Origin of the sequence: Mycolicibacter senuensis, from assembly GCF_003284925.1 — a bacterium.
Lineage (GTDB): Bacteria > Actinomycetota > Actinomycetes > Mycobacteriales > Mycobacteriaceae > Mycobacterium > Mycobacterium algericum_A.
Genome location: NZ_QMEX01000019.1, coordinates 1 through 46,300 on the forward strand (window position 1 = coordinate 1; position 46,300 = coordinate 46,300).

At 68.1% G+C, this 46,300-nt stretch carries 41 protein-coding genes, 1 tRNA gene and 2 pseudogenes; 20 read left to right on the forward strand and 24 right to left on the reverse strand.

Going from position 1 to position 46,300, the window contains the following annotated elements; genetic code table 11:
- The 3 genes and pseudogenes from DQP56_RS07795 to DQP56_RS07805 all read right to left on the reverse strand — a co-directional run.
- Positions 1-539, reverse strand: a pseudogene (locus DQP56_RS07795) (aminodeoxychorismate synthase component I); the annotation flags it as partial.
- A gap of 21 nt (positions 540-560) precedes the next feature.
- Complete coding sequence (locus DQP56_RS07800) at positions 561-1,457, reverse strand: RNA polymerase sigma-70 factor (protein WP_112684392.1); 897 nt, start codon at positions 1,455-1,457, stop codon at positions 561-563.
- A complete protein-coding gene (locus DQP56_RS07805; protein WP_112684393.1) occupies positions 1,454-2,617 on the reverse strand; it encodes an NAD(P)/FAD-dependent oxidoreductase in 1,164 nt (387 codons plus the stop codon). The genes DQP56_RS07800 and DQP56_RS07805 overlap by 4 nt, the downstream gene beginning before the upstream one ends.
- A gap of 103 nt (positions 2,618-2,720) precedes the next feature.
- Here DQP56_RS07805 and DQP56_RS07810 point away from each other — a divergent pair, with 103 nt between their 5' ends.
- Positions 2,721-3,074 carry a hypothetical protein gene (locus DQP56_RS07810; protein ID WP_112684394.1) on the forward strand — a complete coding sequence of 118 codons (354 nt, stop codon included), beginning with the start codon at positions 2,721-2,723 and terminating at the stop codon, positions 3,072-3,074.
- A 13-nt stretch (positions 3,075-3,087) separates the two neighbouring features.
- Here DQP56_RS07810 and metG read toward each other — a convergent pair whose 3' ends face one another.
- A complete protein-coding gene (metG, locus tag DQP56_RS07815; RefSeq protein WP_112684395.1) occupies positions 3,088-4,638 on the reverse strand; it encodes a methionine--tRNA ligase in 1,551 nt (516 codons plus the stop codon).
- An 18-nt stretch (positions 4,639-4,656) separates the two neighbouring features.
- Here metG and DQP56_RS07820 point away from each other — a divergent pair, with 18 nt between their 5' ends.
- The 3 genes from DQP56_RS07820 (at position 4,657) to rsmA (ending at position 7,652) form a co-directional block, all read left to right on the forward strand.
- A complete protein-coding gene (locus tag DQP56_RS07820) occupies positions 4,657-5,496 on the forward strand; it encodes a TatD family hydrolase (RefSeq protein WP_205868820.1) in 840 nt (279 codons plus the stop codon).
- Positions 5,497-5,622: 126 nt separating this feature from the next.
- Positions 5,623-6,741, forward strand: a complete 1,119-nt coding sequence (locus DQP56_RS07825) for a resuscitation-promoting factor (protein WP_112684396.1) — start codon at positions 5,623-5,625, stop codon at positions 6,739-6,741.
- The gene (gene rsmA, locus DQP56_RS07830; RefSeq protein WP_112684397.1) at positions 6,714-7,652 is read left to right on the forward strand and encodes a 16S rRNA (adenine(1518)-N(6)/adenine(1519)-N(6))-dimethyltransferase RsmA; all 939 of its coding nucleotides are present in this window, start codon (positions 6,714-6,716) and stop codon (positions 7,650-7,652) included. Before DQP56_RS07825 ends, rsmA begins: the two co-directional genes overlap by 28 nt.
- Here the strand turns inward: rsmA and DQP56_RS07835 are convergent.
- Positions 7,580-8,416: a serine/threonine-protein kinase gene (locus DQP56_RS07835; protein ID WP_112684398.1), complete on the reverse strand. Its 837-nt coding sequence runs from the start codon at positions 8,414-8,416 to the stop codon at positions 7,580-7,582. The two genes, rsmA and DQP56_RS07835, sit on opposite strands and share 73 nt — an antisense overlap.
- 151 nt (positions 8,417-8,567) lie before the next feature.
- On the opposite strand from DQP56_RS07835, the gene DQP56_RS07840 reads away from it, so the two are divergent.
- The 3 genes from DQP56_RS07840 to DQP56_RS07850 all read left to right on the forward strand — a co-directional run bounded on the left by DQP56_RS07840 (position 8,568) and on the right by DQP56_RS07850 (position 12,933).
- Complete coding sequence (locus tag DQP56_RS07840) at positions 8,568-10,049, forward strand: PE-PPE domain-containing protein (protein ID WP_234825549.1); 1,482 nt, start codon at positions 8,568-8,570, stop codon at positions 10,047-10,049.
- Between the two features lie 35 nt (positions 10,050-10,084).
- Positions 10,085-11,047, forward strand: coding sequence for a 4-(cytidine 5'-diphospho)-2-C-methyl-D-erythritol kinase (locus DQP56_RS07845; protein WP_165824938.1), 963 nt, complete (start codon positions 10,085-10,087; stop codon positions 11,045-11,047).
- Positions 11,048-11,298: 251 nt separating this feature from the next.
- The gene (locus tag DQP56_RS07850) at positions 11,299-12,933 is read left to right on the forward strand and encodes a fatty acyl-AMP ligase (RefSeq protein WP_112684400.1); all 1,635 of its coding nucleotides are present in this window, start codon (positions 11,299-11,301) and stop codon (positions 12,931-12,933) included.
- An 87-nt stretch (positions 12,934-13,020) separates the two neighbouring features.
- Here DQP56_RS07850 and pth read toward each other — a convergent pair whose 3' ends face one another.
- From pth to DQP56_RS07900, 10 genes are all read right to left on the reverse strand, one after another.
- A complete protein-coding gene (gene pth / locus DQP56_RS07855; protein WP_112684401.1) occupies positions 13,021-13,605 on the reverse strand; it encodes an aminoacyl-tRNA hydrolase in 585 nt (194 codons plus the stop codon).
- A gap of 12 nt (positions 13,606-13,617) precedes the next feature.
- Complete coding sequence (locus DQP56_RS07860; RefSeq protein WP_112684402.1) at positions 13,618-14,253, reverse strand: 50S ribosomal protein L25/general stress protein Ctc; 636 nt, start codon at positions 14,251-14,253, stop codon at positions 13,618-13,620.
- Positions 14,254-14,384: 131 nt separating this feature from the next.
- Positions 14,385-15,266, reverse strand: a complete 882-nt coding sequence (locus tag DQP56_RS07865) for an oxidoreductase (RefSeq protein ID WP_112684425.1) — start codon at positions 15,264-15,266, stop codon at positions 14,385-14,387.
- Between the two features lie 20 nt (positions 15,267-15,286).
- On the reverse strand, positions 15,287-15,556 hold the full coding sequence (locus DQP56_RS07870; protein WP_112684403.1) for a hypothetical protein: 270 nt from the start codon (positions 15,554-15,556) through the stop codon (positions 15,287-15,289).
- Positions 15,556-15,924: a heme-binding protein gene (locus DQP56_RS07875; RefSeq protein ID WP_112684404.1), complete on the reverse strand. Its 369-nt coding sequence runs from the start codon at positions 15,922-15,924 to the stop codon at positions 15,556-15,558. The genes DQP56_RS07870 and DQP56_RS07875 overlap by 1 nt, the downstream gene beginning before the upstream one ends.
- A gap of 89 nt (positions 15,925-16,013) precedes the next feature.
- Positions 16,014-16,676 (reverse strand): LpqN/LpqT family lipoprotein, encoded by a 663-nt coding sequence (locus DQP56_RS07880; protein WP_435673831.1) that lies wholly within the window; start codon positions 16,674-16,676, stop codon positions 16,014-16,016.
- A complete protein-coding gene (arsC, locus tag DQP56_RS07885; protein WP_112684405.1) occupies positions 16,673-17,026 on the reverse strand; it encodes an arsenate reductase (glutaredoxin) in 354 nt (117 codons plus the stop codon). The genes DQP56_RS07880 and arsC overlap by 4 nt, the downstream gene beginning before the upstream one ends.
- 1 nt (position 17,027) lies before the next feature.
- Positions 17,028-18,008 (reverse strand): ribose-phosphate diphosphokinase, encoded by a 981-nt coding sequence (locus DQP56_RS07890; RefSeq protein WP_112684406.1) that lies wholly within the window; start codon positions 18,006-18,008, stop codon positions 17,028-17,030.
- Between the two features lie 109 nt (positions 18,009-18,117).
- Complete coding sequence (gene glmU, locus DQP56_RS07895) at positions 18,118-19,632, reverse strand: bifunctional UDP-N-acetylglucosamine diphosphorylase/glucosamine-1-phosphate N-acetyltransferase GlmU (protein ID WP_112684407.1); 1,515 nt, start codon at positions 19,630-19,632, stop codon at positions 18,118-18,120.
- A 65-nt stretch (positions 19,633-19,697) separates the two neighbouring features.
- Positions 19,698-19,769, reverse strand: a tRNA-Gln gene (locus DQP56_RS07900).
- 85 nt (positions 19,770-19,854) lie between these two features.
- Here DQP56_RS07900 and DQP56_RS07905 point away from each other — a divergent pair.
- From DQP56_RS07905 to DQP56_RS07915, 3 genes are read left to right on the forward strand one after another with little or no spacing between them, the layout of a single operon-like run.
- Positions 19,855-20,457: a TetR/AcrR family transcriptional regulator gene (locus DQP56_RS07905; protein WP_112684408.1), complete on the forward strand. Its 603-nt coding sequence runs from the start codon at positions 19,855-19,857 to the stop codon at positions 20,455-20,457.
- A gap of 59 nt (positions 20,458-20,516) precedes the next feature.
- Complete coding sequence (gene mfd / locus DQP56_RS07910) at positions 20,517-24,167, forward strand: transcription-repair coupling factor (protein ID WP_112684409.1); 3,651 nt, start codon at positions 20,517-20,519, stop codon at positions 24,165-24,167.
- On the forward strand, positions 24,164-25,165 hold the full coding sequence (locus DQP56_RS07915) for a nucleoside triphosphate pyrophosphohydrolase (RefSeq protein WP_112684410.1): 1,002 nt from the start codon (positions 24,164-24,166) through the stop codon (positions 25,163-25,165). Before mfd ends, DQP56_RS07915 begins: the two co-directional genes overlap by 4 nt.
- On the opposite strand, the gene DQP56_RS07920 is transcribed toward DQP56_RS07915, so the two are convergent.
- The gene (locus tag DQP56_RS07920; protein ID WP_112684427.1) at positions 25,150-25,797 is read right to left on the reverse strand and encodes a LysM peptidoglycan-binding domain-containing protein; all 648 of its coding nucleotides are present in this window, start codon (positions 25,795-25,797) and stop codon (positions 25,150-25,152) included. The two genes, DQP56_RS07915 and DQP56_RS07920, sit on opposite strands and share 16 nt — an antisense overlap.
- 23 nt (positions 25,798-25,820) lie before the next feature.
- On the reverse strand, positions 25,821-26,327 hold the full coding sequence (locus DQP56_RS07925) for a LysM peptidoglycan-binding domain-containing protein (RefSeq protein ID WP_234825550.1): 507 nt from the start codon (positions 26,325-26,327) through the stop codon (positions 25,821-25,823).
- Positions 26,328-26,562: 235 nt separating this feature from the next.
- Between DQP56_RS07925 and DQP56_RS07930 the strand changes: the two genes are divergently transcribed.
- From DQP56_RS07930 to DQP56_RS07950, 5 genes are all read left to right on the forward strand, one after another.
- On the forward strand, positions 26,563-27,876 hold the full coding sequence (locus DQP56_RS07930) for a phospholipase D-like domain-containing protein (protein ID WP_112684411.1): 1,314 nt from the start codon (positions 26,563-26,565) through the stop codon (positions 27,874-27,876).
- A gap of 123 nt (positions 27,877-27,999) precedes the next feature.
- Positions 28,000-29,046 (forward strand): M4 family metallopeptidase, encoded by a 1,047-nt coding sequence (locus DQP56_RS07935; RefSeq protein ID WP_112684429.1) that lies wholly within the window; start codon positions 28,000-28,002, stop codon positions 29,044-29,046.
- Between the two features lie 17 nt (positions 29,047-29,063).
- Complete coding sequence (locus DQP56_RS07940; RefSeq protein WP_112684412.1) at positions 29,064-29,327, forward strand: protealysin inhibitor emfourin; 264 nt, start codon at positions 29,064-29,066, stop codon at positions 29,325-29,327.
- A gap of 18 nt (positions 29,328-29,345) precedes the next feature.
- Positions 29,346-30,686, forward strand: a complete 1,341-nt coding sequence (locus DQP56_RS07945) for a hypothetical protein (protein WP_112684413.1) — start codon at positions 29,346-29,348, stop codon at positions 30,684-30,686.
- 93 nt (positions 30,687-30,779) lie between these two features.
- Positions 30,780-31,901, forward strand: coding sequence for a hypothetical protein (locus DQP56_RS07950; RefSeq protein WP_112684414.1), 1,122 nt, complete (start codon positions 30,780-30,782; stop codon positions 31,899-31,901).
- 12 nt (positions 31,902-31,913) lie between these two features.
- Here the strand turns inward: DQP56_RS07950 and DQP56_RS07955 are convergent, their stop codons facing one another.
- Positions 31,914-32,756, reverse strand: coding sequence for a DUF5995 family protein (locus tag DQP56_RS07955; RefSeq protein ID WP_112684415.1), 843 nt, complete (start codon positions 32,754-32,756; stop codon positions 31,914-31,916).
- Positions 32,757-32,911: 155 nt separating this feature from the next.
- Between DQP56_RS07955 and DQP56_RS07960 the strand changes: the two genes are divergently transcribed.
- Together DQP56_RS07960 and DQP56_RS07965 are read left to right on the forward strand one after the other, a co-directional pair.
- Positions 32,912-33,478, forward strand: a complete 567-nt coding sequence (locus DQP56_RS07960) for a peptidoglycan recognition protein family protein (RefSeq protein ID WP_112684416.1) — start codon at positions 32,912-32,914, stop codon at positions 33,476-33,478.
- 182 nt (positions 33,479-33,660) lie between these two features.
- On the forward strand, positions 33,661-35,298 hold the full coding sequence (locus DQP56_RS07965) for a DUF6345 domain-containing protein (protein WP_286167724.1): 1,638 nt from the start codon (positions 33,661-33,663) through the stop codon (positions 35,296-35,298).
- A gap of 68 nt (positions 35,299-35,366) precedes the next feature.
- On the opposite strand, the gene DQP56_RS07970 is transcribed toward DQP56_RS07965, so the two are convergent.
- From DQP56_RS07970 to DQP56_RS24645, 5 genes are all read right to left on the reverse strand, one after another.
- On the reverse strand, positions 35,367-35,690 hold the full coding sequence (locus DQP56_RS07970) for a protease inhibitor I42 family protein (RefSeq protein ID WP_112684418.1): 324 nt from the start codon (positions 35,688-35,690) through the stop codon (positions 35,367-35,369).
- Between the two features lie 19 nt (positions 35,691-35,709).
- On the reverse strand, positions 35,710-36,525 hold the full coding sequence (locus tag DQP56_RS07975; RefSeq protein ID WP_234825551.1) for a C1 family peptidase: 816 nt from the start codon (positions 36,523-36,525) through the stop codon (positions 35,710-35,712).
- A gap of 113 nt (positions 36,526-36,638) precedes the next feature.
- Positions 36,639-37,907, reverse strand: coding sequence for a serine/threonine protein kinase (locus DQP56_RS07980; RefSeq protein ID WP_112684420.1), 1,269 nt, complete (start codon positions 37,905-37,907; stop codon positions 36,639-36,641).
- Positions 37,908-37,924: 17 nt separating this feature from the next.
- Positions 37,925-39,433, reverse strand: coding sequence for a S8 family peptidase (locus tag DQP56_RS07985; protein WP_112684430.1), 1,509 nt, complete (start codon positions 39,431-39,433; stop codon positions 37,925-37,927).
- Between the two features lie 293 nt (positions 39,434-39,726).
- On the reverse strand, positions 39,727-39,864 hold the full coding sequence (locus tag DQP56_RS24645; protein ID WP_165824940.1) for a hypothetical protein: 138 nt from the start codon (positions 39,862-39,864) through the stop codon (positions 39,727-39,729).
- A 381-nt stretch (positions 39,865-40,245) separates the two neighbouring features.
- Between DQP56_RS24645 and DQP56_RS25195 the strand changes: the two are divergent.
- From DQP56_RS25195 to DQP56_RS07995, 3 genes and pseudogenes are all read left to right on the forward strand, one after another.
- Positions 40,246-42,042 (forward strand): annotated as a pseudogene (locus DQP56_RS25195) (peroxidase family protein); the annotation flags it as partial.
- A 3-nt stretch (positions 42,043-42,045) separates the two neighbouring features.
- A complete protein-coding gene (locus DQP56_RS25200) occupies positions 42,046-43,116 on the forward strand; it encodes a catalase family protein (RefSeq protein WP_234825554.1) in 1,071 nt (356 codons plus the stop codon).
- A 106-nt stretch (positions 43,117-43,222) separates the two neighbouring features.
- Positions 43,223-45,823: a LuxR C-terminal-related transcriptional regulator gene (locus DQP56_RS07995; RefSeq protein ID WP_112684421.1), complete on the forward strand. Its 2,601-nt coding sequence runs from the start codon at positions 43,223-43,225 to the stop codon at positions 45,821-45,823.
- Positions 45,824-45,838: 15 nt separating this feature from the next.
- On the opposite strand, the gene DQP56_RS08000 is transcribed toward DQP56_RS07995, so the two are convergent.
- Positions 45,839-46,300, reverse strand: a 462-nt coding sequence (locus tag DQP56_RS08000) for a PPW family C-terminal domain-containing PPE protein (RefSeq protein WP_526022703.1), incomplete at its 5' end; no start/stop codon positions are given.

Below are 46,300 nucleotides of genomic sequence, written 5' to 3' on the forward strand. Positions count from 1 at the left end.
CCGGTGAAGCGGGTGCAGACGCATGCCTGATACACCTCGCCGTCCCGGATGGCCTCCAGGCAGGCCAGCACCCCGGCGCGGTGCGCCTGCCGGTCGGGTGTCTCCCAGAAGATGCGGCAGCGGCGCTCGGGCGCGGGCGTGGTCAGCGCCTCGGCCAGCCAGCCCGGTATCGGCGCGCCGGAAAGACTCTCGAACCACCACTGCCCGGCCGTGGCGTCCTGGCGCAACACGTAGTCGGTCCAGCCGCCGGCAGCCTCGGGAATCCGGGGGCCCAGGTCGTCGGCGCCGGGGTCCGGGTAGGACAGGTAGCCGATCCAACCGCCGCCCACCGCGTCGCACCGCCGGCCGGGCGAGACGTCGAACACCCGGGCCGGGTCGACGGGTTCGACGGCCACACTGGGAGCGATCACGGCGCGGGCGCCGAACCACTCGCCGGTCAACGCGGCCGGCGGCGGCAGACCACACCGGGCGGTCGCCGCACCGACCGCGCGCAGCACCTGCGGTGCCGTGCCCAGGTCGCCGAGCGGCTCGATTCGCACCGCACCAGCTTGTCAGACGTCTTAGCTGCGGGTGATCTCCCGGGCAGCCGCCAGCGCCGCCAGCTTGTCCGGGTTGCGCATCGCGTAGAAGTTGGTGATCAGGCCGTCGACGATCTCGAGGGTGAACACGCCCTCCAACCGGCCCGCGCTGTAGAGCAACACTGCCGGGGCCCAGTTGCAGTTCGCCACCTCGACGTGCACGTCGGGCAGCGCCGCGCCCCGGCGTAGCAACCCGATGACCGCCCGAGACACCTTGTCGGCTCCGACAACCGGCTGGCGTGCCGCGGTGGCCTTGCCACCGCTGTCGGCGGTCCACGCCACGTCGGGAGCCAGCATCGACAGCACGGCCGTGATATCTCCGCCGGCTGCCGCAGTCATGAATTCCTCGGTGATCCGGGCGTTCTCGGCCGGGTCCACCGGGGTGAAGCGCGGTCGCCGGGCCTGCACGTGGCCGCGGGCCCGATGCGCGATCTGGCGCGCCGCGGCGGGGGATCTGCCCACCGCGGCGCCGATCTCGTCGTAGCCGAACCCGAACACCTCGCGCAGCACGAACACCGCGCGCTCGTCGGGGCCGAGCGTCTCCAGCACTACCAGCATCGCCATCGAGACCGACTCGGCGAGCACCACGTCGGCCGAGGGGTCCTGGTCGTCGAGCAGCAGCGGTTCGGGCAGCCACGGCCCGACGTAATCCTCGCGGCGCCGGGCACCCGCCCGCAGCGCGTTGAGCGCCTGGCGGGTGACCAGCTGAGCCAGGTAGGGCTTGGCGTCGCGTACCTCCGCCAGATCCACCTCCGCCCACCGCAGGTAGCTGTCCTGCAGGACGTCGTCGGATTCGGTCGCCGAGCCCAGGATTTCGTAGGCGATGGTGAACAGCAGCGGCCGCAGCTCGGTGAACCGTTCGGCGTGTTGGTTGCTCACACCGCCGTCTCCTGTTCAACCGCGACCGACCGCGCGCCGGCCTTCAGCCAACGGTACGAGCCGGGCTTGGCGCCCTCGCGCCGAATCCCCCACACGGTGGCTTTGCAGATCGTCTCCTTGATCGCCGCGGCCAGCCGGCCGCCGACGAACGCCTTGACCGGGGTGTCGTCGCGACGGGCCAGCTGCACGGTGGCGGCCTGACGGCCGACGCTGATGCACTGCCCGGTGAAGGCCTGATCCAGTGCGTCCGCCGGGCTGCCGGCGATACGCGCCAGCACGGTGTCGGCGGCCTGGGCGCCCAGCGGTATCGCAGCCTGGCAGCTCATCCGCAACGGTCGGCCCGACGGCGCCGCCGCGTCCCCGGCCGCGACGATCCACGGATTGTCGATGCTGGTCAGGGTCTCGTCGGTGACCAGCCGGCCCAGCGCGTCGGTGGCCAGCCCACTGGCAGTGGCCAGGTCCGGGACGCCGAAGCCCGCCGCCCAGACGGTTACCGCGCTCGGCAGCACGGAGCCGTCCTGCAACTGCACCTCGTCGGAGCGCACCGCGGTGACGGTGGCGGCTTGACGCACCTCGACACCCAACTTGCGCAGCGCCTTGGCCAGTGAGCGGCGCCCCGGGGCGCCCACTGACGGGCCCAGGATTCCGCCACAGACCAGGGTGACCGGCCGACCCTGCCCGGCCAGTTCGGAGGCGGCCTCGATGCCGGTCAGCCCGCCGCCGACGACGATCACCGGGGCGTCGACGGTCACCTCGCCGAGCCGGGCCAGCAGCCGCTGTGCATGCTCCAGTTCGCTGAGGGAATAGGCGAATTCGGCGGCACCCCGAACGGTGGGCGTGATCGCACCGGTGCTGCCCACGGCGTAGATGAGGAAGTCGTAACGCAGTACGGTGCCCGACGCCAGCCGGAGCCGGCGGTCGGCGGCGTCGATCCGGTCGGCGGCGTCGACCACCAGCTGGACACCATCGCCCAGCAGGTCGCCGTAGTCGCGGACGGCCTGGTAGTTACCGGCCACATGCTGGTGCAGCCGGATCCGCTCGACGAACACCGGACGCGGGTTGACCACGGTGACATCGACGTCGGGACTCTTCAGCAGGCGGTTGGCGGCCATGGTGCCGGCGTAGCCACCACCGACGACGACAACGTGGGTGCGAGTCATGAGTTGCTCCTGTCTCTGCAGATGGGTGATGCCCTCAAGACACCCCGGCCCGCCGGTATGTGACGCACTGTGAGCTGTCTCACCGCGTGCGTAGGGTGGGGCCATGGGTTTCGGTGGGCCGGCGCGGATGTTCGTCCGCGCGTTCAATGCCGTCACGACGTCGCTGGTCACTGCGCCGCTGCTCGGTTCGCGGCTGGGCCGTCGGCTCACCATGATCAGCTATGTCGGGCGGCGGTCCGGACAGACTTTCAGTCTTCCGGTGGCCTACTGGCGCAGCGGTGACGAGGTCGCCATCGGGGTCACCCTGCCCGACAAGAAGGCCTGGTGGCGCAACTTCTCCGGCGACGGCGGGCCGTTGACGATCCGGCTCGACGGCGCGGACCGGCCCGGGCACGCCGTCGCGGAGCGGGACGAGCAGGGCCGGGTGAAAGTGGTCGTCCGACTGGACCCGCGGTAGGCGTCTCGTCGGCTCAGGGCTGGTAGCGCGGGAACACCCCGGATGGCGCGGGCAGCGTCAGACCAGGTGTCAGCCGGTGCGGCACGGCGGTGAACATCCGCTGCTCGGCGGTCTGGCCCAGCAGGTCGAGCAGCTTGCCCGCCGATTCGGGCATCACCGGCTGCGCCAGCAGCGCCGCGATCCGCACCACCTCCAGCGTGGTGTACAGGACGGTGCCGAACCGGGCCTGATCGGCGGCGGACTCGCTCTTGGCGAGTTTCCACGGCTCGTGGGCGGAGAAATATCGGTTGGCCGCACCCAGCATCAGCCAGATCGCCTCCAGACCCAGGTGCATGGCCTGGGTGCCGAACGCCGCCCGCACCTTCTCCAATAATCCGTCGGCCTGGGCCAGCAGCTCCTCGTCGTCACCGGTGGGCGCCAGCGGTTCCGGGACCACCCCGGCCAGGTTCTTGGCGACCATCGATAGTGACCGCTGCGCCAGGTTGCCCAGCTCATTGGCCAGGTCGGCGTTGATGCGGCTGATCAACGCCTCCTCGGAGATGCTGCCGTCCTGACCGAAGGGGATCTCTCGCAGCAGGAAATACCGCACCTGATCGACCCCGAACTTGTCGACGAACTCGACCGGGTCGATGACGTTGCCCACCGACTTGCTCATCTTCTCGCCGCTGTTGAGCAGGAAGCCGTGTGCGAAAACCTTGCGCGGCAGCTCGATTCCGGCCGACATCAGAAACGCGGGCCAGTACACGGTGTGGAATCGGATGATGTCCTTGCCGATCATGTGCAGATCGGCCGGCCAGTACCGGCGGAAGGACTCGGAGTCGGTGTCGGGATAGCCGACCCCGGTCAGGTAGTTGGTCAGCGCGTCCACCCAGACGTACATCACGTGGTCGGGGTGGCCGGGCACCGGCACGCCCCAGTCGAACGAGGTGCGGGAGATCGACAGGTCGCGCAGCCCGCCGGAGACGAAGCTGACCACTTCGTTGCGGCGCACCTCCGGGGCGATGAAACCGGGGTTGGCCTCGTAGTGCGCCAGCAGCTTGTCGGTGTAGGCCGACAGCCGGAAGAAGTAGGTCTGCTCCTCGGTCCAGGTCACCGGCGCCCCGGTCTCGCCGGCCACCCGCGAGCCGTCGTCGGTGAGGCGGGTCTCGGCCTCGGTGAAGAACCGCTCGTCGCGTACCGAGTACCAGCCGGAGTAGGCGTCCAGATAGATATCACCGGCGTCGACCATGCGCTGCCAGATCGCCTTGGACGCCGTCAGGTGGTCGGCGTCGGTGGTCCGGATGAACCGGTCGAAGGAGATGTTGAGCCGTTCCTGCAGGCGCTGGAACACATCGGAGTTGCGTCGCGCCAGCTCCGCCGTCGGGATCCCTTCGGCGGCGGCGGTCTCGGCCATTTTCAGCCCGTGCTCGTCGGTGCCGGTCAGGTAGCGCACGTCGAACCCGTCGAGCCGGTGGAACCGGGCGATCGCGTCGGTGGCGATGTATTCGTAGGCGTGACCGATGTGCGGGTCACCATTGGGATAGGTGATCGCGGTGGTGACGTAGAAGGGCTCAAGCTGTCTCATCAAGCTTCACCCTAAGGTGTGCGGGTGAGCTCTAGACGATCAGCCGAACGCCCGGCGCCGCCTGCGCCGGAGCCGCTGACTCCGCTGGTCGACGCGCACACCCATCTCGATGCGTGCGGCGTCGACGACGTGCCCGCGATCCTGGACCGGGCCAGCGCGGTCGGCGTGCAGGCGGTGGTGACCGTCGCCGACGACCTGGACTCGGCGCGCTGGGTGACCCGGGCCGCAGACGCCGACGATCGGGTGTACGCCGCCGTCGCCCTGCACCCCACCCGCACCGACAGCCTCACCGACGGCGCGCGCGCCGAGATCGAGGCGCTGGCCGCCCACCCGCGGGTCGTGGCGATCGGCGAGACCGGCTTGGACCTGTACTGGCCGGGCCGGCTGGCGGGCTGCGCCGAACCCGCGACGCAAAAAGACGCCTTCGCCTGGCACATCGACCTGGCCAAACGCACCGGCAAACCGCTGATGATCCACAATCGCGACGCCGATGCGGCCGTGCTGGACGTGCTGCGCGCCGAGGGCGCCCCCGAGCGGGTGATCTTCCACTGCTTCTCGTCCGGCCCGGAGATGGCCCGCACCTGCGTCGACGCCGGCTGGACGCTCAGCCTGTCCGGCACGGTCAGCTTCAAAAATGCCCGTGACCTGCGAGAGGCCGTACCGTTGATCCCGCGCGAGCAGCTGCTGGTGGAGACCGATGCGCCGTTTTTGACCCCGCACCCGTACCGTGGCGCGCCCAACGAGCCCTATTGCCTGCCCTACACTGTCAGGGCGCTGGCTGAGCTGCTGGGAGTGTCGGCAGCTGACCTGGCGCAGGTTACGAGCCGCAACGCCCGTCGGGTGTACGACTTGCGCTGAAACCGGAAACGTAGTGCAGGTCACATTCGGTTGCCCGACGCTGGTGGGTTCGTTACCGTCTCGTTATAAATCGGGGCGCCGCAAGGGCCCCTTTGCCATGTTTTCGCGTCGTGAGGTTTCTGTTCCTTGAACACTTTGACCAGGCTGCATCAGGCCCCCTCGCCGATGCTGCGGATGCTGGTCGGTGCGCTCTTGCTGGTGCTGACCTTCGCCGGCGGCTTCGCAGTCGCCAGTGCCAAGACCGTGACGCTGGACGTCGACGGCACCCCGGTCACCGTGACCACCATGCGGTCGCGGGTGATCGATGTGGTCGCCGAGAACGGGTTCGACCTGGGCGACCGTGACGACGTGACCCCGGCGCGCGACGCCCGGGTGCAGAACGCCGACACCATCGTGGTGCGGCGTAGCCGGCCGTTGCAGCTGTCCCTGGACGGCCGCGAACCCCAACAGGTCTGGACGACGGCGTTGTCCGTCGACGAGGCGCTGGCGCAACTGTCGATGACCGACACCGCACCGGCCGCGGCGTCGCGCGGTAGCCGGGTCCCGCTTGCGGGCATGGCGCTGCCGGTGCTGAGCGCCAAGAACGTCCGGATCGACGACGGCGGTGTGGTGCGCACGGTGCGCCTGGCCGCGCGCAACGTCGCCGAACTGCTGGCCGCCGACGGCGCCCCGTTGGAACAGGCGGACAAGGTCAGCCCCCCGGCCTCGACCCCCGTCACCGAGGGTATGGAGATCCAGGTGACTCGCATCCGGGTCACCCACGTCACCGAGCGGGTGCCGCTGCCCCCGACCGCGCGGCGCGTCGAGGACCCGTCGATGAACATCAGCCGGCAGATCGTGGAGGATCCCGGCACCCCCGGCACCCAGGATGTGACCTACTCGGTGGCCACCGTCAACGGCGCCGAGACCGGCCGGCTGCCGGTGTCCAACGCGGTGGTGGCTCCGGCCCGCGACTCGGTGCTGCGCGTCGGCGCCAAGCCGGGCACCGAGGTGCCGCCGTCGGTGTACGGCGCGGCGTGGGACCGCATCGCCAACTGTGAGTCGCACGGCAACTGGGCGATCAACACCGGTAACGGTTTCTACGGCGGGGTGCAGTTCGACTACGGCACCTGGATCGCCAACGGCGGGCTGAAGTATGCCCCGCGCGCCGACCTGGCCACCCGTGAGGAGCAGATCGCGATCGCCGAGGTGACCCAGGCGCGGCAGGGCTGGGGCGCCTGGCCGGTGTGCAGCGGGAGACGCTGACCATCGGGCTACTCGGGGCCGGCGACATCAGGGCCCTGGCGGCCGAACTCGACCTGCGGCCCCGGAAAGCGCTGGGCCAGAACTTCGTTCATGACGCCAACACGGTGCGCCGGATCGTCGCCGGCGCCGGCATCACCGCCGCCGACCATGTCCTGGAAGTCGGGCCCGGACTCGGCTCGCTGACCCTGGCCCTGCTCGAGCACGGGCCGACGGTGGTCGCCGTCGAGAAGGATCCGGTACTGGCCGACCGGCTGCCGGTGACCGTCGCCGAATACGCACCCGCCGACGCCGACCGCTTGACGGTGCTGAGCCGGGACGTGTTGACGCTGCAGCGCGCGGAGGTGGCCGTCGCGCCGACGGCGGTGGTGGCAAATCTGCCCTACAACGTCGCGGTCCCGGCGTTGCTGCACCTGCTGGCCGAATTCGCCTCGATTCGCACCGTGATGGTGATGGTGCAGTTGGAGGTGGCCGAGCGACTGGCCGCCGAACCGGGCGGCAAGGACTACGGGGTGCCCAGCGCCAAGGCTCGGTTCTTCGGTGAGGTGCGCCGTTGCGGCACGGTGCCGCCGAGCGTGTTCTGGCCGGTGCCGCGGGTGAACTCCGGACTGGTGCGCATCGACCGGTATGACACCGCGCCCTGGCCGGTCGACGACGCGTTCCGCCGGCAGGTCTTCACGCTCATCGACATAGCGTTCGCCCAGCGCCGCAAGACTATTCGCAACGCCTTGGCCGAGTGGGCGGGATCGGGAGCGCAGGCCGCGCAGCACCTGGAGGCGGCCGGGATCGACCCGGCGCGCCGCGGTGAGACGCTGGCGATCGCCGATTTCGTGCGCCTGCTTCAGGTTTCTGGGCCCGGCGGCGTGGCCAGCACCCGGGACAACTGTTCGACGAACTCGGTGCAGGAGTCGTAGCGCCGCGCCGGCAACTTCGCCATGGCGCGTTCGACCACGACGTCGAGGCCGCGGGCGGCCGGTCCGAAGGCCGCCGAGACGGGCGGTGGCAGTCGCCGCAGGTGCGCGTCCACCAGTTCGGCGGCGCTCGACGCCGGGAACGGCGGCGCCCCGGTGAGCAACTCGACCGCGGTGCACGCCAGCGCGTATTCGTCGGTGGCAGCTGACGGGGCTTTGCCACAGAGGATCTCGGGTGCGGTGTAGGGCAGCGAGACCTCGGGGTTGCCCGGTTTCCGGGGCCGGTTCCACACGCCCTCGACGACGGCGTGGGCCGAGCCGAAGTCGGTCAGCACCGCCCCGGCGCGGGGGAAGTCGGCGGGGATCAGGATGTTGGCGGGTTTGACGTCGCAGTGCACGATGCCGCTGTGATGGGCGTGGTCGAGCGCGTCGGCGATCTGGGCCAGCGCGCTCAGTTGATCCGGCAACGCGTGCAGCCCGGTCGAATTGCCGCCGTCGACGAACTGCATCGCCAGCCAGTACGGCCCGTGCCGCAAGACGGTGACGATATGCGGATGGTCGAGGACCCGCGCGAACTCGAACTCGCGGTTCAGCCGCGCCTGCTCTCCGGGTGTGCGATGCATTTCGTCGAGAACTTTCAGCGCCACCGGCGGGGCCTGGTCGGCGCGGAGGCGAGGGTCGTGGGCTCGGTAAACGGTGGCGTGTCCCCCGCGCCCGACTTCGTGGTCGATCACGTAGCCGCCGAAGTCGATGCCGGCGTCGCCCATGGGCCCAGGTTATGGGGCCGGGGCCGCCTCCGACGGCTGAAGCCGGGCACCTCCCCGGAAAGCTAAGAAAAACATGATCGCAAAGCCAAAAATCAATGACATTTTGCTGGCGGAGGGTGATAATCATCCCAACTTCGTGCGGGAGGTCGTCATGGCAACGGTGGACAGTCGCAAGCTGCGTTCGTTGGGTGCGGTTCCGCTGGCCGTCGCCACCATCGCCGCACTGGGTGTCTCGCCGACGGTGGCGCCCGGCCTGGCCTCGACGGCCAAAACCGTGGTGGCCGAGGCGACGTTGCTGGACACCCAGTCCTGGATCATGGGCGGCAGCGGGCTGCCGGTCCCGCCGCCGCAGTATCTGGCGGCGCTCACCGACCGGTTCCTGGACCCGGCGACGCCCAAATTCGCCGGCCAGCCGCTGTTCCCGGTGGACGTCACCAACGCGTTGTTCACCCCGGAGGGCCTGTACCCGCTGACCGGCGTGAAGTCGCTGCCGCTGGACACCTCGCTGGACCAGGGTGTCGAAATCCTGCACCAGAAGATCATGCAGGAGACTGCTGCCGGCAATGACCTTGTCGTACTTGGCTATTCGCAGAGCGGTGTCATCAACGCGCTGGAGATCAAGCAGCTGCTGAGCATGCCCGAGGATGAGCGGCCCGACGCCGACCAGCTGTCCTTCGTGATGCTGGGCAGCCCCAGTACCCCCGATGGCGGCCTGCTGTCCCGTTTCGACCTGACGAGCCTGAATCCGAATCTGCCCGAGCTGTCGCTGCCCAGCCTGGGCGTCACGTTCAGCGGCGGCACCCCGACCGACACGCCGTGGGAGACCGCGTTCTACACCCAGGAGTACGACGGCTTCGCCGACTTCCCCAAGTACCCCCTGAACCTGTTGGCGGACATCAATGCGTTCATGGGCATCATGTTCGTGCACGGCACCTATCCGACGCTGACCGACGAGCAGTTGGCGTCGGCGATCGAGCTGCCGGTCAGCGACGGCTACACCGGCAATACCCAGTACTTCATGATTCCCACCGAGAACCTGCCGCTGCTGGCGCCGTTGCGGGGCAGTGGATTCGGCAACGCGATCGCCGACCTGCTGCAGCCGAGCCTGCGGGTGCTGGTGAACCTCGGCTACGGCGACATCGAACACGGCTGGTCGCAGGGCCCGGCGGACGTGTCCACCCCGTTCGGCCTGTTCCCCGACGTCAATATGCAGGACGTGTTCACCGCCCTGGTGAACGGCGCTCAGCAGGGGTGGACCGACTTCGTCGACGCCCTGCAGAACATGTCGTCGAGCAGCGCGGCGGACCTGTTCGGCGGCGAGATGCTCGGCAGCGCCGACTTCGTCATGCCGAGCCTGACCGACATCGTCAACACGCTGACCAGCGCTGCAGCGACGCTGTATGCCACGTTGCTGCCCACCGCGGACATCCTCAACGCCCTGGTGACCACCTTGCCGGCCTACACCGCGACGATCTTCGCCCAGGAACTGGCATCCGGTGACCTGCTGAACGCGATCGGCCTGCCGCTGGCGGCCACCACCGGGTTGGTCACCATGGCTGCCGGGTTCGAGTTGGAGGTCCTGCTGGGGGCCTTCAGCTCCATTCAGGCCGACTTCGCCGACCTGTTCAGCTAGACCGCGCAGCGGATGGACCCGCTAGTGTCATCGGCGTGACCGCATCCGACGGTAGTGCCGCCACCGAGTGGTCCCCGACCGGTTCGGTCACGGTGCGCGCGCCGGGCAAGCTCAACCTCTACCTGGCGGTCGGTGACCGCCGCGACGACGGCTACCACGAGCTCACGACGGTTTTTCACGCGATTTCGCTGATCGACGAGGTGACCGTGCGCGACGCCGATCTGCTGTCGTTGCGGATCGCCGGCGAGGGCGCCGAGGTGTTGCCCACCGACGAACGCAATCTCGCGTGGCGAGCCGCGGAACTGATGGCCGAGCACGTCGGCCGGGCTCCTGACGTGGCGATCAGCATCGACAAGTCCATTCCGGTGGCCGGCGGGATGGCGGGCGGCAGCGCCGACGCGGCGGCGGTGCTGGTCGGGATGAATGTGCTCTGGGAGCTGGGCGTGCCGCGACGCGACCTGCACGCCATAGCCGCCCGACTCGGCAGTGACGTGCCGTTCGCGCTGCACGGCGGTACCGCGTTGGGCACCGGACGCGGCGAAGAACTGGCGACGGTGCTCACCCGTGAGACGTTCCACTGGGTGCTGGTCTTCGCCGACCGCGGGTTGTCGACGCCGGCGGTGTTCGCCGAACTGGACCGGCTGCGCGACAGTGGGCGCGCCCTTCCGGAGGTGGGCGAGTCCGAACCGGTGCTGGCCGCGCTGGCCGCCGGCGATCCGCAGCGGTTGGCGGGCCTGCTCGGCAATGACCTGCAGACGGCCGCGGTCAACCTCAATCCCGCGTTGCGAAGAACATTGCGGGCCGGCGTGGAAGCGGGGGCGCTCTCGGGCATCGTGACCGGGTCCGGACCGACGTGTGCGTTCCTGTGCGCTTCGGCGCCTTCGGCGGCCGATGTCGCCGTCGAACTGGCGGCCGTCGGAGCCGGCCGCGCGGTGCGGGTGGCCAGCGGCCCGGTCTACGGTGCCAGGGTGGTGCCGTCATCGGTCAGCGGGATGTGACGGCGGCCCCAATCTCGTGCCAAGATTTGCCCCTCGATTAAGAGGAGTTTAAGATACTGCGCGGTGACCAGTTGTGGCCAAGAACTCCCCGTCGACCAGACGCACATCGATCTGGTGGGCCGCGCATTACGGTATCGAGACGCAACCGCCACCTATTTGTGCGCGCGCGCCTCTTACGAAGTGGTCTCCGGCAGGTGGAACATGAAATCTCAGCCCGTGGGGAAAGCACCGGTGCCGGCTAGGAGGCCGTCGTGAGCAGGTTTACCGACAACATGTTCCGCAGTGCACGCGAGTCCACCAAGGGCATGGTCACCGGGGAGCCGCACGAACCGGTCCGGCACACCTGGGGTGAGGTGCACGAACGCGCCCGCCGCATCGCCGGCGGGCTGGCCGCCGCCGGTGTCGGCCCCGGAGACGCGGTCGGGGTGCTGGCCGGCGCCCCGGTCGAGATCGCCCCCACCGCGCAGGGCGTCTGGATACGCGCTGCGAGCCTGACCATGCTGCATCAGCCCACGCCGCGCACCGACCTGGCGGTGTGGGCCGAAGACACCATGACCGTCGTCGACATGATCGACGCCAAGGCCGTGATCATCTCCGACCCGTTCCTGGCCGCGATGCCGGTGCTGCAGGAGAAGGGCCTGAAGGTCCTGACCGTCGAGGATCTGCTGGCCGCCGACCCGATCGACCCGGTGGAGGCCGGCGAGGACGACCTGGCGCTGATGCAGTTGACGTCCGGGTCGACGGGTTCGCCCAAGGCCGTGCAGATCACCCACCGCAACATCTACTCCAACGCCGAGGCGATGTTCATCAGCGCCGAGTACGACGTCGACAAGGACGTCATGGTCAGCTGGCTGCCGTGCTTCCACGACATGGGCATGATCGGCTTCCTGACGGTGCCGATGTACTTCGGCGCCGAGCTGGTCAAGATCACCCCGATGGACTTCCTGCGGGACACGCTGCTGTGGGCCAAGCTGATCGACAAGTACAAGGGCACCATGACCGCGGCCCCCAACTTCGCCTACGCGCTGTTCGCCAAGCGGCTGCGCAAGCAGGCCACGCCGGGCCAGTTTGATCTGTCCACGCTGCGGTTCGCGCTGTCGGGCGCCGAGCCGGTCGAGCCCGCCGACGTCGAGGATCTGATCGACGCCGGCAGGCCGTTCGGCCTGAAGCCGGAGGCGATTCTGCCGGCCTACGGCATGGCGGAGACGGTGCTGGCGGTGTCGTTCTCCAAGTGTGGCGCGGGCCTGGTGGTCGACGAGGTCGACGCCGATCTGCTGGCGGCGCTGCGCCGCGCGGTGCCGTCGACCCGAGGCAACACCCGGCGGCTGGCCTCGCTGGGGCCGCTGCTGGAGGGGATCGAGATCCGGATCGTCGACGAACACGGCAATTCGCTGCCGCCGCGCGGGGTCGGCGTGATCCAGCTGCGCGGGGAGCCGGTCACCCCGGGTTACCTGACCATGGCGGGCTTCCTGCCGGCGCAGGACGAGCACGGTTGGTATGACACCGGCGACCTGGGCTACCAGATGGAGAACGGCCACGTCGTGGTGTGCGGCCGGGTCAAGGACGTCATCATCATGGCGGGCCGCAACATCTACCCGACCGACATCGAGCGGGCCGCGGGCCGCGTCGAGGGCGTGCGCCCGGGTTGTGCGGTCGCGGTGCGCCTGGACGCCGGGCATTCTCGCGAGACGTTCGCGGTCGCGGTGGAGTCCAACGCCTGGCAGGATCCCGCCGAGGTGCGCCGGATCGAGCACCAGGTGGCCCACGAAGTCGTCACCGAGGTCGACATGCGGCCCCGCAACGTGGTGGTGCTGGGGCCGGGCAGCATCCCCAAGACACCGTCGGGCAAGCTGCGCCGGGCCAACTCCGTCGCCCTGGTCACCTAGGCGCCCTTTTCCGCGAGGGAGCGTGTTTGTACCCGACACGCCGGGCTTTTGCGTACACACGCGCACGCTCGCGGGGCGGAAGCTGGGTCAGCCCCAGGCGTGGACCACATTCTGCGCGGGCTCCAAGCCCAGCTCGATCAGCAACTCCGTGGCATCGGCGGCCTGCTCGCAGATCGTCGGCAACTCGTCGCGCTCCCGCGCATCAAACGGCTGCAGCACGAACGCCGCCGGATCCTGCCGCCCGGGCGGTCGGCCGATGCCCAGGCGAACCCGCTGAAAGTCCTTGCTGCCCAATACCATTGCGATGGATCGCAGCCCGTTGTGGCCGCCCTCGCCGCCGCCCTGCTTGAGCCGGATCCGGCCGTAGTCCAAGTCGAGATCATCGTGGATGACCACCACATCAGCCGGCGGCACCGAGTAGAACTTGGCCAGCGGCCCCACCTGGCGGCCCGACTCGTTCATGTAACAACGCGGGCGGGCCAGCACCACCGAGCGCCCGCTGAGCCGCCCGGTGACCACGTCGGCACCGGACTTCTTGTGCAGCTTGAAGGCCGACCCGATGCGCTGGGCGAGCAGGTCGGCGACCATGAAGCCCACGTTGTGCCGGGTGTGGGCGTAGGTCGGCCCCGGGTTGCCCAGGCCGACCACCAGCACCGGTGGTGACTCGGCCACGCCGTGCTCGGCCTACTCGGCCTCGGGGGCCGCGGCCTCGCCGGCGGCTTCGCCGGCTGCCTCGTCCGCCGCCTCGGCCTCGGGCTCCTCCTCGACCCGCGGCTCGACCACGTTGACCAGCAGCAGTTCCGGGTCGGACACCAGCGTCACACCCTCGGGCAGCTCCAGCTCGCCGGCGGTGACCTGGGTGCCGGCTTCGGCGCCCTCGATGGAGATCGTCAGCTGCTCGGGAATCGACAGCGCCTCCGCCTCGATCTCCACCCAGGTGGCGTCCTGGGTGACCAGCGTGCCCGGGAACGACTCGCCCTCGAGGACGACGTTCACCTCGACGATGACCTTCTCGCCGCGCTTGACCACCAGTAGGTCCGCGTGCTGGATGGTGCGACGGATCGGGTGGATATCCAGGGCCTTGGTCAGCGCCAGCTGCTCGGTGCCCTCGATGTCGAGCGTCAGCACCGCGTTGGTACCCGAGTTCCGCAGCACGGCTGCGTAGTCGCGGGCGTGCAACTCGAGGTGCTGCGGGTCGGTGCCGTGGCCGTAGAGGACCGCGGGTACCTTGCCGTCGCGGCGGGCCCGGCGTGAGGCGCCCTTGCCGGTCTCGGAACGCACCGCGGCGGTGAGCTTGTTCGCGGTGGTGGACTTGGCCATCGAAACTCCTGTGGTCGCTACCTGTGCATGAGGCACGGCCAGATCGAGGCAACCATCAGGTCTTCGTCGATAACGGCGGCCGCAGGGGCCGCCCTCGCCGTGACGCCCGGTCAGGCTAGCGCATCAGCGCCTCAGAGCGGAAATTGCACCCCGGTGAGCTGCTCGGACAACGTCCACAGGCCGGCGGCGGTGGAGCCGCGTTTGGCCAGCAGGCTGCGCCCGACCGAACCGGTGCCGCCGATGAAGGCGAACCGCGGCCCGACGAACGTGTTGCCCGACAGATCCTGGGAGGCCGCGTGTAGCGTCTGGCGCGCCCCGAAGTCGGGGCTGGTGGCCAACAGGCCGTTGCCGATCGTGCGCATCAGCGCGTCGCCGACCCGATTGCCGGTGTGGCCCTGCAGGTTGGTGCTCGAATAGCCGGGATGGGCCGCCAGCGCGAGCAGCGGCGAGCCGGCCGCCACCAGCCGGCGCTGCAACTCGCTGGTGAACAGCAGATTGGCCAGCTTGGACTGGCCGTAGGCCAGCCACGCGCGATACCGCCGCGACTCCCAGTTCAGGTCTTTCAGGCTCACATACCCCAGCCGGTGCATGAACGACGACACCGTGACCACCCGGTCGGTGAGCTTGGGCAGCAGCAGGTTGGTCAGCGCGAAATGGCCGAGGTGGTTGGTGCCGATCTGGCTCTCGAAACCGTCGACCGTCGTCGAGTACGGCACCGCCATGATTCCGGCATTGTTGATCAGCACGTCGACGGCCGGGGTCTCCTCGGCGAACCGCCGCACCGAGGACAGGTCGGCCAGATCCAGGGCGCGGACCTTGACCCTGTCTTCAGAGCCGGGCATGCTCGCCGCGGCGGCTTCGCCTTTGCCGGTGTCGCGGACAGCCAGTGTGACGCTGGCGCCCACCCGGGCCAGCTCACGTGCGGTCACGGCTCCCAACCCACTGTTGGCGCCGGTGATGATCACGGTGCGTCCGGAGAACGAGGGCAGATCGGCAGCGGTCCAAGAGGCCATGGCTCCCACCTTAAGGGTGCTCAGCGGCAGTTGTTGGTGTCGATCCAGCGGCCGTTGTAGCCGACACAGGTCTGCACCGGCGGTGGGGGAGGCGGTGGCGGGGGCACGTCCTCGGGTAGCGGGGCGTAATAGGCCGGCGGCGGGGTGAGGTCGGTGCAGGTGCTGACGTGGAATCGGCGGCCCACGCCGACACACACGTCGGCGACCGCGGTGCCGGCCGGTGTGACGATGACGGTGCCCGGCAGCACGATCAGTGCCAGTGCCGCCGCGGCGCGGATCCGGCGAGCCATCACTGGCCCAACAAGCCGTGGTCGGCTTCGGGAAGTTCGCAGCGGCTACGGAACTCGACCAGCGGCTGCCGGATACCCAGCAGGTCGGCGTGGGCCTGCGGATTGTCCGCGAAGTAGCCGCGGATGGCCTCAGGCACCTCGGAGTCGGGCCGGTCGCGCAGGCCGGAGTAGAACGCGTTGACGTCCGGATGTGCGAACAGGTAACCGGAGGTCGACGCGGCGACGCCCGCGGTCACGTTGGCCAGGTCTGCGGCGGTGCAACCCGGTGGCGGGTCGGCCAGTGCGGCAACCGGTGTCAGCAGAACCGTGGTGGCCGCGGTTACGGCGAGGCCGGCGAAAAGTCGCGGCGACCGGCGGGCAAGGGGCATTGTGGAACTCCCTTCAGCAGGCGGGGTGCGTCGCACTGTAGCAAGCCGCGGAAGGGAATTGGGGTCACTTGCGCCGACCCGCTGCGGAATCACTTGGCGGCGACGGTGAACCCGTTCATGATCGCCTCGACGTCGGCGGCCTCCTTGGGCGCCTGTTCGTTGAAGCTGGTGATCGCCAACTGCACCAGGTAGCGCTGGTCGTCCGGTGCCGACCCGGTGGCGATCACCATCCGGAACCAGCTGTGCAGGCGCTGGCCGTCCATGTCGTGGGTGCCCTGGACCATCGACGACGGGAAGCCCTGGTAGTCCTCGTTGGAGGCGTCCAGCAGCCGGAAGTTCTTCGCCAGTTGCGCGTCGACCACACCGTGCTTGATGGCCTCGCGTGAATCAAAATTGCCGTTGAGTTTGACCACGCTCAGGATCGCCCGCGGAAGCTTCTCGCCCTTGCCGATGACCAGGGTGGTCGCCGGCAACATCGCGTTCTCCTTCTTCGTCCACCCCGGTGGCGTCGGGATCGACACCGTAAGGTCAGTCAGCGCGTTGGGGGCCACCGCCTCGGCGGCCACCCCCTTGTCTTCCAGGAAGCGCCCCACCGTCACCGGCGGCTGCGGCGCCTCTGACGTGGTGCTGGTGGTTGTGCCGTTCGACCAAATAGATTGATAGTCAGGGGTTTTGGCGCCGCATCCGGTCGCTGCCCCGGCCAGCGTGACGCACGCCAGCGCTGCGACGGCCGTCCAGCGCAGCAAGGTCACAGTATCTCGCGGACCGCGTCAATCGGGCGGGCCAGCCGGGTGCCTTTGTCGGTGACGACGAACGGTCGCTGGATCAGGATGGGGTTCGCGGCCATCGCGTCGAGCAGTTCGTCGTCGGAGGCATCAGCCAGGCCGAGCTCCGCGTAGACCGACTCGCCGGTGCGCACCGCGTCGCGCACCCCGATTCCGGCATCGCGGATCATGTCCGCCAGCTCCGCGCGTGACGGCGGGGTTTTCAGATACTCCACGATGGCCGGCTCGATACCGTTGTCGCGCAGCAGTTCCAGCGTCTTGCGTGAGGTGGAGCAGCGCGGGTTGTGGTAGACGGTCGCAGTGTCGTCGCTGGTCATTTTAGGCTTCTCCGTTGAAAAGTCCGGTGACCGAGCCGTTTTCGAATACCGCCCGGATGGTGCTTGCCAGCAGCGGGGCGATCGACAGCACGGTCAGCTGGGCGAACTGCTTGTCGTCGGGGATCGGCAGGGTGTTGGTGACGATCACCTCGCTGGCGCCGCAGGACGCCAGGCGCTCGGCGGCCGGCTCGGACAGTACACCGTGGGTGGCCGCGATGATCACGTCGCGGGCGCCGTCCTCGCGCAACAGGTGCACCGCGGCGGCGATGGTGCCGCCGGTGTCGATCATGTCGTCGATCAACACGCACGTCTTGCCGGCCACCTCACCGACCACCCGATTGGACTTGACCTGGTTGGGCACCAGCGGATCGCGGGTCTTGTGAATGAACGACAGCGGAACGCCGCCCAAGGAGTCGGCCCACTTCTCGGCGATGCGCACCCGGCCGGAGTCGGGGGAGACCACCACCATGTCGGAGTCGGCGTAATTCTCCTTGATGTAACCGACCAGCAGCGGTTGAGCGCGCATGTGGTCGACCGGGCCGTCGAAGAAGCCCTGGATCTGATCGGTGTGCAGGTCCACGGTGACGATCCGGTCGGCGCCGGCCGTCTTCAGCAGATCGGCCACCAGCCGGGCCGAGATCGGTTCACGGCCGCGGTGCTTCTTGTCCTGGCGGGCGTAGGGATAGAACGGCACGATCGCGGTGATCCGTTTGGCGCTGCCGCGCTTGAGCGCGTCGATCATGATCAGCTGTTCCATCAGGTGCTTGTTCAGCGGCGCCGGGTGCGACTGCAGAACGAAGGCGTCACAGCCGCGGACCGACTCCTCGAAACGCACGAAGATCTCGCCGTTGGCAAAGTCGCGGGCGGTCTGCGCGGTCACCGGGACGTCCAGTTCTTTGGCGACCTGATCGGCCAGCTCCGGGTGCGCTCGACCAGCGAAGAGCATCAGGTTCTTGCGGTTGTCTGTCCACTCGTGGCTCACGCGCTGCCCCCGCCGTTGGAGATCTGGGAAATTGGTCGAGTTAATTCGGGCCTTATGGTACGTAGTCCGCCGAGCGATTTCGCTCCGGGCTGCCCCAACGCGACCAACCTCACGATGACGGGTCCGATCGCGAACCGCCGGAGGCCTGGGCCCTCGCGGCCGCCTCGGCGGCAGCGCTTCCGGGCCGCTTGTGCTGCACCCAGTTCTCGATGTTGCGCTGCGGGCCGGCCGACACGGCCAGCGCGCCCGGTGGCACATCGTCGCGCACCACCGTGCCGGCGCCGGTGTAGGCACCGTCGCCGACACTGACCGGCGCGACGAACATGGTGTCCGAGCCAGTGCGCACATGCGAGCCGATCGTGGTGCGCCGCTTGTTCTGGCCGTCGTAGTTGACGAACACGCTGGACGCGCCGATGTTGGAGTGCTCGCCGATGTCGGCGTCGCCGACGTAGGTCAGATGCGGGACCTTGGTCCCGGTGCCGATGGTGGAGTTCTTGGTCTCGACGAACGCCCCCAGCTTGGCGTCGGCGCCCAGTGCGGTCCCGGGCCGCAGATAGCTGAACGGTCCGACCGTCGCCCCGGCCCCGATCCACGACGAAGCGGCGTGGCTGCGGATCACCGAGGCGCCCTCGTCCACGGTGACATCGGTCAGCGTGGTGTCCGGGCCGATCTCACAGTGCGCACCGATCACGGTGGTGCCGAGCAGCTGGGTTCCGGGTGCGACGGTGGTGTCGCGTCCGATCGTCACGTCCACGTCGATCCAGGTGGTGGCGGGGTCGACGATCGTGACACCGGCCCGCTGATGGGCGGCGATCAGCCGGCGGTTGAGTTCGGCCGCCAACTCGGCCAGTTGCACCCGGTCGTTGACGCCGGCCACCAGGGCGGCGTCGTCGACGTGGCGCGCGTGCACCGGCTGGCCGTCGCCGCGCACGATGCCGATCACGTCGGTCAGGTACAGCTCGTGCTGGGCGTTGTCGGAGCCCAGCCGGCCCAGCGCGGACCGCAGCGCGGTGATGTCGAAGGCGTACACCCCGGCGTTGACCTCGCGGATCTCGCGCTGCGATTCGGTGGCGTCGGCCTGTTCGACGATCGCGGTGACTTCCCCGTCCTGGGTATGCAGGATGCGGCCGTAGCCGGTGGGGTCGGCCATCGTCGTGGTCAGCACGGTGACCGCCGCCGGGGCGCTGCGGTGGGCATCGACCAGCGCCCGCAGCGTCGCGGTGTCCAGCAGCGGAATGTCGCCGGAGGTGACCACGACGGTGCCGTCGAAGTCGTCCGGCAGCGCCGACAGGCCGCACAACACCGCGTGCCCGGTGCCCAGCTGCTGGTCCTGCAGGGCGATGTCGATGCGGCAGTCCAGGGCCTGCGCCGACTCGGCCACCGGCCCGGCGATGCGTTCGTGGGCGTGGCCCAGCACCACCACCAGGTGGCGGGGGCCGAGCCCGGCGGCCGCGCGCAGGCAGTGCGACAGCATGCTGCGCCCACCCAGCGTGTGCAGCACCTTGGGGGTGTCGGAGACCATCCGGGTCCCGGCCCCGGCCGCCAGCACGATGACGGCGTCCTGGCGATCGGCGTCCTGGCGGTCGGCATCCTGGCGCGAGGGAGCGTGTTTGTGCGTCGACACGCCGTCTAGCCTGTCATTCTGCGCACGCTCGCGGCAAAGGGTGGGGCAAATCCGTGCCCGTGAAGCTCCGTCGCCAGGACTCGAACCTGAACTATCTGAACCAAAATCAGAGGTGCTGCCGATTACACCACGACGGATGGATTGCAAGGAGACTCTACCGAACTGGATATCCTGGGCATCGTGGCTGCTCTGGACAGGGATGGCAGGCCCCCGCGGGCCCGGATGACCGGCAGTGAACGTCGGCACCAACTCATCGACGTCGCGCGCTCACTGTTCGCCGAGCGCGGCTACGAGGGCACCTCCATCGAGGAGATCGCGCTGCGCGCCAACGTGTCCAAACCGGTCGTCTACGAGCATTTCGGCGGCAAAGAGGGACTGTACGCCGTGGTGGTCGACCGGGAGATGTCGGCGCTGCTGGACGGCATCACCACCTCGCTGACCAAGTCGACCAACAACCAGTCCCGGCTGCGGGTCGAACGGGTCGCCCTGGCGCTGCTGACCTATGTCGACGAACACACCGACGGCTTCCGGATCCTGATCCGCGACTCCCCGGCATCGATCAGCTCCGGCACCTATTCGACCCTGCTCAACGACGCGATCGGCCAGGTGTCCTCGATCCTGGCCGGCGATTTCTCGCGGCGCGGCCTGGACCCCGAGACCGCGCCGCTGTATGCCCAGGCGCTGGTCGGCTCGGTGTCGATGACCGCGCAGTGGTGGCTGGACGTGCGCGAACCCAAGAAGGAAGTGGTGGCCGCCCACCTGGTCAACCTGTGCTGGAACGGGCTGATGCACCTCGAGGCGGACCCGGCACTGCACGACGAATAAGGCATGCACCGCAACGCAAATCGGCCTCCGGGCAGCCACCGCCTAGAATTGCCCACATCATGACCGCACCGGGGCACGCCAGCCCAGCCACCCCGATCGCGGGGCTCGTCGAAGCCGCATTGAGCGCGCCGACCTTCGTCGATCTCATCGAGCGCGCCGACAGCCGGCCCGCCGAGCTCAATGTGGTGGGCCCGGCCGCGACCAGGCCTTTCGTCGCGGCCGCATTGGCCCGCAACAGCCCGCTGCTGGTGGTCACCGCCACCGGCCACGAGGCCGACGACCTGGCCGCCGAGCTGCGCGGCGTCTACGGCGGCGCCGTGGCGCTGTTCCCGTCCTGGGAGACGCTGCCGCACGAGCGGCTCTCCCCGGGGGTGGACACCGTCGGAGCCCGGATGCTGCTGCTGCGGCGGCTGGCACGGCCCGACGACGCGCACCTGGGACCGCCGCTGCGCGTGGTGGTCACCACGGCCCGGTCGCTGCTGCAGCCGATGACCCCGCACCTGGATGCGATCGAGCCGGTCACCTTGACCGTCGGCGAGGAGACACCTTTCGAGGCGGTGATCGCCCGACTGGTCGAGCTGGCCTATACCCGGGTGGACCTGGTCGGCAGACGCGGTGAGTTCGCGGTGCGCGGCGGCATCCTCGACGTGTTCCCGCCGACCGCCGAGCACCCGGTACGCGTCGAGTTCTGGGGCGACGAGATCACCGAGATGCGGCCGTTCTCGGTGGCGGACCAGCGCTCCATCCCCGAGATCGACGCCGGCACCGTGGTCGCGGTGGCATGCCGGGAGCTGCTGCTCACCGACGACGTCCGCGCCCGCGCGGCGCAACTGGCCGGCGATCACCCGCTCACCGACAACACCGTCACCGGCGGTGTCGGCGACATGCTCGCCAAACTCGCCGAGGGCATCCCGGTCGACGGCATGGAGGCCCTCGGCCCGGTGCTGCGGCCCGGACCGCAGGCGCTGCTGACCGATCAGCTGGCGGCCGGCACCCCGGTGCTGATCTGCGACCCGGAGAAGGTCCGCGCCCGCGCCGCCGACCTGATCAAGACCGGCCGCGAATTCCTGGAGGCGTCCTGGTCGGTGGCGGCGATCGGTGGTGACGCGCCGATCGATGTCGAGCAGCTGGGCGGTTCGGGATTCCGCGACCTCGCCGAGGTGCGCAAGGTGGCGCTGGACGCCGGGCATCCGTGGTGGACACTGAGCCAGTTGCCCGACCCGGAGGCGATCGAACTCGAGGTGCGCCCGTCGCCATCGGCGCGGGGGCGGCAACGCGACATCGAAGCGATCTTCGCCATGCTGCGGGCGCACACCGCGACCGGCGGCGCCGCGGCGATCGTGGCCCCCGGCGTGGGCACCGCCCGCCGGCTGGTCGAGCAGCTGGCCGAATCCGACACCGCGGCAACACTGATGGAGCCCGGTGCGGCCCCGCAACCCGGCGTGGTCGGGGTATTGCAGGGACCGTTGCATGACGGCGTGGTGATCGGCGGCGCCAACCTGGTGATCGTCACCGAGACCGACCTGACCGGAAACCGGGTCGCCGGGCCGGAAGGCAAGCGGCTGGCGGCCAAGCGCCGCAACGCCGTCGACCCGCTGGCACTGACCGCCGGTGATCTGGTGGTCCACGACCAGCACGGCATCGGCAAGTTCGTGGAGATGACCGAGCGCACCGTGGGCGGGGCGCGGCGCGAATACCTGGTGCTGGAATACGCCTCGGGCAAACGGGGCGCCAACGGCACCGACAAGCTCTATGTGCCGATGGACTCGCTGGACCAGCTGTCGCGCTACGTCGGCGGCCAGGCGCCGGCGCTGTCGCGGCTCGGCGGCAGTGACTGGAGCCAGACCAAGACCAAGGCGCGCAAGGCGGTGCGCGAGATCGCCGACGAACTCGTCGCGCTCTACGCCAAACGGCAAGCCGCGCCCGGCCACGCGTTCGCGCCGGACACCCCGTGGCAGGCCGAGATGGAGGATGCGTTCGGGTTCACCGAAACCGTCGACCAGCTCACCGCGATCGGCGAGGTCAAGGCCGACATGGAAAAGCCGGTCCCGATGGACCGGGTGATCTGCGGCGACGTGGGCTACGGCAAGACCGAGATCGCGGTGCGGGCGGCGTTCAAGGCCGTCCAGGACGGCAGGCAGGTCGCGGTGCTGGTGCCCACCACGCTGCTGGCCGATCAGCACCTGCAGACGTTCAGCACCCGGATGGCCGGATTCCCGGTGACCGTCAAGGGGCTGTCGCGCTTCACCGACGCAGCCGAGTCCAAGGCGGTCATCGACGGGCTGGCCGACGGCTCCGTCGACGTGGTGATCGGCACCCACCGGCTGCTGCAGACCGGGGTGGCATGGAAGAACCTCGGCCTGGTGATCGTCGATGAGGAGCAACGGTTCGGCGTCGAGCACAAGGAGCACATCAAAGCGCTGCGGACTCACGTCGACGTGCTCACCATGAGCGCCACCCCGATCCCGCGCACCCTGGAGATGAGCCTGGCCGGCATCCGGGAGATGTCGACGATCCTCACCCCGCCCGAAGACCGCTACCCGGTGCTGACCTATGTCGGCCCGCACGACGACAAGCAGGTGGCGGCGGCGTTGCGCCGCGAACTGCTGCGCGACGGCCAGATCTTCTACGTGCACAACCGGGTCAGTTCCATCGACGCGGCCGCCGCCCGGGTGCGCGCGCTGGTGCCCGAGGCCCGCGTCGTGGTGGCGCACGGCCAGATGCCCGAGGAGCTGCTGGAGACCACCGTGCAGGGTTTCTGGAACCGCGAATACGACATCCTGGTGTGCACCACGATCATCGAGACCGGTCTGGACATCTCCAACGCCAACACCCTGATCGTCGAACGTGCCGACACCTTCGGGCTCTCGCAGCTGCACCAGTTGCGGGGCCGGGTCGGCCGCAGCCGGGAACGCGGCTACGCCTACTTCCTCTACCCACGGGACACGCCGCTGACGGAGACCGCCCACGACCGGTTGGCCACCATCGCCCAGAACAACGAACTCGGCGCCGGGATGGCGGTGGCGATGAAGGACCTGGAGATCCGCGGCGCGGGCAACGTGTTGGGCGTGGAGCAGTCCGGGCACGTCGCCGGGGTGGGGTTCGACCTGTATGTCCGGTTGGTCGGTGAGGCCGTCGAGGCCTACCGAGCGGCGTTCAACGGCGAGACACTCACCACCGAGGAGCCCAAAGACGTCCGGATCGACCTGCCGGTCGACGCCCACCTGCCGCCGGAGTACATCAACTCCGACCGGCTGCGGCTGGAGGCCTACCGCCGGCTGGCCGCCGCGCCCGACGATGCCGCGATCAGCGCGGTGGTCGAGGAGCTGACCGACCGCTACGGGCCGCTGCCGGAGCCGGCGGGCCGACTGGTCGCGGTGGCCCGGTTGCGGCTGTTGTGCCGCAGCGTCGGTATCACCGAGGTCAGCGTGGCCTCGGCGACCACCCTGAAGCTGGCCCCGATGACGTTGCCGGACTCCGCCCAGTTGCGTCTCAAGCGGCTACACCCGTCGGCCAGTTACCGCGCCACCACCGCCACCGTGCAGGTTCCGATACCTCGGGCTGGGAGTTCGGTCGGTGCGCCGCGCATCCGCGACGTCGAACTGGTGCAGATGGTGGCCGATCTGATCGCGGCGCTGGAGGGCAAGCCGCAGGGCCAGGTCGACGTGACGGCACCGGTTTCTGAACCCGCCCCGGCCGGTCGGCGATGACCGTCGTCCTGGTCGACCCGCGCCGGCCTTCGTTGCTGCCGGTGGAAGCGTGCGCGCTGCTGACCGGCGACGTCGTCTACACCGAGGAACTGCCGATCGCGGTGCCGTGGTCGTTGCCCGCCGCCCGCTCGGTGCTGTCCGGTGCCGAGGCGCCGGTGCTGCTGTCCTCGGATCGCGACCATCCCGCCGTCGTCGCCCGGTTGGCAGCCGGTGAGCCGCTGATCGCCGCACCGGAGGCCCCGGCGGGGGAGCGGCTGCTCGACGCGGTCGCGATCATGGACCGGCTGCGCAGCACGGGCCCGTGGGAGAGCGAGCAGACCCACGATTCGCTGCGACGGTTTTTGCTCGAGGAGACCTACGAGTTGTTCGACGCGGTGCGCAGCGGGGACGCCGACGAACTGTGCGAAGAGCTTGGCGACGTGCTGCTGCAGGTGCTGTTCCACGCCCGCATCGCCGAGGACGCACCCGAGCGCCCCTTCGGCATCGATGACGTCGCCGACGCGTTGCTGCGCAAGCTGGCCAATCGGGTGCCGGCGGCCGTGCTGGCCGGCGAGGAGATCTCGCTCGACGACCAGGTGGCGCAGTGGCATGAGCGCAAAGCCCGGGAAAAGCTCGAGAAGAACGCCGGAAACTCAATCATGGACGATCTGTCGACCGCTCAGCCGGCATTGGCGTTGGCGAGCAAGGTGCTGCAGCGCGCCGCACGTGCCGGCCTGCCCGCCGAGCTGGTTCCCGACACCCTCACAACCGTCACGGTCGACGCCGACAGTGACGCGGAAAATGGGTTGCGCACAGCGGTTTTGGACTTCATGGATACCGTCCGTTCCGCTGAGCAGGCGATCGCCGCGGCGCGCGACGGCGGCGTGGACGTTCTCAATCCCGACAGCGCACCGCTGGGCGCGGTCAGCGAACAGGAGTGGCGCGCCCACTGGCCGGCGACCGGCGAGGAGGCTGTCAGACCACCCGCGGCGCCTGATCCACCTTACGAGGGGAAATAGATCACCTGATTGGAGAACAGCGCGGTCGGCTCGCTGATGTGGTTGGCGGCCGCGACGACCGACATCCGGGTGTCCAGATCCTCCTCGCCGTATTCCGTGCGGCACAGTGACGCCAGGGTATCGCCGGCGATGTGGCGGCGCCGGTTGAGGCCGGGGACGACGAGCACCTGGCCCGGGGCCGGTTCGGTGTTCGCGGGAAGGTTGTTCGCCAACCCGATCACGATCGCGAGGTGGTCGTCGCCGTACCACCGGGCGGCCAGCTCTGCCAAGCTTTCTCCGTCGACGACCGTGTGGTGTCCCACGTTGGACAGATCGGGGATGTGCAGCCAGCTGCCCTGCTGGATCTCCCGCTGGGCTACTCCGTTGACGATCTCCCAGATCAACTGCACGTTGGTGTCGTCGGTTCCGTAGTAGTGCTGGGTGATCTCCTTACGCGTCGCGGTGGAATCGGCCGCCGTGACCACGTGTCGATACGTCACATACGGGATCAGCAGCTGCTGCCCGGACAAGATCAGATCCGGGTTGGCGAGGTGGTTCTGCCGCGCGATCACCGGGTACAGGGTGCTGTCGCCGTACTCTCGCCGGGCCAGGGCGAACAGGGTGTCGCCGGGCTGAACTTGGTAGGTCTTCACGGTTGTCATTCCTTCCTGTCGGACTAGGGAATTCGCAGGACCTGGCCGACCCGGATCAGATCGGGATTGTCGATGCGGTCTCGATTGGCGATGAACAGTCGCTGCCACAGGTTGCCGTCGCCGTAGCGGTCCTGCGCGATCTTGAAAAGGGTGTCGCCGGGGACGACGCGATGCAGGGAGAAACTGTGGAACGGCCCGCCGAGCAGCGGGCGCCCGAACGTCAGCGGCACCGACACCGTGAAGTCGTTCTCGGGTAGCCCGCTGGGGTTGTCCGAGCGGACGATCAGCATGCCCTCCGCGGTGGTGGGCACCGGATAGCTGACCGGGAAGTCGAACAGGGTGTAGCCGAATCCGGTGTTCGGCACGAACATCGGCGCGACGGTGGTCACAACGGTGCCGTTGCGGTCGGTCAGGGTTGCCGAACCGACGACACCTTCGAAGGCGCCGCCGAGCCCGCACAAGACGAAACTGTCGCCGACGATGTCGAACGGTTGCGGAGTGCGGACCGCGAGTCGCGGAATCTCATTCATGCCAAGGATCCTTTTCGCTGGCTTGGTAATGGCCATCCTGCTGCCGACGCCGCCGGGGACGCACGGGTAGTGGACTACTCCATTTCGCGACTCGCGCCGGTGCCGAGCTGACCGTCACGGTTTCGCGTAGCCCGGTACTCGTGTCACGGCCGGTCGCCTGGGTGGAGCATCGGTGTCAACCGGAATCCCGCCGACCACTCGGGCCGGGCCGGGGCGAGCAGAGGGAGGCGCGGCCATGCCGATGTGGGTCGAAACAGCGGGCGCCGCGGCGTCTTTGCCGGTATCGCTGGTCAACCGGCGGTGCCACCTGACGAGCTACACCAAGCAATCCATCCCGGCAGTGAGCGTGCACAGCGACGTCATCGCCTACGCGTCACCGGACTCCACCTACGCGGTGACCAAGAAACTCTTCGACGCGGCCACGCGGTCGATCCTGATCGGGATCTACGACTTCTCCGCCGCCTATATGAAGCAGCTTGTGCTCGACGCGTTGGCGCGCGGCGTCACGGTGTCGCTCATGCTCGATATCGACAGTGCGGCCGAGACCCGGCTTTTCGGCAAGCTCGTCGATATGGGCGTGGTGGGGGTACCCGCGCCGTCCTGCGCCAATCCCAGCGTCCAGGTCTTCGCGGCCGCGCACGAGAAGGTCATCGTGATCGACGACGAGTGGACTCTGGTGCAGAGTGGCAACTACAGCCCCAACTCCATCCCGCTCAACGAAGTCGACGGTGGTGGGGTGCCCGCGTTCCGCACTGGTAATCGAGACGCGGGCCTGGCGATTCGCTCTGCGGAGCTGGCCGGGCTGTTCACCGGCATCCTGACCCGGGACATGGCCCGGGTGACCGCAGGCACCGACCAAGCGCTCGGCGTGCCGCCGGAACCGGGGATGATCCTCGTCGAACGGGCACCGACGCATCATCCGTCGAAACTGTTTCCCAGCCGCGTGTTCCAGCTCGATGTCCCGTTGACCGTCCAGCCGGTGCTCAGTCCGGACAACTACCTGGATGTGGTGCCCGCCCTGATCCGAACCGCAACGAGATCGATCGTCATCGAGCAGCAGTACATCAAGGCCCATCAGCCGGGAGTGCGCCGACTCCTGGATGCCGTCGCGGCGGCGCGTGCCCAACACCCGATGCTGCAGGTGCACATCGTCCTAGGCAAAGTCTTCGACCGTGGCGAGTTGCCGCGCGAGCACGCGAATCTCGATGTGCTGGCCAAGGATTACGGACTCAAGCTGGATGACAATATCCGTTACATCAATACCGATCAGTTGGTGCACTGTCACAACAAGATGATCGTGATAGACGGCGCTGCGGTGTTGGTGTCCTCGCAGAATTGGTCTGATTCCGCGGTCACCAAGAACCGTGAGGCCGGACTGTGGGTGCCGCACCCGGGCATCGCGCAGTACTTCGAGGCGATATTCAAGACGGACTGGGACAGCGCGTTCACCAGCCCCGAGCAGGGCCTCGGGGAGGCGCCGGTGACGCGTGCCGCGCTCGGCACCGGCGGGTTCGTGCGCGTCGAGCCCGCCGACTACGAACAAATATGAGGCGGCAGTGCCGGGTTCGCGTAGTCGGCTACTCGTGACCCGAGTCCGCGACGGCAGCCAGCATGGGTGATGTCCACCAATGAGCGCTCCTGGGATGGGAGCCTGAGCCACCCGGAGGGTGTCATGCACAGTAACTGCGGTTGCTTCATCGTTCCCAGGGATGTGCTGGAGGAACTCGCCGCCGACGAATCCCTGTCCGCCCGGTCCCGTCAAGCGCTACGTGACACCGGTGCACTCGAGCCGGTGTGGCGTCAACTCAGGACCGCGCAGATCCGCGCCGCCCAGGCCGGCATGCTGTTCACCGGTGCGGAGATCGCCAACAGGCTGGCGTCGCAACCGGAATCTACGGTGTTCAACTGTAAGAACACCCGGTCGCTGCCCGGCGCCCCGGTTCTCAACCCGGACTCGTCCTCGGACGAGACCGCCAGCCGTGCCCACCGAGAGACGCTGGCGGTGGCCGACTTCTACGCCCGGTGCTTCGGACGCAACTCGGTCGACAACGCCGGCATGACGCTGGTGTCGTCGATCCACTACGACGTCCACTACTCGAACGCCTTCTGGAACGGCACCCAAATGACCTATGGCGACGGCGACGGCGAGGTGTTCGTCGATTTCACCGCATCGACTGATGTGATCGGACACGAATTGACCCACGGCGTCACCCAGTTCACCGCGGGCCTGAACTACACCAACGAAGCCGGCGGCCTCAACGAAAGCGTTTCCGACGTGTTCGGCACCATGTTCCGCCAGTGGCGGAAGAACCAGACCGTCGATCAGGCCGACTGGCTCATCGGAGCCGACATCATCGGCCCGAAAGCCGCCGCGAAGGGTTACACCTGTCTTCGCGACATGGCCGATCCGGGCGCACAGCACTGTCTGTCCCGGCAGCCGGGGCACTACCGCGACTACGTGCCGGGCGGCGATCCGCACACCAACAGCGGCATACCCAATCGCGCGTTCTATCTCGCCGCCAAGGCCATCGGCGGACAGTCATGGGAGAAGGCCGGTAAGGCCTGGTATGCGGCACTCACCAGTCCCAAAGCCACTCCCAACATGAAGATGAAGTCGTTCGCCAACCTGACCCGGTCCGCGGCCAAATCCTTGTTTGCAGCGGATACCGCTGTATACAGTGCGATTGACGCCGCATGGGAAGCGGTCGGCATCGCGTAGCTGAAGCGAGGCGGGCGATGAGTGAATATGTCATCGAACGGCGCGGCGGCCTGGCCGGATTGCCGGCGGCCGGCCGGGTTCAGGCCGACGCGCTGGAACCCGATGCCCGGGCAGAGCTGGACCGCCTCATCGACAGCACGGCGTCGATGCCGAGGGATGTCGGCGCTGATCGCTACATCTATGTGGTGACGCGCCGGACGCCGGCGGGGGAGACCCGCCGTGAGATACCCGAAAGTCTGTTACCGCAGTCGGTGACAAGCCTGGTGCGAGAAACGATCTAGCGCGCCCGAGGAGTACCGATGATCACCCTTGAACGACCCGTCGATGAAGCCGACGATCACGAGGCGCCCGGCAAAGACCCTGATCTCGCCGGCGTGCCCGGATCGCTACGCATCCTGTTGGCCGGGTGGGTCGGCGCCGCCGCCGCGCTCATCCTCGGCTTGGCCGTGCGGAATGCGACGCTGACCAGCACCGCGTGGGACCTGATCGGGACAGCGCTGTTGAGCGCGATCGGCATCACCTGCGCGCTGGCTCTGGTTCAGATCGCCAAGCGATCCCGCGGTGCCGCGCTGACCGCGATGGTGAGTCAAGTCTTCGTCGCGGGCCTTTCGGTCTACGTCTGGATGGTCGATCAGCGCAGCCCCGAGAGCCAGCTGATGGGCGTGACGGGCATCGCGTTGGCGATGGGCGGTATTGCCCTGCTCTGGGTGCTCTACTTGGGCCGGTACGCCCGCGGTGCCTTCAGCAGGGGCGCAGCCGTCGCTGTCGCACTGTTCCCGTTGGTGGGCCTTGGCCAATTCTGGATGCAGACCGAGTACCTGCCCGCGTCGGCACGTCCGCTCGTCGACATCAGCACCGAGCTCTCGCCGACGGGCTCGACCGGCCCGATCATTCACTTGTTGGCGAAAACGACCCTGCACAACCGTGGTTCGGTTCAGGCCGAGATACACGCGGCATTGATGCGCGTGACGGCGTACCCCGTTGGAACACCGTCGGAACCGGCCAACACCGAACACCTGCTCGCCGGGCTGACTCCGGTGGGGCGGGTGCTGCGAGGGGAGTACCGCGAAACCCCCAATCTGCCCGCCGACGCCCAGCTGCTCTACGCCAATCTGTTCGCCGCCCCGTACGACGACGCCTTTCTCTCCCCCGGCGAGACGGCCGAGCAGAAGCTGGTGATCGACATCGACTCGCGCAAGGTCCGGCTGGTACGCCTCTCGGTGAACGGGGTTTTCGTCACCCACCGGATTCTCAAAGACACCCACTCGTGTTACCCGCCCCAGATCTCCTTCGCCAAGGACCCGGCGGCCTTCTTCGACGAGGCGGGGAAGGTCCACGACTTCGGCGACACCAAAGCGGGCGTGTTGTGCTCGGAAAGTCAGTTCGCCTCGACAGGTGCGATCCAGGACCTGGTTTCGGATCATCCGATGTCACGGGTCTTCGTCATGGTCGCTCCCCCCGCACCGACCATGGATGTGCCGGAACTGGTGCCGTTCTTCGGCACCCGAGAAACCCTCAAGGATCCGCTCCGCCACATCGACACGATGTATCAGATCGACAAGGCCAACCCCACCGCGATCATCAGCAGTTCGGCCGAGTATGTGCCGTCAGACGCCGACGTTCACCCAGGTGCGCGTTAGCGACCGAATTGGAGTAGACCGCTACTCGTGCCGACCGGTCGGGCCGGGACAGATGCTGGATTCAGACGGCCACCGCCCGGAGGGATATGCGTCATGACCCGAGCACTCGGCAAACCCACGAATACCGACACCGACGCCGTCGTCCGCTGGATGGACGCCGGCGCCACCCGATCCGATCCGGAGTCGACGCCGCTGCCGGGTATTCAGCCGGCGAAACGGCGGCTGCACGCCGCGTGGCGAGAAAATGCACAAAGCCGGATCGTCGAGCTCGATGTCGAAATCGACTGTCTGATCGACCAGTTGGGAAGCGCGGCATCCGCCACCCAGCGACGTCGGCTGGCCGAGGCGAAGAGCAGGCTGCGCGCCGCGGATGAAGTCGTCAAAAGCCGTCCGGGACTGCGGAACGCGTGGACGGGGGTCGATGTCGCCCGCGCGCTGGCGCACATCAATGCGGTCGAAGTCACGCTCACCCGGCTGTCGCCGCCGGACACCGTCGCCGCGAAACTGCCCGACATCATCACTGACGCGGCGCTACTGCTCAAACCCCGCGATGCCCGCCTGGATGACTTGCGGCGCTACGCCGCGAAACCCGACCTGGCCGACGACGACCGCGGCCACATCGCACAGGACATGCGGGCGATCTTCGCGGCGTGTGCCGACGAGCACGTCCGGACGCGCAGCTTTCGCAATCTCCTCTTGGGAGCCACCTTCGTGCTCACGCTGTTCGCCGTCGGGATCGGTCTCCTGGGCTGGTGCGCCCCGAATTGGTTTGTGCTGTGCGCGTCGAACCATCCGACCGTGGCCTCCTGCCCCACGGGGGGATCGGCGCCGAGCGGCGGCGACGTCTTTCTGGTGGAGCTCATCGGACTGTTCAGCGCCGGCCTGATGGGATCGGTCGCGATTCGCCGAATGCGTGGCTCCTCAACGCCCTACGCGGTTCCGATGGCCTCGCTGCTGGTGAAGCTGCCGACCGGCGCACTGACGGCATTGGCCGGGCTGCTGCTGGTCCGCGCCGGTGTCCTGGGCCCGGACGTCGCCGTCGCCGGTACAGCGCAGCTCGTCGCTTACGCGCTGATCTTCGGCGGTTCGCAGCAGGCGTTCACCCGGCTGATCGACATTCAGACCCAGAATGTGCTCGACAGCATTCCCACCCCGAACCGCGACGCGGCCAAATCCCCGAACACCGCCGTCCGGCCCAACCAGCAGGGGCCGTGAGGCGCCGCGCCGTCACAGCGTGGTCTGGATCGGCGCTGCCGGGGCGGCGGCGATCGCGTCGAGCACCTGGATGTTCCGGACGATATCCTGGCTTTCCCGTTGGGCGATCTCGCGGATGACTGCCGCGGACACGGCGGTCAGCGCGGGCGCATCGAAGACCGACACCACCTGCGCGGCGACCGCGCGGTCGCGGATCCGGATTGTCGCAGGGCGCACGAACGCCGGCTCCAGGGCCAGCAGCGCGGCGAAGCGCCACGCGCTGTCGCGCATCGCCCGCACGGCACCGTTGATCGCGAACAGCTCGCTGGATGCCAGGACCGCATATAGATCGCTCAACGCTGGTGACAGCTGATTCAGCCGGGAGGCGACATCATTGACCTGGCCGGCCAGCACGGCGTTGATCGTGTCGAAATCGTGGTGCAGTGTCCACAGGTCGGGCCCGGGCGAGATCTGCGTCGCGGCAATGCCGAGATCAAAAGCGATATGCGCGGTGACTCCGGCGACCAGGTGCTGCACCAGGATCGGCTTCGCAGTGTTCGCAGCCGCGAAAACCGCCCACCAGGAGCGGGTCGGCTCCGGGTAGCGCTGCGGATGGAGATATCCGTTGAGTGCGTCGAAATAACGGTTGGCGAAGGCGACATCGAACCGCTCCATCCGCGGGCCGTCCTCGAACGTATCGTGTGCCACCGCCGTTCGCACCGCGATGGTGATTCGTTTGTACAACGCCGCAAAATATCCCAGACGGTTCGACGCACCGATCGACCAGTCGATGACGGTGCCGATCGTTTCGACCACGTCGTCCAGCGTGGTGGCGCGGGGCAATGGATCCGGCGGTGACGGGATGGCGCTCATCATCCGAGGATCCGCCGGTCGAGTCGCCAAACCTAGCGTAACCGACTACTCGAATCGCCATGGCCGGCCCGGGATTCGCCGAGGCGGGTACTGCGCTACTCGTGTCGTGAGAGGCCTTGCGCCCCTAGCGTTGTGGACGGACAGGGGAAGGGGAGTCGATGTCTTCGAACAATCCGCTTTGGCTGCCCGACGTGCTGCGAGCAGAAGGGCTCGACGTGGTCGAGTTCCCCCGATGGCGGTTCTGCGGCCACGGCGACTTCACCGACATCTGGGGGGTGATCTGCCACCACACCGGCGCTGATGAGGCGCCGCCGGAGCGCATCGCGGGCGGCACAGCCGCTGTGACCGGCCCGCTCGCGCAGCTCCACCTTGCTCAAAACGGCACCGTCACCGTCATCACGGCCCGAATCGCGCGGCATGCCGGCTCGGGGCGCTATCCCGGTCTGCCCACCGACGACGCGGATCGGCACACGATCGGTATTCGGGCGGTGAACACCGGCACCGAAGGCTGGTCGACACCACAATACGACGCCTTGGTGCGGTGTTGTGCCGCCATCCTGCGCAAACTGGGCCAACCCAGCTCCCACGTGATCGGGCACCGGGAGTGGAATCCGCGCAAATGGGATCCGGGCGCACTCGATGTGGACCGCTTGCGTTGTGACGTCGCGGCCCGGCTGCCGGAAACCAAGCGGAGAAACGAAAGGCCCGATGTCACAGTCGAATAACTGAAGTAGCGCCGTACTCTAGGCGTGCGCTATCGGCTGCTCGATGCTCGGGGGAGTAACTCAGCATCGAGATTGGAGTCGATATGCCTACGAAGAAGTCGGGATTGAAGACGCTGGCCACAACCACAACCGGTCGCAGCGTCACCCCTGCCGCTGCGACCAGTAAAAACGGGACCGCCCGGATGGTTTTGAGTAACTCAGTCGGTGACAATCCCCTCGGGGAGCTGTCCCCTTCCGTTGCCGGGGACGGCGCCGCTCGTGGTGGCGCAAATGCCTACGGCGCCTTCTCCATCGAAACGTTTGCCGACGCCGGGTCGCTGATGTCGACCCACGAGGATGCCGCCGGCTTCCTCGGCTATGTCGGCAAGTTCACCGCGCCGAACTTCTGGTATAAGGACGGCAATGTCCAAATCTGGTCCTACTACGAGGACTTCGATGATTGGCAGGACACCTACGGAATGGACGCGGTCAACGTCGCCTACCATTCCGGACACGGCGGCCGCCGCGCGGACGGAAGTGTGTGGTTCCCGCTGGGCGGCAATTGGAACAACCAGGGCACCAATGCGTGGGCCGGCAATATGCGCCTGGGCAACGAACGCGCCAACTATCTGTTCTGGTCGACCTGCTTCGCCTGCCCGGTGTACGCCCCGCTGAATCCGATCATCACCTGGAACTCCGCGAATCTGGGCTTCCGGATGCTGTTCGGCTTCGAGACCACCAGCTTGGACGACGGCAACTACGGCAAGTACTTCTTCGAGGAGTGGAACAAAGGCAAGTCCTTCAGCACCGCCTGGATGGATGCCAGCTGGCGGATCTCCCACGGCCAGGTGCCGTCTGTCGTGGCCTGCGGGGCAACCCAGGCCGAAGCCACCGATCGTCTCAACAACGAACGCCTCTTCAACTTCGGTCACGTCAGCAAGAACTGGTGGCAGTGGCGCTGGTATTACGCATCCAGCCTGGCGCCGACGAACCTGAGTACGCGCGAACGACAGCTCGCGGTCCCAGCCGACCTACGGGGCGCGCGACTGCGGCCGGTCGAGGTCAACCCGAAACTTCTTCGCTCGACGGTCGATCGCTTCGGATTGCGGGTCAGTATTCCTCGCGAGGTGCCGGTGTCCGCCAGCGGAGCCCTCCGCGTCGGCGACGGCGACTCCCAGCTGGCATATGGCGCCGACGGGTCCATCGAAGCGCAACTCGACAACCACAACTACGCCAACCGCGACCAGATTCCGGTGAGCCAAGCGGCGGCGATCGCCCAAGAGGCTCTCGGCCGGTACGGGTTGACCAGGGACGCGGAGCTGGTCTTCGACAAGGTCCGATATGCCGCCGAGGCCGGCGGTAGCGCCCAGGGCGACGGCGAGCTGCTGGACCCGGTGGTGACCGGCACGACCGTGCAGTTCAAACAGATCATCAACGGTCTGCCGGTGGTCACCCCCGGTGCCGGCGAGGTCCGGGTGTCGGTCGACAACGACGGCAAGGTCACCCGGGTCGCCAGCTCGGTCCGGGCGGTGGACCGGCTCGCTGCTGCCGTGGGCGGTGGCGGACCGACACCGACCCCCGACGGCGCCGAACAGCCCGCCGCGGTGGTGGCCGACCAGGATCCGGTGGGGCAGCGCCTCGGGGCGTCGTGGGCGCAGCAGCTGGCGCGCTGGGCGACCAAGGGGCAGATGCCGGTCGGTTACTCGCTGGTGCCCGGCACCACCGAAGTCGGCTACGCCATGCAACTCGACCAGGCGGTCGTGGTGGCCACGCGCGAGATCGAGGTGGACTTCGGCAACGGCCTGCGCAAGCGCTACCGCGTCGAGGCACCGCTGGGATGACACCCCCCGGCTGGACTGGACCCGGGCTCGCTCAACTGAGCCCGGGTTCTTCCAGTTCTGCATCGGCCCTAGCCGGCGATCGCCTGGACGTCGACGGCGAACCGTCTCTGCACGCCGGCGGCGCCCTCCCAACTCCGGCCGTAGGTGAACCGCAGGGTGCCTTCCCCCGATGCTCGCACCGTGACTCGAAAGTACGCCTCGCCAACCGAACCCACAGTGGCAGTGGGGTAGTCACCGCGTTCCTCGGTGAGTTCGAACAGTCGTTCCGCAAGACTGTCAACGCCCCAGCGGTAGCCCGCTGGGGCGTTCTCGGGCAGTCGAATCTCGATCGTGTCGCCGACGCGTACCTGAATCCGGCGGCCGTCGTCGCGTTCGGTCAGGCCGATTGACATACCGTATTGCGCTTCGTGATCACAGTGTCACTCCGTAGCTTTCGTTGAAGAACGCTCCGTTGATGTACTCCGGGCTCGCGTAGCCGAAACCGTCGTCACCCCACCCGGTGCCCCAACTGTTGCGGATGATGAAGCGCCCGTCGCCGGTGTAACCGACCACCGTCACAGCATGGCCGCCCCGGACCGTTGCGGGCTGGAATTCATCCAGTTTGCCGCCTGTTGTCGCAGCGTTGTCCCACGTCGCATCGACATTGAGACCCACCAGGATCGGGCCGTGCTGGCTCACCCAGGCGCGCCAGTTGTCCAGATTGAGCTGCAGGTTGAAATACGACGCGACCTTGTGCGTGGCGGCTGTGGCGTAGAAGGTGTTCTCGTTGCCGGAGTACATCGCCGTGTTGATCTTGAACGGCAGCATGCTCTCGGGTACCGCGCCGTAGTTGCGCAGCACGTCAACCGCAGCCTTGAGGGTGGTGCCCGCGCCTTCGATCATCGTCTCCGGCCGCGACGTGAACTGGTCGGTCTCCTTGGACGCCATCCAGGCGAAACGCGGTGACAGCTTCTCGGTCTTCGCCAGTCTGCCGGCCGTGACGAACATGTAGCGCGCCACGCCGTCGGTGGACGCCCAGCCGACACACGAACCGGTGTTGCCCTGATCGCCGATGGCCCACCAGGAGTTGCGCAGATCGACGCTGGCCGGCAGCGCGGCGGGGGCGCCGAGAACCCCCGCGGCCAACGCGTCGGTGAACTTCCAGTCGGTCTTCATGCTCTCTTCCGGCGTGGGAACCAGATTGCAGATCCGCTTGCGTTCGCCACGCCGTGTTGAAGCCTTTGCCATTTCACTGACCTCCGTGTGATTGGGTCGGGTTCGATACCCGCGTACGACCCCAATCATCGTGAGCCGAACAGTGATACAGCACGCGTAGTGCGCTACCCGATTATGCGGGGCGTTCAGGAGGCGAGATCGGCGGCTGCGGCGATGGCCCACGTGACCTGGGGGTGCCTGATGTCGCTGTGGGCACCGCTGAAGGCCGATTGGTTGGCGGCGATCACGGCATTGGCATCCAGTGCGTAGAACCGCTGGGAGGCAAAGCTATACGGTATTTTGGGCTCGGCAAGCTGAACGGCTTCAGCAGCGGGGTCATTCTGGTAGCCGTCATGGCCCATGGCGCCCCACCGGTATATGAGGTCCTCGGCGGCCTGAGCGTCCTGGCGTGTCAGCATGCTGGCGGCGGGATACCACCAACCGACCGCCCGATCGGCCCGGCTGAACGTCGCCAGCAGGGGGCCGTCGACGCGTGCCTCGCAACCGGCGAGCCCGCCGGGCCGGCTGTTGTCGAAGGGAAGTGACCTGGCGAAAGTGAAGTGGGAGAACGCCCCTTGGATCAGGGTCAGGGATTTGACGGGGCTGGCTGCCGGTGTCGCGGAGTCGGGCAGGCCGGCCAGCGCGTAGGAGACCAGCCGGGCGCCGAAGCTGTGGCCGATCAGGTGGATGCGCGGGGGGCCGGCGGCCCCACCGAGCCGCCCCAGCAAGGGGCTCAGCCCGACTTGACCGACCACCCCGGCGCGGTTCTTCATCTCGTAGTAGCTCAGCGTGCGTAGCACTTCCCGCGCGCCCGACCACAGCCCGGCAAAAGGATTGCCCAGCCCTTGCGCATTGCCGGTGCCGGCGGGCGCCATCGCGGCGGCGTGGCCCAGCACGGCGGCGGTGTCGGCCGTCGTGTCGGACCGCAGTAGCGCCGCTTCACCGGTGTCCTCGCTGCCCTGCGGCCTGGTGGTGACGAGATCGCTCGCCAGGGAATGGAATTCGATTAGCTTGTCGGGGTCCTGGGGTTGGTCGTCGAGCAGCAGGCCCAACGTGTCGAGGTGACCCTGCTGGTCGGGGAAGGCCGGTGCGAGTGCAGCGGCCAGTTGTGCTCCCGTGGAGGGCACCGGCGGCGCGGTGGCCGGATCGTCGTCGGGAAACAGCAGTGATGGCCACAGCACGCCGACGGCCGCACTGGTGGCGGTATGAGTCCCGAGCTGGTCTGCCAGCAGTGAGAACATCGCCTGGTAGAGGTCACGGGCAGAGTCGACACCGTTATTCCAGCCGTGCGAGAAGACGAACAGGTCGCTGATGCCGCCGGCCTCGACCGCGGCGGGCAGCCCGCCGTCACCGTTCAGCGCGCCGTCGGCGTTGAAATCCAGCTCGTAGTACGGCAATCCGTTGATGGTGATCATCTCGTTCCTCCCGGCTACTAGGTACTGGACAGGGCCCGAAGCAGGTTGATCAGGCCGGCGCCCTGAAAGAACTGGTGGCGGCCGAGATCGGTCGCGGTGTCGATGAAGATCTGCTTGACACGTTGCGGCTGACCGATGAACTCGGTGCGCGCCGACAGGAAAGCGGCGATCGCCCCGGACACATGGGCGGCCGCCATCGAGGTGCCGCTGTCTTCGATGTAGCGGGCCAGCTCCGACGGATCCGAGGGACCGGCCGCCAACGGGGGCACACCGGCCGCCTGTTTCCCGGTCGCCGCGGAGGTGATCCGTTCGCCGGGCGCCACCAACTCGGGTTTGAGCCGCCCGTCGAGCGTGGGCCCCTTCGACGAGTCGAAGGTCACCCCGAAGGTGTGCGGTCGGTAGCGGTGTACCGACCCGACCGTGATGGCCGATGCGGCATTGCCGGGGTCGGTGATGGTCGACAGCTGCCCGTATACGTCGCCGCTCGCGCCGGTGGCTGCGGCACCGACACCGGCGCCGACGACCCCGGCGCCCAAGTTGCCGGCGCTGACGACGGCGACCACACCGGTCCCGACCAGCAGGTCCAGCTCCCGGCACAGCGGGCTTTGCCCGGCGGCGTAATCCCTGATGAGCCAGCCGCAGCCGAGCGACAGATTCACCCCGTGGATCACCAGATCACGGCCGCCGGCGTTGACGGTGCGCACATAGTCGAGCGCGTCGATCACCGCACTGGAAAGGGTCTGTCCGTCCTTGTCGAGCACTCGCAGGCTGACCAGGTTCGTTCCCGGAGCAACTCCGGACAGGGCGGCACCGGGGGGGAGGTCTCGCGCCAGCCAGCGTGGCAGGCCTTGGGCCGTCGGCTCGTTGGCGGCGATGCGCAGCATGGCCTGGTCCGCGGGTGCCCGGCCGGCGATGATGCCCGCGACATGGGTGCCGTGCCCGAAGGGATCGGTCAGCGGGGACGACCCGGTGGTGGGCTGGGCGGGGTCGGTGATGGTGAAGTCATGGTGCAGCGACGCCACCGAGCTCGCCGACAGCGTTGCATTGCTGGTGAAGTGCGGATGTCCGGCGTCGATACCGGAATCGATCACCGCCCACACCACCCCGGTGCCGTCACACCGGAACGTGCGTGAGGCGGCATCGGCCTGGATGGTCGTCACCGAACGATCCAGATGGGCGTTGACCACGAAATCCGGCCACACGTGGTAAATCAGCGCCAGTGCGCGTTCGGTGGCGGCTCTGCTGGGCCGGGCGCCGCCCTGGACCAGTCGCTGCACCTCGGCGGGGGCCAGCGTGCACCGCATGTAGTGCCGGCCGACGGGAATCGGCCGGGGCGGTCGGTTACGCGCCCGAAAGACGTGTGCGAACAACTCGTTGAACTGGTGTCGGACCGCCTGCGGGTCCGCACCCGGTCCCAGCCGCAATTCGACGAGAACTACTCGGCGGCCCTGCTCGACGGAGCGCACCGCTCGATCGGCCTCCGGCGGTACCTCCTCCGGCGGGGCGAGCAACAGCTGGCTGACCATCGGCCGGCTGCGGGGGCCCCGGGACTCGCCGCCGGCGGTCACGGCCGTGCTTCCCGAGCCCGCCGCGGCCCCCGACAGCGGATCAGGACGCGCAACGGTGGTGACATTCTGTGATTGTCACCCCGATGTTCGTGATCCACAGCAATATCCGCCTACTCGATTCGCGGTGATGACGACCGTTCAGTCCTCATAATGGCGTTCGTAGTCCCAACGCTCGAGCCGCAGCTGCAGTTCGTGCGCGCCGCCCGAAATGAGCATGATCAGCACGGCCACGCAGGCGGCCACGATGACGCTCATAGCCGGTACATCTCGCGTGCCATGCGTGCGGGCTCCAGGTAATCACGCAGGCCCGGGTAATAGGGCGCCGGCGGCGGAAGACTGGGCAGTGCGGCCAGCGTCCGGCGCACCGCGGCCATCAGCCGGTGGCTCACAGTGGGTCGCGGCAATGAAACCGCCGCGGCCGTGCCTAACAGAACTTCACCCTCCGTGATGAGGACGGGCGTCGACGGTGGCGCGGGATGGGCCGCATCAACCGATGCGGTGTGCGCCTGAGATGACACGGACATTTTGATTTCTCCTCACATCGTGAAGGTTGCTGATGTGAGAAAAATTAGGGCTGCCCAACACCTGCTGCACGAGTGGCGAGCTACCTGTCTTCAGTGGCGAATCCCCACGAATCCACAGGTAAAGGGCCTACCGGCGGCCCGGAACCGCCGAAGATGGAGTATCCGATTACTCGTGTTCTTCCCGACGTGACGCTCAACGATTGACGAAGCCGCAACATCGGCGTCAAATGACCACGGAGAGGCGGGATCGAAGTGCGGGCAACAGTGTCGCGGTTCATGTCAGGAGTCGCCGAAAAGGCCGACCGCACGATCGGATGGTCCCGGCTGCCCAGGCCGCTGGCGGTCGCGGTGTTGGTCGGGCTGCGCAATCAGCTTCGGGCATACAACCTTTACGACGTCGGCCGCGGCCCCGCCGACCATCCCCCCGACGACGCACCGGCCGAAAGCGACCGGCTGGGCGCCCGCACTCTCAACGGCACCTATAACGATGTCGACGACCCGCTGATGGGTTCGGTGGGAAGCAGGTTCGGCCGTAATGTTCCGCTTTCGCATACCTACCCCGAGGATCCCGCGCAGCTGCTGGAGCCCAATCCGCGGTTGATCAGCCGGCAGCTGCTCGGCCGCGACGAATTTGCGCCGGCGACCACGCTCAACCTGCTGGCCGCCGCCTGGATCCAGTTCGAGGTGCACGACTGGTTCAGTCACGGCACTGTCGACGAGCAGCCCTGGCGGATCCCGCTGCACGACCATGACCCCTGGCCGCAGCGACCGATGACGATCAAACGGGCGGCGCCGGACCCCAGCCCCGACGCCGACGGTCCGCCCACGTTCGTGACCGGCGACACCCACTGGTGGGACGCCTCGCAGATCTACGGTTCCACACCGGAATTCTGTGCTGCGCTGCGCACCGGCGACAAGGGTCAGCTCAAGCTGGATCAGATGGGGCTACCGCCGGCCGAGCTGGAGCGCTACCTGGACCTGACCGGTGCGGCCGGGAACTTCTGGGTCGGCCTCGCCCTTTTGCACTCGCTGTTCATGCGCGAGCACAACGCGATATGTGAACGGCTGGCCGCCCGGTACCCGCAGCTGGGTGATCAGGAACTCTACGACAAGGCCCGGCTGGTCAACGCCGCACTGATCGCCAAGATCCACACCATCGATTGGACCCCGGCCATCATCGCCCACCCGACAACCGTGTTCGCTATGCGCGCGAACTGGTTCGGGATTCTGGGCGAGCGGTTCCGGCGTCGCTTCGGGCGCATCACCGACAGCGAAGTGCTGCAGGGCATACCCGGGTCACCCACCAACCACCATGGCGTTCCCTACTCGCTCACCGAGGAGTTCGTGGCGGTCTACCGGATGCATCCCCTGATCCCCGACAGTTTCCAGTTCCGCTCGGCGGCCGATGACCGTGTGGTGGCCGAACACGCGTTTCCCGACCTGACACTGCTGCACGTGCGCGAGCGGCTGAGCGAGATACCGATGGCCGACCTCTTCTACTCGTTCGGTCGCGCCCACCCCGGGGCCCTCACGCTGCACAACTTCCCGCGGCACTTGCAGCACTTCGAGCGCCCGGATGGATCGCTGATCGACCTGGCGGCCACCGACATCTTGAGGGTGCGTGAGCGGGGTGTGCCGCGCTATAACGAGTTCCGGCGCCTGCTGCGCCTCGCACCGGTGTCGTCGTTCGAGGAGTTGACCGACAACCCGGCGTGGGCCGAGGAACTACGTCAGATCTACGGCGACGTGGAGCGGGTCGACCTGATGGTCGGGCTCTTCGCCGAACCCAAGCCGAGGGGATTCGGCTTCAGTGACACCGCGTTTCGGATCTTCGTCCTGATGGCATCGCGCCGACTCGCCAGTGACCGCTTCTTCACCCGCGACTTCCGTCCGGAGGTCTACACCGCGGCGGGGCTGGACTGGGTCGCCGACAATGACATGCGTCGCGTGCTGCTGCGCCATTTCCCGACACTGGCACCGGCCCTGGAGGGCGTGGCCAATCCCTTCGCGCCCTGGCATCCCGTCGGTGAAACCCCGCGCAGCTATGTGCGCTACCGCGAAGACCTGGAGCGGCCACGATCCGACGAGAACGAGGTGATCGACAAGATCACCGCCTCGCTGCGCCACAACAACGAACGGGCCTACCGCAAGTTCAAGCACGGGCTGCGCGACGCGCACGCCAAGAGCCATGCGATCCTGCGCGGCGAACTCACCGTCTATCCCGACCTCCCCGAGGAACTGGCGCAGGGACTGTTCGCCGCGCCCGCGACCTACCCGGTGATCGCGCGGATCTCCACCACCTCGGGTGTGCTGCGCAGCGATCAGATCCGCGGGGTCCGCGGACTTGCCATCAAGGTTCTCGGCGTGCACGGACCGCGCGCCCTGGCCGATGACGATGCCACTACGCAGGATTTCATCATGGTGACCCACCGCGAGTTCTTGTTCGCCGACGCCCATGCCTACCTGGCGCAGGGAATGCCGACCGCCCGCGTGCTGGCGATGCTGCCGGACCGTGTGCTGTGGGCGGGCAGTGAGGTCTTGGCCGCGGCCACCAAGGTCGGTGTGCGGCTGCCCTCGAACCTCGCGGTTTTCATCGCGGCCAACACCCACATCCTGGGCGAGACGTTCTATTCGTCGGCGCCGCTGCGCTACGGCGACTACGTCGCGAAGATGCTCTACGCGCCGCTGTCGGACGCCGTGAAAAACCTGCAGGGTCAGCTGGTGCCCCGCGATGCCGGCCAGGACGCCCATCGCGACCTGATGATCGACTTCTTCCGCGATAACGCCGCCGAATACGAGTTGCGCGTGCAACTGTGCACCGACGTCGTGACGATGCCGATCGAAGACGCCACGGTGGCGTGGCCAGAAGCCGCGTCGCCGCACCGGCCGGTGGCCAAGATAACTTTTCCCCGCCAGAATCCGTGCAGCCCGGAGCGACGCGCCTTCGGCGACGATGTGCTGTCGTTCAACTCCTGGCGCGCGCTGGCCGATCACCGGCCCCTCGGCTCCATCAACCGGCTCAAGCTGCAGGTGTATGAGGCGTCGAGCCAATACCGCCACACCGTGAATGCCGCGCCCCGAATCGAACCGACCGATATCGCGCAGCTGCCGGACTGACGCCGGTGGGCCGCCGGCACCGCTGCGCCAGGGCAGCGAAAACGCGGTCGGCGAAATGGAAAATTCCTGGTGACGTGAGGGAAAGGCGGACTTACACTGTCAATTCATGGCAGGCGGTTGGCGGCTGCTCGATCGCCCCGCGGAATACGAGGCGATCCGCTCCTCGCTGAGCGACGAGGACAGTCGCGGCGTGGTGCTGGTGGGCTCCGCGGGAGTCGGCAAGACCACGTTGGCCCGTGCCGTCACCGCATCATTGCGCTCGCAGGTGCACTGGGCGGCGTGCACGGAATCCTCGCGCAGTATCCCCCTGGGGGTGTTCGCCCAATGGGTGGAGCCGTCCGCATCCCGTGACCCGATCGCGCTGCTGATGTCGGCGCGCAAATCCCTTCTCGCCAACGGCGATACCGTTATCGGCGTCGACGACGCCCACCTGTTGGACCAACTGACGGCCACCCTGCTGCACCAGCTCGTGGTCGAGCGGGCGGCGCGGGTGGTGGCCACCGTGCGTAGCGGCGAACCGGTTCTCGACGCGGTCACCGCGCTGTGGAAGGACGGGAACCTGCAACGGCTCGAACTCGAGGTGTTCACCAAGGAACAATGTGTCGCGCTGGTCGAATCGGTCCTCGGTGGGACGCTCGAGGGGCTCAGCGCCGACGTCATGTGGGAATCGACGGGCGGCAATCCGCTGTTCCTGCGCCACCTGGTGGAGGGGGCCGTCGATGCGGGGACCCTGGCCGAAGTCAACGGAGTGTGGCAGCTGCGTGGCCGGACGACGGTGCCGTCCGGCCTGGCGGCATTGCTCGATGAACGTCTCGACCGCGCCGGCGATGACGTCGTCGGCGCATTGAAGCTGTTGGCGCTGTGCGAACCACTCGACATCGACGCGCTGTGCGAGTTGGCCGGTGAGGAGGCGGTGGACGCCGCGGAGGTGCAGGGCCTGATCCGGGTCGCCCAGGACGGTCGGCACCCCACCGCGCGGTTCAGCCATCCGGTATTCGGTGACGTCGTCCGCCGCCGGGTCGGCACCGCGTCGTCGCGCAGCCTGCGGGGCCGGATCGTGCAGGTGCTTCGAGACCGTGAACTGGATTCGGCGGCGGACCGCATCCGGCTGGCGCACTTGTGTATCGACAGCGACCAGATCGTCGAAATGGACCTGCTCGTCAGCGCGGCCAAAGATGCGATCTTCCTGTCGAATCTCCCGCTTGGGGAGCGGCTGGCACGTGCGGCCTTTGAGCGGGGCGGTGGTTTGCGCGCCGCCGAGCTCCTGTCGCGGGCGCTGTTGTGGCAGGGGCATCCGGTACAAGCTGACGAGATCCTCACCCGTTTCGATCCCGCCCACCTCGATGAGCTGCAACTCGTGCAGTGGGGCATCCCGCGGCTGTCGATCCTGTTCTGGTCGATGGGTGATATCGCGCAGGCCACCGAGCTGTTGGCGCTGTTGCGCACTCGCGTGCAACACCCGGCCCTGAAGCTCATCGTGGACGCCACCGGGTCGGCAATGGCGGTCCACCAGAACCAGATCGAGGAAGGACTGACCGCAGCCGAGCAGGTGCTGGCGGACCCTCAAGCCCCCAAGCAGGCCATCGATTTCGCTGCCTTCGGTGCGGGACTCGCCATGCCGCTCGCGGGCCGCGGCGGCGATTTCGAACCGATCGCCGCCAGGTGTCGCGCCGAGCAGAAGGCCACTGACGGCATGCTGCGGGTGATGGTGCGCTACGGCGATGTGCTGGCACTGACCTACCTCGGAAACCTCGACTTGGCCGATCAGCGGGTCGCTGACTACACGCAGTTCTCCTCTGCCGAGCAGTTCGTCGGTTGGGCCATCGCCAAGATCATGGCCGGTCTGGTCGCGACGTATCGCGGCCGATTCCGCGAGGCGATCTCGTCGATGGAGCAGGCGATCGCGGCGCTGAACGCCGAGGCCTCACTGCCGTGGCAGCTACCCGCACGGGTGTTGCTGGTGCGCGCGTACGCCGCACTGACCAACGTCGACGAGGCCGAGCGGGTCCTCGACGACACCCAGGAGCACACCGGCCCGCACGAGGCGCTGTGGGAGCCGCAGGTGATGATCGCCAAGGCGTGGCTTGCCGCGGCCAAGGGCGGCGAACGCTCGGCGGTCGACTTGGCCCGCGCCGCCGCGGATCTCGCCCACACATCGGGACAGTACGCGGTGGAGGCCGAAGCGCTGCACCATGCCGCCCGGTTCGGTGACCGCACCGTCGCAGGCCGATTGGGGACATTGGCGACACGCATTGAGGGACCGGTCGCGGCCATGTACGCCCGACACGCCGACGCCGTCGCCGCCTCCAAAGCGTCCGGCCTGGACGCGGTCAGTGTCGAATTCGAAGGCGCGGGTTTGATGTTGTCCGCCGCGGACGCCGCCGCGCAGGCGGTGCCGCTATACGAGCGTGCCGGTCAGCGGCGCCGTAGCGCGGAGTCGGCGGCGCGTGCGCTGTGGCTGGCCACCCAATGCGACGGGGCGATGACACCGGCGATCAGAACCGCCGCGCGGCCCCTGCCGGTGACCTCCCGCGAGCGCGAGATCGCGGCGCTGATTGCCCGTGGTCTGTCAAATCGTCAGATCGCCGAGCGGCTGACCGTGTCGGTGCGCACGGTCGAAGGTCACATCTACCGAGCCTGCATCAAACTCGACATCGCCGATCGCGAGGAACTCGCGAAGATCGTCTGGCACGGCCCGACCACCTAGCCCACCGGCTGCGGTTCAGCCCTGCGCGCGACAGGACTGGCTCCAGCCGCTGGGGATCATCGGCAGCTGCGGTCCGCTGCCGAACCGATCGTCGGCGAGGGCGGTCAGCCCCGCCGCACGCCGGCCCGCATCGGCGACCGTGCCGACGAAGCCCAGCGTGCCGGCGCCGGAATCCGATGCGCTCGGCGACTCGGTGAAGTCCGGCGACACCGCGATGTTCATGTCCATGTACTCGTCGCCGAACCCGTGCTGCTGGGTGCGGCGGCGCCGACGGCGCTGCTGGGCTTCGTGGAGCGCGGCGGCTGCCGCGGGTGCGGCTTGGCTCTCCGAGGCCTCCTCCTCGGCGCTGCGGGATCGGCGGGAGCCGGTGCGCTGTCGTTCCGAGGCCGAGGCGCTGCTCACCAGATACATCGAGGAAGTGGGCCCGAAACCGACGCCCGGGGGCCGGGGCCGCCCCGGCTGGCACCTGGAGTGCTC

Coding starts and splice junctions, on each gene's coding strand:
- DQP56_RS07805 (WP_112684393.1), bottom strand. CDS start 2,617: ATGACTCGCACCCACGTTGTCGTCGTCGGTGGTGGCTACGCCGGCACC.
- DQP56_RS07810 (WP_112684394.1), top strand. CDS start 2,721: ATGGGTTTCGGTGGGCCGGCGCGGATGTTCGTCCGCGCGTTCAATGCC.
- metG (WP_112684395.1), bottom strand. CDS start 4,638: ATGAGACAGCTTGAGCCCTTCTACGTCACCACCGCGATCACCTATCCC.
- DQP56_RS07835 (WP_112684398.1), bottom strand. CDS start 8,416: ATGGGCGACGCCGGCATCGACTTCGGCGGCTACGTGATCGACCACGAA.
- DQP56_RS07840 (WP_234825549.1), top strand. CDS start 8,568: ATGGCAACGGTGGACAGTCGCAAGCTGCGTTCGTTGGGTGCGGTTCCG.
- DQP56_RS07860 (WP_112684402.1), bottom strand. CDS start 14,253: ATGGCCAAGTCCACCACCGCGAACAAGCTCACCGCCGCGGTGCGTTCC.
- DQP56_RS07865 (WP_112684425.1), bottom strand. CDS start 15,266: ATGGCCTCTTGGACCGCTGCCGATCTGCCCTCGTTCTCCGGACGCACC.
- DQP56_RS07870 (WP_112684403.1), bottom strand. CDS start 15,556: ATGGCTCGCCGGATCCGCGCCGCGGCGGCACTGGCACTGATCGTGCTG.
- DQP56_RS07875 (WP_112684404.1), bottom strand. CDS start 15,924: ATGCCCCTTGCCCGCCGGTCGCCGCGACTTTTCGCCGGCCTCGCCGTA.
- arsC (WP_112684405.1), bottom strand. CDS start 17,026: ATGACCAGCGACGACACTGCGACCGTCTACCACAACCCGCGCTGCTCC.
- DQP56_RS07905 (WP_112684408.1), top strand. CDS start 19,855: ATGACCGGCAGTGAACGTCGGCACCAACTCATCGACGTCGCGCGCTCA.
- mfd (WP_112684409.1), top strand. CDS start 20,517: ATGACCGCACCGGGGCACGCCAGCCCAGCCACCCCGATCGCGGGGCTC.
- DQP56_RS07915 (WP_112684410.1), top strand. CDS start 24,164: ATGACCGTCGTCCTGGTCGACCCGCGCCGGCCTTCGTTGCTGCCGGTG.
- DQP56_RS07925 (WP_234825550.1), bottom strand. CDS start 26,327: ATGAATGAGATTCCGCGACTCGCGGTCCGCACTCCGCAACCGTTCGAC.
- DQP56_RS07930 (WP_112684411.1), top strand. CDS start 26,563: ATGCCGATGTGGGTCGAAACAGCGGGCGCCGCGGCGTCTTTGCCGGTA.
- DQP56_RS07935 (WP_112684429.1), top strand. CDS start 28,000: ATGCACAGTAACTGCGGTTGCTTCATCGTTCCCAGGGATGTGCTGGAG.
- DQP56_RS07940 (WP_112684412.1), top strand. CDS start 29,064: ATGAGTGAATATGTCATCGAACGGCGCGGCGGCCTGGCCGGATTGCCG.
- DQP56_RS07945 (WP_112684413.1), top strand. CDS start 29,346: ATGATCACCCTTGAACGACCCGTCGATGAAGCCGACGATCACGAGGCG.
- DQP56_RS07950 (WP_112684414.1), top strand. CDS start 30,780: ATGACCCGAGCACTCGGCAAACCCACGAATACCGACACCGACGCCGTC.
- DQP56_RS07955 (WP_112684415.1), bottom strand. CDS start 32,756: ATGATGAGCGCCATCCCGTCACCGCCGGATCCATTGCCCCGCGCCACC.
- DQP56_RS07960 (WP_112684416.1), top strand. CDS start 32,912: ATGTCTTCGAACAATCCGCTTTGGCTGCCCGACGTGCTGCGAGCAGAA.
- DQP56_RS07965 (WP_286167724.1), top strand. CDS start 33,661: ATGGTTTTGAGTAACTCAGTCGGTGACAATCCCCTCGGGGAGCTGTCC.
- DQP56_RS07970 (WP_112684418.1), bottom strand. CDS start 35,690: ATGTCAATCGGCCTGACCGAACGCGACGACGGCCGCCGGATTCAGGTA.
- DQP56_RS07975 (WP_234825551.1), bottom strand. CDS start 36,525: ATGGCAAAGGCTTCAACACGGCGTGGCGAACGCAAGCGGATCTGCAAT.
- DQP56_RS07980 (WP_112684420.1), bottom strand. CDS start 37,907: ATGATCACCATCAACGGATTGCCGTACTACGAGCTGGATTTCAACGCC.
- DQP56_RS07985 (WP_112684430.1), bottom strand. CDS start 39,433: ATGGTCAGCCAGCTGTTGCTCGCCCCGCCGGAGGAGGTACCGCCGGAG.
- DQP56_RS07995 (WP_112684421.1), top strand. CDS start 43,223: ATGGCAGGCGGTTGGCGGCTGCTCGATCGCCCCGCGGAATACGAGGCG.